This window comes from Microcoleus sp. A2-C3 (genome assembly GCF_036706065.1).
In the GTDB taxonomy this organism is placed as follows: domain Bacteria; phylum Cyanobacteriota; class Cyanobacteriia; order Cyanobacteriales; family Microcoleaceae; genus Microcoleus.
In genome coordinates this window covers 1-53,137 of sequence record NZ_JAUBVX010000044.1, presented here as the reverse complement: position 1 = coordinate 53,137, position 53,137 = coordinate 1, and the positions used below count along the sequence as shown (strand labels likewise).

66 protein-coding genes (1 of these 66 cut by a window edge) are annotated in these 53,137 nt (G+C 45.3%); 24 read left to right on the top strand and 42 right to left on the bottom strand.

Annotated elements, in window-relative coordinates; translation table 11 throughout:
* Window positions 1-584 carry the start of an EAL domain-containing response regulator gene (locus tag QUB66_RS21950; protein WP_332970533.1) on the bottom strand. The gene continues 622 nt to the left of window position 1, outside the view, so the window shows 584 of its 1,206 coding nt (coding positions 1-584); its start codon is at window positions 582-584; its stop codon lies beyond the left edge, outside the window.
* Between the two features lie 458 nt (window positions 585-1,042).
* Between QUB66_RS21950 and QUB66_RS21945 the strand changes: the two genes are divergently transcribed.
* On the top strand, window positions 1,043-1,558 hold the full coding sequence (locus QUB66_RS21945) for a heme-binding protein (protein ID WP_332970534.1): 516 nt from the start codon (window positions 1,043-1,045) through the stop codon (window positions 1,556-1,558).
* Here the strand turns inward: QUB66_RS21945 and QUB66_RS21940 are convergent.
* From QUB66_RS21940 to QUB66_RS21925, 4 genes are all read right to left on the bottom strand, one after another.
* Window positions 1,545-1,961, bottom strand: coding sequence for a secondary thiamine-phosphate synthase enzyme YjbQ (locus QUB66_RS21940; protein WP_332970535.1), 417 nt, complete (start codon window positions 1,959-1,961; stop codon window positions 1,545-1,547). The genes QUB66_RS21945 and QUB66_RS21940 overlap by 14 nt on opposite strands.
* A 166-nt stretch (window positions 1,962-2,127) precedes the next feature.
* On the bottom strand, window positions 2,128-3,237 hold the full coding sequence (locus QUB66_RS21935; protein WP_332970557.1) for a glycosyl transferase: 1,110 nt from the start codon (window positions 3,235-3,237) through the stop codon (window positions 2,128-2,130).
* Window positions 3,238-3,384: 147 nt separating this feature from the next.
* Window positions 3,385-3,900 carry a CheB methylesterase domain-containing protein gene (locus QUB66_RS21930; protein ID WP_332970536.1) on the bottom strand — a complete coding sequence of 172 codons (516 nt, stop codon included), beginning with the start codon at window positions 3,898-3,900 and terminating at the stop codon, window positions 3,385-3,387.
* Between the two features lie 485 nt (window positions 3,901-4,385).
* Window positions 4,386-5,762: an NACHT domain-containing protein gene (locus QUB66_RS21925; RefSeq protein ID WP_332970538.1), complete on the bottom strand. Its 1,377-nt coding sequence runs from the start codon at window positions 5,760-5,762 to the stop codon at window positions 4,386-4,388.
* A 540-nt stretch (window positions 5,763-6,302) separates the two neighbouring features.
* Here QUB66_RS21925 and QUB66_RS21920 point away from each other — a divergent pair.
* Together QUB66_RS21920 and QUB66_RS21915 are read left to right on the top strand one after the other, a co-directional pair.
* Window positions 6,303-6,536: a hypothetical protein gene (locus tag QUB66_RS21920; protein ID WP_332970539.1), complete on the top strand. Its 234-nt coding sequence runs from the start codon at window positions 6,303-6,305 to the stop codon at window positions 6,534-6,536.
* A 274-nt stretch (window positions 6,537-6,810) separates the two neighbouring features.
* Complete coding sequence (locus QUB66_RS21915; protein WP_332970540.1) at window positions 6,811-7,632, top strand: YqaE/Pmp3 family membrane protein; 822 nt, start codon at window positions 6,811-6,813, stop codon at window positions 7,630-7,632.
* 90 nt (window positions 7,633-7,722) lie between these two features.
* Here the strand turns inward: QUB66_RS21915 and QUB66_RS21910 are convergent, their stop codons facing one another.
* The 5 genes from QUB66_RS21910 to QUB66_RS21890 form a co-directional block, all read right to left on the bottom strand.
* Entirely contained in the window at window positions 7,723-8,142 is a 420-nt protein-coding gene (locus QUB66_RS21910) for a type II toxin-antitoxin system VapC family toxin (protein WP_332970541.1), read from the bottom strand.
* On the bottom strand, window positions 8,130-8,345 hold the full coding sequence (locus QUB66_RS21905; RefSeq protein WP_332970542.1) for a hypothetical protein: 216 nt from the start codon (window positions 8,343-8,345) through the stop codon (window positions 8,130-8,132). The genes QUB66_RS21910 and QUB66_RS21905 overlap by 13 nt, the downstream gene beginning before the upstream one ends.
* A gap of 136 nt (window positions 8,346-8,481) precedes the next feature.
* On the bottom strand, window positions 8,482-8,832 hold the full coding sequence (locus QUB66_RS21900; protein ID WP_332970543.1) for a type II toxin-antitoxin system PemK/MazF family toxin: 351 nt from the start codon (window positions 8,830-8,832) through the stop codon (window positions 8,482-8,484).
* Window positions 8,829-9,083, bottom strand: a complete 255-nt coding sequence (locus QUB66_RS21895; RefSeq protein ID WP_332970544.1) for a hypothetical protein — start codon at window positions 9,081-9,083, stop codon at window positions 8,829-8,831. Before QUB66_RS21895 ends, QUB66_RS21900 begins: the two co-directional genes overlap by 4 nt.
* 51 nt (window positions 9,084-9,134) lie before the next feature.
* A complete protein-coding gene (locus tag QUB66_RS21890; protein WP_332970545.1) occupies window positions 9,135-9,266 on the bottom strand; it encodes a hypothetical protein in 132 nt (43 codons plus the stop codon).
* Window positions 9,267-9,305: 39 nt separating this feature from the next.
* On the opposite strand from QUB66_RS21890, the gene QUB66_RS21885 reads away from it, so the two are divergent.
* Window positions 9,306-9,881 carry a Uma2 family endonuclease gene (locus QUB66_RS21885; protein WP_265236859.1) on the top strand — a complete coding sequence of 192 codons (576 nt, stop codon included), beginning with the start codon at window positions 9,306-9,308 and terminating at the stop codon, window positions 9,879-9,881.
* 33 nt (window positions 9,882-9,914) lie between these two features.
* On the opposite strand, the gene QUB66_RS21880 is transcribed toward QUB66_RS21885, so the two are convergent.
* The 4 genes from QUB66_RS21880 to QUB66_RS21865 all read right to left on the bottom strand — a co-directional run bounded on the left by QUB66_RS21880 (window position 9,915) and on the right by QUB66_RS21865 (window position 11,023).
* Window positions 9,915-10,211 carry a type II toxin-antitoxin system RelE family toxin gene (locus QUB66_RS21880; protein WP_332970546.1) on the bottom strand — a complete coding sequence of 99 codons (297 nt, stop codon included), beginning with the start codon at window positions 10,209-10,211 and terminating at the stop codon, window positions 9,915-9,917.
* Window positions 10,186-10,416, bottom strand: a complete 231-nt coding sequence (locus QUB66_RS21875) for a hypothetical protein (protein ID WP_332970547.1) — start codon at window positions 10,414-10,416, stop codon at window positions 10,186-10,188. Before QUB66_RS21875 ends, QUB66_RS21880 begins: the two co-directional genes overlap by 26 nt.
* 131 nt (window positions 10,417-10,547) lie before the next feature.
* Complete coding sequence (locus QUB66_RS21870) at window positions 10,548-10,808, bottom strand: type II toxin-antitoxin system RelE family toxin (protein WP_265236853.1); 261 nt, start codon at window positions 10,806-10,808, stop codon at window positions 10,548-10,550.
* Window positions 10,808-11,023, bottom strand: coding sequence for a hypothetical protein (locus tag QUB66_RS21865; protein ID WP_332970548.1), 216 nt, complete (start codon window positions 11,021-11,023; stop codon window positions 10,808-10,810). The genes QUB66_RS21870 and QUB66_RS21865 overlap by 1 nt, the downstream gene beginning before the upstream one ends.
* Window positions 11,024-11,160: 137 nt before the next feature.
* On the opposite strand from QUB66_RS21865, the gene QUB66_RS21860 reads away from it, so the two are divergent.
* Window positions 11,161-11,424: a BrnT family toxin gene (locus tag QUB66_RS21860; RefSeq protein WP_332970549.1), complete on the top strand. Its 264-nt coding sequence runs from the start codon at window positions 11,161-11,163 to the stop codon at window positions 11,422-11,424.
* Window positions 11,421-11,678, top strand: a complete 258-nt coding sequence (locus tag QUB66_RS21855; RefSeq protein ID WP_265236846.1) for a BrnA antitoxin family protein — start codon at window positions 11,421-11,423, stop codon at window positions 11,676-11,678. The genes QUB66_RS21860 and QUB66_RS21855 overlap by 4 nt, the downstream gene beginning before the upstream one ends.
* A 74-nt stretch (window positions 11,679-11,752) precedes the next feature.
* Here the strand turns inward: QUB66_RS21855 and QUB66_RS21850 are convergent, their stop codons facing one another.
* The 4 genes from QUB66_RS21850 to QUB66_RS21835 form a co-directional block, all read right to left on the bottom strand.
* Entirely contained in the window at window positions 11,753-11,974 is a 222-nt protein-coding gene (locus QUB66_RS21850; RefSeq protein WP_265236844.1) for a hypothetical protein, read from the bottom strand.
* 94 nt (window positions 11,975-12,068) lie between these two features.
* Window positions 12,069-12,449 (bottom strand): type II toxin-antitoxin system VapC family toxin, encoded by a 381-nt coding sequence (locus QUB66_RS21845; protein ID WP_265236842.1) that lies wholly within the window; start codon window positions 12,447-12,449, stop codon window positions 12,069-12,071.
* Window positions 12,446-12,709, bottom strand: coding sequence for a hypothetical protein (locus QUB66_RS21840; RefSeq protein WP_332970550.1), 264 nt, complete (start codon window positions 12,707-12,709; stop codon window positions 12,446-12,448). Before QUB66_RS21840 ends, QUB66_RS21845 begins: the two co-directional genes overlap by 4 nt.
* Before the next feature lie 63 nt (window positions 12,710-12,772).
* A complete protein-coding gene (locus QUB66_RS21835; RefSeq protein WP_265236838.1) occupies window positions 12,773-12,937 on the bottom strand; it encodes a hypothetical protein in 165 nt (54 codons plus the stop codon).
* A gap of 111 nt (window positions 12,938-13,048) precedes the next feature.
* Here QUB66_RS21835 and QUB66_RS21830 point away from each other — a divergent pair, with 111 nt between their 5' ends.
* The 3 genes from QUB66_RS21830 (at window position 13,049) to QUB66_RS21820 (ending at window position 15,284) form a co-directional block, all read left to right on the top strand.
* A complete protein-coding gene (locus QUB66_RS21830) occupies window positions 13,049-13,648 on the top strand; it encodes a sulfite oxidase-like oxidoreductase (protein ID WP_265236836.1) in 600 nt (199 codons plus the stop codon).
* Window positions 13,649-14,276: 628 nt separating this feature from the next.
* Entirely contained in the window at window positions 14,277-14,978 is a 702-nt protein-coding gene (locus QUB66_RS21825; RefSeq protein WP_265236834.1) for a PEP-CTERM sorting domain-containing protein, read from the top strand.
* A 33-nt stretch (window positions 14,979-15,011) separates the two neighbouring features.
* A complete protein-coding gene (locus tag QUB66_RS21820) occupies window positions 15,012-15,284 on the top strand; it encodes a hypothetical protein (RefSeq protein WP_332970551.1) in 273 nt (90 codons plus the stop codon).
* Here the strand turns inward: QUB66_RS21820 and QUB66_RS21815 are convergent.
* On the bottom strand, window positions 15,271-15,432 hold the full coding sequence (locus QUB66_RS21815; protein WP_332970552.1) for a hypothetical protein: 162 nt from the start codon (window positions 15,430-15,432) through the stop codon (window positions 15,271-15,273). The genes QUB66_RS21820 and QUB66_RS21815 overlap by 14 nt on opposite strands.
* Window positions 15,433-15,628: 196 nt before the next feature.
* On the opposite strand from QUB66_RS21815, the gene QUB66_RS21810 reads away from it, so the two are divergent.
* A complete protein-coding gene (locus QUB66_RS21810; protein WP_332970553.1) occupies window positions 15,629-16,231 on the top strand; it encodes a DedA family protein in 603 nt (200 codons plus the stop codon).
* Between the two features lie 109 nt (window positions 16,232-16,340).
* Here the strand turns inward: QUB66_RS21810 and QUB66_RS21805 are convergent, their stop codons facing one another.
* A complete protein-coding gene (locus QUB66_RS21805; protein ID WP_332970555.1) occupies window positions 16,341-16,640 on the bottom strand; it encodes a hypothetical protein in 300 nt (99 codons plus the stop codon).
* Between QUB66_RS21805 and ahcY the strand changes: the two genes are divergently transcribed.
* Complete coding sequence (gene ahcY / locus QUB66_RS21800) at window positions 16,639-17,916, top strand: adenosylhomocysteinase (protein WP_332970556.1); 1,278 nt, start codon at window positions 16,639-16,641, stop codon at window positions 17,914-17,916. The two genes, QUB66_RS21805 and ahcY, sit on opposite strands and share 2 nt — an antisense overlap.
* 34 nt (window positions 17,917-17,950) lie before the next feature.
* Here the strand turns inward: ahcY and QUB66_RS21795 are convergent, their stop codons facing one another.
* On the bottom strand, window positions 17,951-18,103 hold the full coding sequence (locus QUB66_RS21795; protein WP_332971273.1) for a hypothetical protein: 153 nt from the start codon (window positions 18,101-18,103) through the stop codon (window positions 17,951-17,953).
* On the bottom strand, window positions 18,100-18,222 hold the full coding sequence (locus QUB66_RS21790; protein ID WP_332971272.1) for a hypothetical protein: 123 nt from the start codon (window positions 18,220-18,222) through the stop codon (window positions 18,100-18,102). The genes QUB66_RS21795 and QUB66_RS21790 overlap by 4 nt, the downstream gene beginning before the upstream one ends.
* A gap of 13 nt (window positions 18,223-18,235) precedes the next feature.
* Here QUB66_RS21790 and QUB66_RS21785 point away from each other — a divergent pair, with 13 nt between their 5' ends.
* A complete protein-coding gene (locus QUB66_RS21785; protein WP_332970186.1) occupies window positions 18,236-18,850 on the top strand; it encodes a DedA family protein in 615 nt (204 codons plus the stop codon).
* Window positions 18,851-18,957: 107 nt separating this feature from the next.
* Here QUB66_RS21785 and QUB66_RS21780 read toward each other — a convergent pair whose 3' ends face one another.
* On the bottom strand, window positions 18,958-19,176 hold the full coding sequence (locus tag QUB66_RS21780; RefSeq protein WP_332971271.1) for a hypothetical protein: 219 nt from the start codon (window positions 19,174-19,176) through the stop codon (window positions 18,958-18,960).
* A gap of 21 nt (window positions 19,177-19,197) precedes the next feature.
* Here QUB66_RS21780 and QUB66_RS21775 point away from each other — a divergent pair, with 21 nt between their 5' ends.
* Complete coding sequence (locus QUB66_RS21775; RefSeq protein ID WP_265236815.1) at window positions 19,198-20,622, top strand: NADP-dependent isocitrate dehydrogenase; 1,425 nt, start codon at window positions 19,198-19,200, stop codon at window positions 20,620-20,622.
* 135 nt (window positions 20,623-20,757) lie between these two features.
* On the opposite strand, the gene QUB66_RS21770 is transcribed toward QUB66_RS21775, so the two are convergent.
* The gene (locus QUB66_RS21770; RefSeq protein WP_265236814.1) at window positions 20,758-21,372 is read right to left on the bottom strand and encodes a glutathione S-transferase N-terminal domain-containing protein; all 615 of its coding nucleotides are present in this window, start codon (window positions 21,370-21,372) and stop codon (window positions 20,758-20,760) included.
* A 165-nt stretch (window positions 21,373-21,537) separates the two neighbouring features.
* Between QUB66_RS21770 and QUB66_RS21765 the strand changes: the two genes are divergently transcribed.
* The 3 genes from QUB66_RS21765 (at window position 21,538) to QUB66_RS21755 (ending at window position 23,706) form a co-directional block, all read left to right on the top strand.
* Window positions 21,538-21,924, top strand: coding sequence for a DUF2358 domain-containing protein (locus tag QUB66_RS21765; RefSeq protein ID WP_332970184.1), 387 nt, complete (start codon window positions 21,538-21,540; stop codon window positions 21,922-21,924).
* 273 nt (window positions 21,925-22,197) lie between these two features.
* Window positions 22,198-23,379, top strand: coding sequence for an RtcB family protein (locus QUB66_RS21760; protein ID WP_332970183.1), 1,182 nt, complete (start codon window positions 22,198-22,200; stop codon window positions 23,377-23,379).
* Window positions 23,380-23,490: 111 nt separating this feature from the next.
* Window positions 23,491-23,706: a hypothetical protein gene (locus QUB66_RS21755; RefSeq protein WP_332970181.1), complete on the top strand. Its 216-nt coding sequence runs from the start codon at window positions 23,491-23,493 to the stop codon at window positions 23,704-23,706.
* Between the two features lie 6 nt (window positions 23,707-23,712).
* On the opposite strand, the gene QUB66_RS21750 is transcribed toward QUB66_RS21755, so the two are convergent.
* From QUB66_RS21750 to QUB66_RS21725, 6 genes are all read right to left on the bottom strand, one after another.
* Window positions 23,713-24,042: a DUF5615 family PIN-like protein gene (locus QUB66_RS21750; RefSeq protein WP_332970180.1), complete on the bottom strand. Its 330-nt coding sequence runs from the start codon at window positions 24,040-24,042 to the stop codon at window positions 23,713-23,715.
* A 14-nt stretch (window positions 24,043-24,056) separates the two neighbouring features.
* On the bottom strand, window positions 24,057-24,374 hold the full coding sequence (locus QUB66_RS21745) for a DUF433 domain-containing protein (protein ID WP_332970179.1): 318 nt from the start codon (window positions 24,372-24,374) through the stop codon (window positions 24,057-24,059).
* Window positions 24,375-24,416: 42 nt separating this feature from the next.
* On the bottom strand, window positions 24,417-27,389 hold the full coding sequence (locus QUB66_RS21740) for an NACHT C-terminal alpha/beta 1 domain-containing protein (protein ID WP_332970178.1): 2,973 nt from the start codon (window positions 27,387-27,389) through the stop codon (window positions 24,417-24,419).
* An 81-nt stretch (window positions 27,390-27,470) separates the two neighbouring features.
* Window positions 27,471-27,902 (bottom strand): hypothetical protein, encoded by a 432-nt coding sequence (locus QUB66_RS21735; RefSeq protein WP_332970177.1) that lies wholly within the window; start codon window positions 27,900-27,902, stop codon window positions 27,471-27,473.
* Between the two features lie 241 nt (window positions 27,903-28,143).
* Window positions 28,144-28,515 (bottom strand): DUF4278 domain-containing protein, encoded by a 372-nt coding sequence (locus QUB66_RS21730; RefSeq protein ID WP_332970175.1) that lies wholly within the window; start codon window positions 28,513-28,515, stop codon window positions 28,144-28,146.
* A 235-nt stretch (window positions 28,516-28,750) separates the two neighbouring features.
* Window positions 28,751-29,095 (bottom strand): BON domain-containing protein, encoded by a 345-nt coding sequence (locus tag QUB66_RS21725; RefSeq protein ID WP_265236791.1) that lies wholly within the window; start codon window positions 29,093-29,095, stop codon window positions 28,751-28,753.
* A 145-nt stretch (window positions 29,096-29,240) separates the two neighbouring features.
* On the opposite strand from QUB66_RS21725, the gene QUB66_RS21720 reads away from it, so the two are divergent.
* Window positions 29,241-29,405: a chemotaxis protein CheW gene (locus QUB66_RS21720; RefSeq protein WP_332970174.1), complete on the top strand. Its 165-nt coding sequence runs from the start codon at window positions 29,241-29,243 to the stop codon at window positions 29,403-29,405.
* Window positions 29,406-29,458: 53 nt separating this feature from the next.
* Here the strand turns inward: QUB66_RS21720 and QUB66_RS21715 are convergent, their stop codons facing one another.
* From QUB66_RS21715 to fabZ, 5 genes are all read right to left on the bottom strand, one after another.
* Window positions 29,459-30,724 (bottom strand): DNA cytosine methyltransferase, encoded by a 1,266-nt coding sequence (locus tag QUB66_RS21715; RefSeq protein WP_332970173.1) that lies wholly within the window; start codon window positions 30,722-30,724, stop codon window positions 29,459-29,461.
* 23 nt (window positions 30,725-30,747) lie between these two features.
* Window positions 30,748-31,920 (bottom strand): lipid-A-disaccharide synthase, encoded by a 1,173-nt coding sequence (gene lpxB / locus QUB66_RS21710; RefSeq protein WP_332970172.1) that lies wholly within the window; start codon window positions 31,918-31,920, stop codon window positions 30,748-30,750.
* A 22-nt stretch (window positions 31,921-31,942) separates the two neighbouring features.
* A complete protein-coding gene (locus tag QUB66_RS21705) occupies window positions 31,943-32,545 on the bottom strand; it encodes a Uma2 family endonuclease (protein WP_265236784.1) in 603 nt (200 codons plus the stop codon).
* 219 nt (window positions 32,546-32,764) lie between these two features.
* Entirely contained in the window at window positions 32,765-33,559 is a 795-nt protein-coding gene (lpxA, locus tag QUB66_RS21700) for an acyl-ACP--UDP-N-acetylglucosamine O-acyltransferase (RefSeq protein ID WP_265236782.1), read from the bottom strand.
* Between the two features lie 326 nt (window positions 33,560-33,885).
* Window positions 33,886-34,407, bottom strand: coding sequence for a 3-hydroxyacyl-ACP dehydratase FabZ (fabZ, locus tag QUB66_RS21695; RefSeq protein WP_265236780.1), 522 nt, complete (start codon window positions 34,405-34,407; stop codon window positions 33,886-33,888).
* Between the two features lie 24 nt (window positions 34,408-34,431).
* On the opposite strand from fabZ, the gene QUB66_RS21690 reads away from it, so the two are divergent.
* Window positions 34,432-34,584: a hypothetical protein gene (locus tag QUB66_RS21690; protein WP_332970171.1), complete on the top strand. Its 153-nt coding sequence runs from the start codon at window positions 34,432-34,434 to the stop codon at window positions 34,582-34,584.
* A gap of 106 nt (window positions 34,585-34,690) precedes the next feature.
* Here the strand turns inward: QUB66_RS21690 and lpxC are convergent, their stop codons facing one another.
* Window positions 34,691-35,548: a UDP-3-O-acyl-N-acetylglucosamine deacetylase gene (lpxC, locus tag QUB66_RS21685; RefSeq protein ID WP_265236775.1), complete on the bottom strand. Its 858-nt coding sequence runs from the start codon at window positions 35,546-35,548 to the stop codon at window positions 34,691-34,693.
* Here lpxC and QUB66_RS21680 point away from each other — a divergent pair.
* Entirely contained in the window at window positions 35,547-35,678 is a 132-nt protein-coding gene (locus tag QUB66_RS21680; RefSeq protein WP_332970170.1) for a hypothetical protein, read from the top strand. The two genes, lpxC and QUB66_RS21680, sit on opposite strands and share 2 nt — an antisense overlap.
* A 135-nt stretch (window positions 35,679-35,813) precedes the next feature.
* On the opposite strand, the gene QUB66_RS21675 is transcribed toward QUB66_RS21680, so the two are convergent.
* The 3 genes from QUB66_RS21675 to QUB66_RS21665 form a co-directional block, all read right to left on the bottom strand.
* Window positions 35,814-38,246: a BamA/TamA family outer membrane protein gene (locus QUB66_RS21675; RefSeq protein WP_332970169.1), complete on the bottom strand. Its 2,433-nt coding sequence runs from the start codon at window positions 38,244-38,246 to the stop codon at window positions 35,814-35,816.
* A 194-nt stretch (window positions 38,247-38,440) separates the two neighbouring features.
* Window positions 38,441-39,169: a phosphoribosylaminoimidazolesuccinocarboxamide synthase gene (gene purC / locus QUB66_RS21670; protein WP_265236768.1), complete on the bottom strand. Its 729-nt coding sequence runs from the start codon at window positions 39,167-39,169 to the stop codon at window positions 38,441-38,443.
* A gap of 31 nt (window positions 39,170-39,200) precedes the next feature.
* Complete coding sequence (locus tag QUB66_RS21665; protein ID WP_265236766.1) at window positions 39,201-39,407, bottom strand: hypothetical protein; 207 nt, start codon at window positions 39,405-39,407, stop codon at window positions 39,201-39,203.
* 18 nt (window positions 39,408-39,425) lie between these two features.
* Here QUB66_RS21665 and QUB66_RS21660 point away from each other — a divergent pair, with 18 nt between their 5' ends.
* The 3 genes from QUB66_RS21660 (at window position 39,426) to QUB66_RS21650 (ending at window position 45,988) form a co-directional block, all read left to right on the top strand.
* Complete coding sequence (locus tag QUB66_RS21660) at window positions 39,426-39,857, top strand: response regulator (RefSeq protein ID WP_265236764.1); 432 nt, start codon at window positions 39,426-39,428, stop codon at window positions 39,855-39,857.
* Between the two features lie 233 nt (window positions 39,858-40,090).
* Window positions 40,091-43,504: a response regulator gene (locus QUB66_RS21655; protein WP_265236762.1), complete on the top strand. Its 3,414-nt coding sequence runs from the start codon at window positions 40,091-40,093 to the stop codon at window positions 43,502-43,504.
* A 141-nt stretch (window positions 43,505-43,645) separates the two neighbouring features.
* Window positions 43,646-45,988, top strand: a complete 2,343-nt coding sequence (locus QUB66_RS21650) for a DNA phosphorothioation-associated putative methyltransferase (protein WP_332970168.1) — start codon at window positions 43,646-43,648, stop codon at window positions 45,986-45,988.
* A gap of 124 nt (window positions 45,989-46,112) precedes the next feature.
* Here QUB66_RS21650 and QUB66_RS21645 read toward each other — a convergent pair whose 3' ends face one another.
* The 3 genes from QUB66_RS21645 to QUB66_RS21635 all read right to left on the bottom strand — a co-directional run bounded on the left by QUB66_RS21645 (window position 46,113) and on the right by QUB66_RS21635 (window position 51,911).
* Window positions 46,113-47,285, bottom strand: a complete 1,173-nt coding sequence (locus QUB66_RS21645; RefSeq protein WP_265236759.1) for a TRC40/GET3/ArsA family transport-energizing ATPase — start codon at window positions 47,283-47,285, stop codon at window positions 46,113-46,115.
* Window positions 47,286-47,535: 250 nt separating this feature from the next.
* Window positions 47,536-50,745, bottom strand: a complete 3,210-nt coding sequence (locus QUB66_RS21640) for an efflux RND transporter permease subunit (protein WP_332970166.1) — start codon at window positions 50,743-50,745, stop codon at window positions 47,536-47,538.
* Between the two features lie 563 nt (window positions 50,746-51,308).
* Window positions 51,309-51,911 carry a thioredoxin family protein gene (locus QUB66_RS21635; protein ID WP_265236755.1) on the bottom strand — a complete coding sequence of 201 codons (603 nt, stop codon included), beginning with the start codon at window positions 51,909-51,911 and terminating at the stop codon, window positions 51,309-51,311.
* Between the two features lie 174 nt (window positions 51,912-52,085).
* On the opposite strand from QUB66_RS21635, the gene QUB66_RS21630 reads away from it, so the two are divergent.
* Window positions 52,086-52,490: an NIL domain-containing protein gene (locus QUB66_RS21630; protein ID WP_265236753.1), complete on the top strand. Its 405-nt coding sequence runs from the start codon at window positions 52,086-52,088 to the stop codon at window positions 52,488-52,490.
* Window positions 52,491-52,550: 60 nt separating this feature from the next.
* Window positions 52,551-53,000 (top strand): hypothetical protein, encoded by a 450-nt coding sequence (locus tag QUB66_RS21625; protein WP_265236751.1) that lies wholly within the window; start codon window positions 52,551-52,553, stop codon window positions 52,998-53,000.
* Window positions 53,001-53,137: the final 137 nt, after the last annotated feature.

The window sequence follows — 53,137 nt, the reverse complement described above, 5'->3', positions numbered from 1 at the left end:
ATCAGCCCTTTTTCGGGATGCAGCCAGCGCACTAAAGCTTCAGCGCTCATAATTTTTCCAGTCTGGACATTGACCTGCGGCTGATAGTAAACTTGGAATTCTTCTCGTTCCAGAGCATCGCACAAACTTGTTTTGATCTGCTCTAATTTATCGGCGGCTTCTTGCAGCAATTCGTTGCTTTGCGATCGCAAATTATACTGCTGTTCGACAAAAGCTGCTTGTTTTTTCAAGCGGCTGGATATCGCGCCCACAAGCTCAGCTTTAGTAAAAGGTTTAGTTAGGTAATCATCTGCTCCCAATTCCATACCTTGCCGCACTTCAGAGCGATCGGCTTTACCGGTCAGAAAAACAAAAGGTACTGTAGCAGTAACAGGATGCGATCGCAAGGCCACCAGCACCCCGTACCCGTCAAGTTCCGGCATCATCACATCGCAAAGAATCACGTCGGGAAGACTTGACACCGCGGCGTTTAAACCCAGCGCCCCATTTTCTGCACCCGTCACGTCGAAACCTTCGGCTTTGAGGAGTTTGAGAATATTCTCCCGAATTACTCGATCGTCTTCAATCACTAGAATCTTTTTCATGTGTCATTCCCTGAAAGCGATATAATTGAACGGCGTTGCTGAGCGCGATCGCCGTGGCTATAACTGAAAATGCACAGCTCGATCGGCACAGCCGAATATTTTCCGACATAAATAGCAGACACCCCTAAAAAACGCTAATTTTTTAAGGACAACTAGATTGATGTTTCTCTGCTTACTTAGCGCCGTCCGTATTATTACGAGGTTAAGTCAGAAATCTCTCAACTAATTCTAGGCGATCGCCAGTTAGCAGCGCCCTGAATAACTGCTAAAATGGTTGTGCCACTAGAGCGATCGGCTGCAAACAATCTCAGCCTATTTATAGCAGTTGCCCAAACAAACGCAACGGCAAGTAACTAGCAAACCCTTGCAGAGTAAGTATTGCCTCATTATTTAGTGTCAAATCTAAAATCTCAAACTTGTACTGAGCAAAGCCTAAGTATCTAAAATCTAAAATCTAAATGACATTACCTAGTGGATTCCCTGAGCCGGCACAGATTGGCGTCATAGAAGTTAAGCAATATCCTCAGTACCGCGCTGTCACCTACACCCACGCAGGCGATTTGCGACAAGCTACAGGAATCGCCTTCAATCCCTTATTTGAACACATCAGCAACAATCAAATTGCGATGACAACGCCAGTAGAAGCGCGCTACACAGAAAATTCCGAGCAAATCGATAAAGTTCCGGTTGCAGAAGTTTCCTTCCTGTATCCCGCACCAAACATCGCCCCCAGTAGCGTTAACTCTGCTGTGGAAGTCACGGATACTTCACCGATGACAGTTGTCAGTATTGGCGCGCGCGGGGCGTACACTTGGGAAAGTTACGAAAATAACCTCCAGAAACTCAAAGATTGGCTTCAAGAACATCCCGAATACGAAATAGTCGGGCCGCCGCGCCGCTTTTTTTACAATTCCCCGATGACGGCGGAAGCCACTAAAATCAGCGAGGTACAAATTCCGATCAAACGCCGCTGACGTGAACGACTAATTCGCGAATGTTACCGCGCTGGCGGTGTTCCCAGAGATAAATTCCCTGCCAAGTTCCTAACAATAATCTACCGCGCGCGATCGGGATTTGTTCGGAAGTATGAGTTAGCGCAGTGCGAATGTGCGCCGGCATATCGTCGGGGCCTTCCGCATCGTGAATGTAATTCGGGCCTTCCGGTACAAGTTTAGCCAAAAAGTTAGCCAAATCCTGAAGTACATCCGGGTCAGCATTTTCTTGAATCACCAAGCTAGCAGAAGTGTGGCGCAAAAACAAGCTACAAAGTCCCGTTTCAATACCCGAATTCGCCACCGCATCTTCTATCTTAGGAGTGATGTTGCACAGAGACTTCCCTGTAGTTTGAATTCTGAGTATTTGTTGATGATGAAGCATTCGATTTTAGATTTTAGATTTTAGACTAAATTAGACTTGCATTGCATTCAATCGCTTTCCGATCAGGAAAATATCTGCGTATATCTGCGTATATCTGCCTTGCATCTGCGGTGGAATCAATCAAAGATTTATCCATTGGGATTTTAGATCAGAAATCACCATCATCCTAATCGCCATCTTGAAAATATTCTACAACAGCTTGGGCGATCGCCTCAGTACCATTTTTATCCAACTTATCCGACAAACGCGGCGGATGCAGCGGCTGTCGCAAAAACCCCCAATCCCCCTCAAAAAACTCCGCCGCCGTCACAACTTGATGTTCCGCATAATTTTCAAGCCACTCCAACAACACCGCAGCTTCCGCAAAACCTTCTCTCATAATAGAAACAACAGGTATTTCCAAGCGCAAAGCTTCCGAAAAAGTGCTGTATCCCGGTTTAGAAACCAAGCGCCCGCAGACAGGCATCATATCAACCGGGCGCGGTAAAATTGGGAAAGATTGTGCAAACTCCTGACTTTTGACTCTAATCAAATTCGGCAAATCGGGAGCTCCCCCATCAAAAGTAATAAATTGCCAATCGCTAAATAACTGTAAATTTTGATAAGGAATTGCTTCTAAACCCAAGCCGCCAAAAGTCAGCAACACAGTTTTTTCCAGCGGTGATTTAATTCCGAATACTTTCCGAATTTCATCGTTACTGTAGCGAGGATTGCCGCCCGTCAAGCCGACATCTTGAATATTCGGGAAAGCTGGCATCGGTTCGTGCAAAGGCAGGCGAAAAAGCCGATCGCACTTTCCGAAACATTCACCAATCCAATCTGCCATTTCTACAAACTCCCCGCCCCAATCTCGATAGATGAAATCCCAGCCAAAATTGCTCATCATCCAGCAAGGAACCCCAGCCGAGGCCGCCATTAGCGTTGCCAAAGGAGGAATATCTGCCAACACCAAACCCACCCGATTTTGCTTGATAAAATTAACTTCGCCCGCAATTATCGAATTTTGGTTTTTCCGAATTTCGCGCAACTTTTCCAGCGTCGCCTCTTTGTCCATATGCAAACTATCAGCTTGCACGACACCCACATCTAAAGCGCGGGGACGGAGGATAAAGTCGCCAGTAATGTAAGATTCTAGCAGCCAGCGAGGTGCAGTTGTTGTGATGATTAGTAAAATATCTGGATTTAATTCTTGAATTTTTGCAGCTACGGAGGAAACTCGGACAGCGTGACCGAATCCGTGATTGGTGATGGCAATATATAATGTTGGTCGAGACATTGTTAATAGGGAATTGGGAATGGGGCATTGGGCATTGGGCATTGGGCATTGGGCATTGGGCATTGGGCATTGGGCATTCATTGCTGGTTGTTTGTTATCAGTTATTGGTAGACTAATAACTAATAACTAATAACTAATAACTAATGACTAATGACTAATAACTCGATCGATAATTTCGGCTGCTATGTCTTGTAAGGATACCACTCGATCGGCAAAACCAGAATTAACCACACTTCCCGGCATCCCCCAGACAACGCTGCTAGCCTCATCTTGAACAATAATCTTACCCCCAGCCTCCCGAATATTTTGACAACCGCGCAGCCCGTCTTGCCCCATTCCAGTCAACACCACACCCAAAACCCCAGCACCATAAATCTTAGCAGTCGATCGAAACAGCACATCAACGGCAGGGCGACAAGAATTTTCCCGCGCCTCTTGATGCGTGCAAATTCGCACTCCAAAACCCTGTTTTTCCAGTACCAGATGGTAATCTCCCGGCGCAATCCAAACAACTCCCGGTTCCAGAATACCTCCCGTCACAGCTTCCTCCACTCTAATCTTGCACTTTTCGGTCAGGCGATCGGTCAAACGCTTCGTAAAAACTGGCGGCATAAGCTGCACAATTACGATTGGTAAAGAGAAATTAGCCAGCAAATCCTGCAAAATACAGCGTATTCCAGGTTTATGAGGTACAGTAGCAGCACTTTCTCAAAAAGTTTTTGAAGTGTTTTATATTGACAAAATCAATGGAACCTGCGCCAGCCATGCCAATCAAAAAAAAATGATTTGAACCCATACAAATCAGAGTAATCGAGTACACAATTGAAAACTTAAACAACCAAATAGCAGAAATTAGATATCGTTTGATTACAAGTTTATTGGATAGTCAACAATTGCCAGCCAACTTACTAGCTGCCGAATATCATCAACGGTAAGTAAACCGTATTGGGCTATAAACTAGAAATACAAAAGATTTCAAACTTAAGTTTACACCAATGGACACTGCCGTTTCCCTAAGCTGTTGAGCATTTAAATTGCATATTCGGGACGGGCAAGATGCCCATCCCACAAGCATTTTATTGATTTTTGACACACAATTTAAATGTAGAACAGCTTACGAAGCTCGCGTTTATCAACCTAATTTGACATCAATTAGAAACATACCGACTTTGCACGTAGTGTCTCAACACGGGATTCAAACTAAACAAAGTTATCTTTTCCTCTTCCACTGCATCCAACAAAAACCGATTTCTGAGCGATCGCACTGCATTGACTAACTCAGCCGGCGACAACGCTATTTTATTGAATAAATACGACACAGCAACAGGTTCAGCTTGACTGGCAAAGTGAGTCACCACTGCCAATTCCGGCGGAGTCAAGCGCTGAAATTGTTGAGATAACTGAGATTGTAACCCTTCATCTAAAATCGGCATTTCGCACTGCAAAAACTGGGCAACGCTACCGCCAAATAATTCTCGAATCAGGGTTGCAGTCAACTCCAACCACAGGGGATTGCCTTGATAAATATCAATCAATGTTTCCCATGTTTCCTCATCGGATAACTTTTCTGACTGCAAAATATCTTTAGCTGCTATTCCTAAACTTCCCAATTCAAAGGAGCGAACGGGATGATATGCTTTTTCTAAGCGGACAAATTCTCTAGGTTTTTCGGAACTATTCAACAGCAAACAACTCTGATGACAAACTTCGGCAATAAGTTTAAAAAATAACTGATAATTTTCACAGTCAGATTTGTATTCTCCTGGGGGTTGTCCGCTACAAAAAAGCATTTGCACGTCATCGAGGACAATCAGACAGCGATTGTTGCGTAGGTGGTTGAGGAGTTGGGAAATTTTGGTGTCTGTGTTTTGGGGAGTTTCTGTTGGTTGGGGAAAGATTTGCAGCAGGTTGGTGAGGGTTGCTTCTAGGGTTGGGGAAAAGCGGAGGCTGCGATAGATGATGTAATCGAAGCCGGTTTTGATTTGGTTGATGAGGCCGAGGGAGAGGGTTGTTTTGCCGATGCCGCTGATTCCGAGGAGTGCGATGAGGCGAGTGCGTTGCTGTGTTATCCAGTTTTCGAGGGTGGAGAGTTCGGGAGTGCGATCGAAGAAGGTGAATATTTCGGGTGCGTCGCCTAAGTCGATCTGGGGTTGAGTTGGGGTTTGTGGAGGGTTTTTGGGAGGTGTTGGACTTCTCGCTTTTTCTTGACAAATGTTGACGTTATTAATCCCTACAAAACTTTTGCCAATAGCTGATGAGACATGATAAGAGTTACCTTTTTTCAAGATATAACGAATATTTGCTTTACTAACATTCTCGTCCAAAACATCCGAAAGTATTTTCCATAATTCGCAAGCGACATCCCTGATATGACCCTCGCTCAAATGGGATTTTTCTCCAATTTCGGAATATTTCTGATCTTCTATCGCGCCCCGGAGTATAGCTTCTTGCAAATATTCTAAGTGTTTCCCTGTTTTAGAGAAAACTAGCTCGTCAGCGAGTTTCAGGATTGCTTCAACGTCCATAAGTTACGGATTAGCTTTAGTTTCTAGTATTTTACCCGATCTTTCCGACATTTTCCGATCTTGTCGGCTCAGTAAAGTCCCGATCTTTCCGACTTGACTGACTGACTCAAAAGTTAGAAACTTAAAATTATTGATTAATTCCCGCACTTTTGAAAACTCAATAAGGATTAAAATGGGTAGTAATACAGCAGCGAATAAGCGTTTTGATGACGCAATGAAGGCTTGTGGGATTAGCGATGACAATGATAGGGATCGGAATATCCGAACCCATTTCCATCGTCACCTAGAAAATCACTTTAGTGATACAAAAGACGAAATGGAATACAGAGAACTTTTGAAAGAAGCTAAAACCTTTATTCGGGAGAACTACCCACATGGGTAATATTTAATTATGCGTATTGTGCATTGACTAAGTGTAATGCACCAGCCGAATAGTAAGAATGGGAAGAGGGTGCAAGGGGCGATCGTTATTACGATTGCCGAATAAAAGCCAGTGTCTAAGGATAAAGGATTTGTACATTCACTAATATTAAGCGAAAAATGGGAAAACAAGCAGAAGCACTCATAGAAAAGTTTGGTGGCGACTACACTTATGATCAGTTGCGCCAAATCAAGAAAGATTTTGGACTGTCCAAAATTCAATATGAATATCCAGGCGATGTTAAAGGTAATACTTTTACACAGCTAGAGGAACTTGCTAAAGACGGTGATGCAGAAGCAAAGAAAGCAATTAAGCTTCTCTTGCAAACCAAAAGACTCAATGAAAAATCCTGATGAAGCTTGGCGTAAAGCGAATTTCTACGCAACTACGCTTTAGAACATGAAGGATTGATTGATAAAAGTTGCGATCGCCAACATTTACAGGAAAAGTTAAAGGTTAGGCGATCGCTCTTGAGAATCTACCATGCGCTAGCGCAAAGGATGGGAGAGGGTGCAGGGGGCGATCGCTTCATTCAATCTACATAAAAAATCGTCAAAAAGCGACTTCAATACATAGTTTATTGATTTTTATATTAGTTAATGAGAGTTTAACAAGGAATAAAGCACTATGTATAATGAATTTGGTACTGACTATCCAGCAGCACAAGAGCGTCATAGGGAAATGGCAAGCCAAGCTAATGATTTGCGATATCAAGCATTAGATAATTTCGGTAATAATAATCACTGGGAAGGGCTAAAAAATTGTGAAGAATATTTGGAAGTAATAAGATTACTCCCACAAATATCAGTTGAAAGCTACTGTAATATCGCTTGTGAAATGTACAGTGGAGATTTAGTAATATATACAGCTTCTATTTTCCAAATACTCCATTTAGGCTATATTAACTGTGCTGAAAGAAGAGTGTTAGAATCTTTGATTTGTCTTCAAAAACTCAATTATATTATTACTAGGTATAAGCTGGTGAAGCCAGAAAAAGCTAAAAAATGGTTGGAATATAAACTGCTACTAGAAGAGATTAGAACGATGTATTTTACACTAGAAGATTATTTAAAACAGACTGTACCAGAATATCAAAAAAATAATTTCTTAGATGAGAATTGGGAAATAAATGAAGAAATTGTATTAGCCAAATTTCCAAATGTAGATCGTAAAAATCTTAGTTATTTGAAAAATTACCATCCGTTATTATTCCAAAAAAAGCTAAGCGATTACATTGTAGTTAATGACAGGAGTCTGACTGATAATACGCCAGGCCCCGTTCCAGTGCTGCACGTAGTCGCTGCGATTTTGTTTCCCCCGCTAGGCGTATTTTTGACGGTTGGGCTTGGCATTCATTTTTGGATAAATCTGGTGCTCACACTCGTTTTTACCTGGATTCCCGGCATGATCCACGCTGTTTGGCTGGTTTATAATCACGATCGAAGTTAAGCAGTCGGGAAGCGCGATCGCCCTTATTTTCCCAAAGCGCGCCCTTTTCTACTCCAACAATCATCCCTCAACTTCTCAAATTCTCCAACACTAACACTTGTAACCCGGCAAAAATGGCAATCGCGCGTCATTTGTCAAGAAAAACGAAGCACCCTCATGGATCGCTGTAGCCATTTGAATAGCGTCTGGCGATCGCAAATTGTAAGTAGCTCGAAGTTGTGCCGCTATTTCAGCAATATCTGGAGTCACTTCAACAACAGTCAAACTTTCTTGATTAAGCAGGACTTCACGATATTCTTGAGCCAGGATTGTGTTTCTCTGTCGCAGCGGATAGACTAGAACTTCTACGAGTGTTACTGTTGATGTCACTATTCTAAACTCACCGCGATCGAAGGCTCTAAAGAAAAACCTCATCATTTCCAAATAGGTAGGATTTTGCTCAATGAAGTAAATCAGCGGCGCAGTATCCAATCCAACAACTTGTCCTTGTAGCTGAGCTATCCATTCCATGAATCTCGTTCCTGATTCACATATTCTTGAGCATCAATCCCATTCCAAATTTCTTTACCCAAACCTTCCAATTCTAAAATACTGCGCTTGGGTGATAGAATCACCCGTTGACGAATATGTGCAAACAATTCAGAGATGAGTCGCAGTTGCTCATCTGGTGCAAGTTTTAGAACCTGAGTTAGTACCGTGCTGTAAGTAGACATAGACTCTGCATTAAGATTTTTTGGCTGATTGTTATTATAGCAATTGAGGAGCTAGGGAAGCGCGATCGCCCTTTTCTTCCCAAAGTACGCCCTTTTCTTCCCAAAGTGCGATCGGCCCTCTCTTCCCAAAGTGCAATTAAACTTGACCAGGCAAATCCAACGCAATTAATAGAGCTTGATTCAGCAGAAGTATTGCTTCATCACTAAGCATTCCTCGTAAACCCAATAAACGAGGTTTAGATAATACCCGTACTTGATCTGCCATAGCGATAGAATCGTTGGTTAATCCGCCGTCGGGAGCTTTAATTAATACCTGAGTGGGATAAACTCGTTTACCAGTTTGATAAGTAGTGCAGGGAATAGCCAAAACTACAGGGCTATATGTATTGATTGTAGCTCGACTAACGATGATAACAGGACGACTTCCTCCTTGTTCAGAACCCTCAACAGGTTCAAGTCGAGCATCATAGACTTCTCCCCGGTTCATACAGGAGATTCTCTCAATTGCAACGCTTCCCAACTCGCTACCGCAAACTCAGCCTCCATCTGTAGCACTTGAGCTTGATACTCTGGATCTTGTGCCATTTCAATCAGTGCTGCATCAATTTCCGATCGTTTACCCTGAGTTTGGGTTCTTACCCGATCGCGCATCAATGCTGACAATACTTCTAAAAGCTGCTGTTGCTCGTCAGGAGTGAGACTTTGAGCCTGACTCAGTACCTCGCTATAAGTAGACATAGGCTTTATGTTGAGATTTTTTGGCTAATTGTTATTATAGCAATTTAGGATCTAGGGAAGTGCGATCGCCCTTATCTTCCCAAAGTACGTCCTTTTCTTCCCAAAGCGCGATCGCCCCAAACCGCTCGCTCTATTTTGATTAGATAGAACATCGCCCTCAAGACTTACTTGATATGCTACCATCCTTAATAAAGGTCGTTTAGCCCGCTATAAAATACCGCTATGAGTACCCTCACCCTCAACCTCAACCCTATCGTTAAGCTGACAGACGAACAGTTTTTTCAACTTTGTCAGGAAAATGAGAATATTAGACTGGAACGAACAGCGAAAGGAGAATTAATTATCATGTCACCAGCAGGAGGAGAGACTAGCAACAGCAATGCAGGATTAACTGCACAGGTTTGGATTTGGAACGAGCAAAATAAACTGGGTAAAGTGTTTGATTCATCGGGTGGTTTTAAACTTCCTAATGGTGCAAATAGAGCGCCTGACGCTGCATGGGTAACATTAGAACGCTGGAATGCTCTTACTTCCGAACAAAAAAAGAAATTTCCCCCCATTTGTCCTGATTTTGTAGTCGAGTTAATGTCTCCGAGCGATAGCTTGAAAGAAACTCAGGATAAGATGAAAGAGTACCGAGACAATGGTGCGCGTTTGGGTTGGTTAATTAACCGCAAGTCTCGACAAGTTGAAATTTATCGTCAGGGCGCAGAAGTTGAAGTGCTGTCGTCGCCTGCTACTTTATCAGGTGAAGATGTTCTTCCCGGATTTGTGCTGAGTCTTGAGTCGATTTGGTAAAGTGCGAGATCCCTGATCTTCCCAAAGTGCCCCCTAATACACTTCACGACGATGAGCGATAATAGTCACAACCACACGCTTGTGCTCATCATCAATGTCATAAACAACCCGATAATCTCCAACGCGATAGCGATAGTATCCAGCTAATTCGCCTTTGAGTTGCTTAATATTTGGATGACTGCGAGGGTCAGTTTTCAACATCTCAAAACATCTATCTAGCTTGCGTTGTAAAGATGCCGATGCTTCTTCAAAAAACTCCTGAGCATCAAAGCTAAGAACCACTGAATAAAAATTCAGATTTTCATCAATATTTTCGTTTGAGTTGCTCAACGGTCGTCACCTTACCTGCTGCTACATCTCTTCTGGCTTTATTAAAAGCTTCCAGAAAACCTGGAATTTTCAATAATTCCACCGTAGCTTCATTGCTTTCACGTTCTGCTAAGTAAGCTAAAAAATCAGCCACAACGAGCAGCCGTTCAGGAGATAAGCTATCTATCGATTGCTTAAGGTTCTGGCGAAGTTCTTGAGTTTTCATAGTTCATAGCTATTGAAAATTATTAGAGCTACCTGCCTGATTATACCAGATAGTCTGAAATTTCGCTTTTGCGATCGCCCTTTTCTTCCCAAAGTACGCCCTTTTTTTCCTAAAGCGCGATCGCCCTTAACTTAATCATAAATTTCTCTCCGGTGTCCAATCTGGTGAACACTAATAACCCTTAACTCCTCATTGAAAGTATAAATTACGCGATAATCACCCACTCTTAACTTAAAGAAACCTGCCAGATTAGCGGACAAAGGCATAGGAGTAATTTGTTCAAAATTTTCAGCCAACCAATTGATTTTATTACCTATACGTTCCCGCACCGCCGGAGTCAATCTTTCTTGGTTAACCTGAGCTTCTGCTGTCAAATCAACCGAATAGCTCATTACGATTTCATGCCAAGTTTTTGATAAACTTCCCCAGGTTCGATGCTACTTTCTCCGGCTTGTTTTACCTTGATTGAATCCAACAATTTCAGCTTGACTTCTTCCTTAACTTCTAAACCAGAATCAGGATCGCCAAAATATTCTTCTAAACACTGTTCAACGGTATGCCGAATTAAGTCCCGCAGTTGCTCAACTGTCATGTCTTTGACTTGCATCTTAATCTCCTAGTATCTGGGAGTTTTAATAAATTATACCGGGCTTGAGTGAATCTTGCTCAGGCGATCGCCCTTTTCTTCCCAAAGCGCGATCTGGTTATGCTATATTATAAGTAGATACGTTTTGTATATACACTATGCAGTTTGAATGGGATGAAAATAAAAACGCCCAAAATCTCAAAAAACATGGCATTAGCTTTGAAGAAGCTCAAGAAATCTTTGACGGAATCGTTTTTAATACCATTGATGAGCGTTTCGACTACGGAGAAATCCGAGAAATCAGTATTGGTGCCATACAAGGTGTCGTTATCGTCACTGTAGCGCATACTGAAAGAAATGGAGTGTATCCGCATCATCTCTGCAAGAAAAGCCACTCATCAAGAAAAAAATACCTACTATGACTATCTCGCCCAAACGACTTGAAGAATTAGAAAATATTCCAGAATCTGCGATCGATACCTCTGATATTCCTGAGTTAGATGCGAGTTTTTGGGAACAAGCTAAACTGGTAAAACCCCTCACAAAACAAGCTATTTCTTTAAGAGTTGATAGCGATGTATTAGATTGGTTTAAAAGTCAAGGAAAAGGTTATCAATCTCTAATGAATGCCGTGCTGCGCTCTTATGTGGAACATCACGTAAAAAGCAGTCAATAAATATGCGATCGCCCTTTTTTTCCCAAAGTGCGATCGCCCTTATTTATAGACATCACCACGAGAACCAATCTGAGTCACAACTTAAGTTCTTTTGAAGATATTCCCCGATCGCGCCCCGCGAAATAATCTGCCAATGCTGCTTGACTTTCCGCTATTTCTTGGACTGAAACCACCTCATCATCGCCTTCAACTTCAACCTCCTGATGAATGATCTTTCTCAATTCCTCTAATAATCGGAGTTGGTCAGACAGGGCGAGGCGTTGAACTTGAGTTAGTACCTCATTATAAGTCGGCATAGACTTTTTACTGGTATTTTTTAGCTCTAACTCTAATATATACTGATTTTGGCTGGAAGTGCGATGGTTTTTTCTTCCCAAAGTGCGATCGACCTTAACTGCCTAATTCAGCCTCAAACGGGTTAATCAGCGTCAGTTCAGCAATCCATTGAAAATCCTCTATATTTCGCGTCACTAAAGTCAAACCGTACAGCAAAGCGGTTGCTGCAATAATAGCATCGCCAAGTGTCATCCTCCTCATTTGTCGCAGTGTGACAGCGCGATCGAGTACAGCTTGGGAAATAGGTAAAACCTCAACCACCCCAAAAAATTCCTCAAAGTGTAGGCGAGACTCTTCAGTTAGTCTGTGGTAGCCAAGCACTTCAACATAACTAACTGCGGATACTGTTATTTCGATCTCGCTAATAAACTGCCGAATCTGGGCGTGTTCCGGTTGAGAAGCGTAGATAATAATGTTACTATCAAGTAGCATCATTCATCCCTACCAGGAAGCGGACGATCTTGACGCATCTCTCGCTGCCATGCAACCGGATTTGTGACTTCTTCAAAAGCCTGACTCGCCGCCAGCTTTTCCAAGATTTCAACTATTTTTTGACGGCGACATTCTGCACTTATACTAGACTTTTCCTCTAACAAAGTCACGTAAACTTTCAGCGGGCGATCGCTCTGTTGCGGAGCATCGTTCGTCCACTCTAAAAACTTTCCTTTCAGTAGAGCCTCAAATGTGCGTAGCATAATCAATACCAGATTCTCTCTGACTTTTATATCATAGCTCTCAGACGGAATTTTTCGCAAAACTCAGTCTATCGAGTGCGATCGCACTTCTGTTATCCTGCACGATTTACTAAATGCTGCTTTCCTTACCCCAAAAGCGATCGCAAATTCCACTCGCGGCAGCAATTTTTCAATAATTCGCAAATGTTCCTCAGCATTATTTTGGCGACGAAAACGCGCAACAGTCAAGCATTGCAAGTTCGGTAAAAAGCGGTAAATTACCCACGGGTAAAATTGTTGTTTGTAGTTCTCCCTAAGTTATACTGAGGATTGCAGTCATTTACTGTAGAGCTTGAATAAATGCAGGGCAAATTTTTTCGCAAGCCAGAATCAGACAATAGCGATCGCGTCCCCCCCGGTCAATACCTCGCCAACGGCTTTCCCGTTCTGACTTATGGCGATACACCCTCCGTCAGCATTGAGACTTGGGAATTTAAAGTCTGGGGATTGGCAAAACCAAAAACCTTCACTTGGTCAGACTTCCAGGCCATGCCCCAAACTAACTTTACTGCGGATTTTCACTGCGTCACCCACTGGTCAAAACTCGACGTGCAGTGGACGGGAGTCAAAGTCACGGATTTTATGAACTATGTAGAAGTCGATCCCAAAGCCCTGCACATCGTTGAACACTGCTACGGCGACTACACTACTAATATTGCGATCGCCGACTTCCTCCGATCAGAAAACTTTTTCGCCCACACCGTCTTCGGCGAACCGCTATCCCCCGACCACGGCGGCCCGATGCGACTGGTAGTTCCGCACCTGTACGCCTGGAAAAGCGCCAAATGGATTAACGGCCTGGAGTTTACAGAAACCGAACAACTCGGTTTTTGGGAACGCAACGGCTACCACCGGAGGGGCGAACCTTGGGCTGAGGAACGCTACAGCGGTCTTTTTTGATGCGATAGACGATCGATCGCGATTAGGGCTTGCCAAGAGTTTCTGTAATATGGTGATTTCTGATGACAATCTGCTGTTTGGCAATTTTGAAAGCAGAAAGCCACTATCGATCGCATCTTTGGGATCTGTCACGGCCCGGGTTCTCTGTAGTTCAACGGCAAGACCTAAACCCAAAGATCGCAGTTTGTACGTAATTTAACGGAGCTATCGACTAATTTAACTCCCACAGGCAAGTCCCCAAAAACAAATCTTCCCAGTTTTTGGTTAATATAAAATTTTTATAACTGTCAGATTTCGCGGAACTGACAGTGTTTATACGTAAGTGTTGGTTGTGAAAAATTTAGACTTGGAATAAAATCAAAAATTAGGATCAACCAGACCCAAATCAGTTGGGCAGGTTCCTGCTCCAATGACCGCAAAATCAAGCTTTATAGCCACAATCTTGATAATTATTTTCTGTTTGTTTTTAGGGAGCAATCGCCCGCTTGCCGATGCGATCGACAGCATTTATAAAGGATTTGTAAAGGCTTAATAAAGAGTCTGTCAAAATCCACATCAAATGAAAAAACACAAATAAAGTATCAGATAATTAAATTATTAAAAGACCTTCGCACAAAAGAAAAAAATTATGAACGCCAAACTCTTATCCGCCCTAACCGCTACCGCAGCCGCCACCGCTTTATTAGGTGTCTCCGCTCCAGCCCAAGCCTTCTCCTTTGGTACCAACGGTATCACCTTCACCCAAAATACAGATGTCAGGTTTAACTTCAAAGAGTCTCACGGTGCCTACACTTCCTCTTTGGGAATTTACAGCGTGAAGGACTCGGCGACATCTCTAGTTAGCACACTGTTTTCGGAAACTAAATCCTCAGACAACCAGTGGGAAAACGAATGGAAAGGATCTCTGGGCAATACAGTCTTGGGCTCAGGCTCGGCAGTCTTCACATTCCTGGCAAATCAAGTTTATACTTTGGGACTCAACAGCGGCGGCAACGGCACTGTCTACTCGACCTCGGCCCTCAACACTGGCTTCGGCGGCAGCCAGCAAGCCGTGTTTGGTGGGGCTTCGTCACTGTGGAGCGCACTAGGCAAAGAAACAACGAACGTCTTCCAAGCGGCCGGAAGTTACACAGACGGAACAGCTTCTCTGTCTAACGAAGGCACGCTAATCTCTTTTGACGATCGCGGTAACCGTAACGACGCAGACTTCCAAGACTTCACCGTGAGCGCAGAAGCAGTTCCCGAACCGATTACAATGACTGGTTTGGCTCTCGGTTTGGGCGGATTGGTTGCAGCACGCCGCCGCCGCGCTAGCAAGACGGCTTCCTAATTTTTTCAATCAGAACGATCGGCTAAATTACGTTTGACAAAAAAGAATAGGATTTGCAGGCGCGCTGATGGGAAATCGGCTCGCCTTTTGCTTGATTTAAGAAGGAAGAAGGAAGAAGGAAGAAGGAAGAGGGAAGAAGGAAGAGGGAAGAAAGAGGATTTTTCGCATCTCCCACTCTCCTCATCTCCCACTCTCCCACTCTCCCACTCTCCCACTCTCCCACTCTCCCACTCTTTCTATCTCCCACTCTTTCTATCTCCCACTCTCCCCATCTCCCCCTCTCGCAGCTTAACTATGCGTCGCTAGCTGAATTAGATGCAGACTTGTTCGATGAGTGGAAGTCGTATAAATTCACCGGTACGGGTTGAGGAATTTTAATCTCCGCCCGATCGCACTCCGCTTGAATCCCCACCCTAGTTTTTGTCCGGCGCACCGGTGCTTCGAGGGGCTGCAATAGCGGATAACTATATCGAAAGAATCCATTATCTACCGTTTATATAATGTCCGATCGATTGACCGATCGCGCGTCAGGTTCGCCCGTCTTGGAGTCCGCTCTCACGCGGAGGACTTGCATGGGGCGCGCGCGATCGGTTTTTGTTAGGATAATCGAGCGGACATGATATTAGTTAATTTCCCGGAAAAGTAAAAAAATGAATTTTGATTTGCAGCAACTGATTAAAACCTTCGGTTATTTGGGAATTTGGGCTATTGTGTTCGCGGAATCGGGATTGCTGTTCGGTTTTTTTCTGCCGGGAGACAGCTTGCTGTTTGCTGCTGGAATTGTAGCATCTGGGCCCAACTCTCTGAATATTGGGACGCTAATTTTTGGGTGTTTTGTCTGCGCGGTGGCTGGCGATAATGTTGGCTATGCAACCGGACACCGTTGGGGCCGTCGCTTATTTAACAAGGAAGATTCGTGGCTGTTTAAGAAAGAATATTTAGAAAAAACCGAAAACTTCTACGAAAAACACGGTCAAAAAGCAGTTGTATTGGCGAGATTTATGCCAATTGTCCGCACTTTTGCGCCGATAGTGGCGGGAGTGGCGGCAATGAAATACAAAACTTTTATGTTTTACAACCTGATCGGCGGCTTTCTGTGGACGGTGGGGCTAACGCTGCTGGGTTATTATCTGGGAAAGATGATTCCTCCCGATCAAGTTGATAAATATTTACTGCCGATTGTTGGCGTAATAATTGTACTTTCTTTTGTGCCTTCGATTATTCATATAATTCAAGAACGCCGCCCTAAATAGAAGGAAGAAGGAAGAAGGAAGAAGGAAGAAGGAAGAAGGAAGAAGGAAGAAGGAAGAAGGAAGAAGACATACACAGCAAGCTTGATCGCGATCCGTATTTGACGTTTAGTTAGGTGGATTTACTTAATAAAAAAGATTCAGTCCGCCCGCAAGTAAGGTTTGAGACCAAAGTTGAAGATTCCAGATTCATCTGTGGAGTTAATCTAAAATCTAAAATCTCAAATCGACTGACTCTGGCTGTGTGGGTTACTCCCCGGTGCTGATCTCGCAAATTGGTCGATCGCACACAATCAAAATTTAAGATTAGCACCGCCTTTTCGCGATCGACTAAAATCGCAGCACTTGCCCGCAGATAGGTAAATCTGCTAAAACTAACAAGGCTTGATAATTTCTGGGAAATAACATACATGGTAGCTACATCCGTCAAGATTAAACACGAAGTAAAAGACTTGTCCCTCGCCCCGTTGGGAAAGCAACGCATCGAGTGGGCCGGCCGCGAAATGCCAGTATTGCGCCAAATTCAAGAACGCTTCGCTAAAGAAAAGCCCTTCGCAGGCATCCGTATTTCAGCTTGCTGCCACGTAACCACAGAAACAGCCCATTTGGCGATCGCCCTGAAAATGGGCGGTGCAGACGCTGTACTCATCGCTAGCAACCCCTTGAGCACCCAAGATGACGTAGCAGCTTGCTTAGTTGAAGACTACGGCATTTCCGTCTTCGCCCTCAGAGGAGAAGACGCAGCTACCTACGAACGGCACGTTAACACAGCCCTCGACCACCGCCCCAACATTATCATCGACGACGGCAGCGACGTAGTAGCAGCCCTGATTCAGCACCGCCCGAACCAAATTGCCGACTTGATCGGAACCACCGAAGAAACCACCACCGGCATCGTGCGCTTGCGGGCGATGTTGAAAGACGGCGTGCTGACTTTCCCCGCCATGAACGTCAACGACGCAGACACCAAGCACTTCTTCGACAACCGCTACGGCACCGGTCAATCTACCCTAGACGGAATTATCCGCGCTACCAACATTTTGTTAGCCGGCAAAAATATTGTGGTTGCAGGTTACGGTTGGTGCGGCAAAGGCACGGCACTGCGCGCCCGCGGAATGGGCGCTAACGTAATTGTCACCGAAATCGATCCGATTCGGGCGATCGAAGCAGTGATGGACGGTTTCCGCGTCATGCCAATGGACGAAGCAGCAAAAGTCGGCGATATCTTCATCACCGTTACCGGCAACAAACACGTCATTCGTGCCGAACATTTCGACACCATGAAAGACGGCGCAATGGTTTGCAATTCCGGTCACTTTGACATTGAAATCGACCTCAAATCCCTCGGCGCAAAAAGCACCGGCGTAAAAACAGTTCGCTCTTTCACTCAAGAATACCGTCTCAATAATGGCAAGTCGGTTATTGTCTTGGGCGAAGGCCGTTTGATCAACTTGGCAGCAGCCGAAGGACACCCCAGCGCCGTCATGGATATGAGCTTCGCTAACCAAGCTTTAGCCACTGAATATCTAGTCAAAAACAAAGGCAAGTTAGAAGCAGGAATTCATTCAATTCCTGTTGATGTTGACAAGGAAATTGCGCGTCTCAAATTGGAAGCAATGGGAATTCACATTGATACCTTGACAGCCGAGCAAATTGAGTACACCAACTCCTGGACTTCGGGAACTTAATCATAGCTTCTCGTTTATCGTTCCTAGGCAGAGCCTAGGAATGAATAGACGGAGGCTCTGCCTCCCTGGTTCGCAGTCGAGGCAGAGCCTCTATATATGCGTTCCCAGGCAAAGCCTTGGAACGAGCATTCATTCCTTCTTCCTTCTTCTTCCTTCTTCTTCCTTCTTCCTTCTTCCTTCTTTTCACCCTGAGCGAAGCCGAAGGGCCTTCTTCCTTCTTCCTTCTTCCTTCTTCCTTCTTCCTTCTTCCTTCTTCCTTCTTCCTTCTTCCTTCTTCCTTCTTCCTTCTACTGTACCTATTACCAATTATTAAATCAAAATGGTTGAATGGATAACTAACACAATGCAGTCGATGGGCTATCTGGGCATTGGACTGTTGATGTTCTTAGAAAACCTGTTCCCGCCCATCCCCTCAGAATTGATTATGCCCCTGGCAGGATTCACCGCATCCAAGGGCGATATGCAGTTGTCACCGGCGATCGCTGCTGGAGTAATTGGCACAGTTTTAGGAGCGCTTCCCTGGTACTATGCGGGTAAATTATTGAGCGAAGAACGCTTGAGAGATTTAGCCGACAAATACGGCAAATGGATCGCAGTATCCGGCGCCGATATTGACAAAGCAAATAGATGGTTTACCAGACACGGCAACAAAGCCGTATTTTTGTGTCGCCTCGTACCGGGAGTCCGCACCCTGATTTCCCTGCCCGCAGGCATCAACAATATGCCTTTAATTCCCTTTCTGGCATACTCAACAGGCGGGACTATTCTATGGGTAAGTTTTCTAACCTTGGCCGGATATAAACTAGCGGAAAATTATGAACGTGTAGATGAATATCTTGCTCCTGTTTCCAAAATAGTTGTGGTGATTGTTGTCATCGGATTTATTTTGTGGGTTATCAAGAAAAATATGCAGAAGGAAAAATATCGCAAATAAAGATATCCTCAAAATTATCTGCGTTTATCTGTGTTCATGTGCTGTCATCTGCGGTTAAAAAACAATCATCATTGTGACTTGCTTGCACGATGTCCCAAAAAGTAGCATCAAAAGATACACATATAACGGAGAGAAACTTCTGCTATCTTTGCTACTTTTTTTAAATTTAATTTTAAATTTAGTTTTAAATTTACGATCGCCAGATTAGCACAGTGACCGGCAGCCGATCGCTTCTTCCCTCTTCCTTCTTCCTTCTTCCCTCTTCCTTCTTCCTTCTTCCCTCTTCCTTCTTCCTTCTGGTATAATCGTGGCAAAATAGGGAACATTGGTATCCGCACTATTAAGATATGTACGAAAAGATTGTAGCCCCGACCACTGGTTCTAAAATTACCTTCAAAGACGGTTTGCCGATCGTCCCCAACGACCCAATTATCCCCTTCATACGCGGCGACGGTACGGGCGTAGACTTGTGGCCAGCATCGCAGAAAGTCATGGATGCCGCAGTAGAACAGGCTTACGGCGGCCAGCGAAAAATTAACTGGTTCAAGATTTATGTAGGTGACGAAGCCTGCGATGTCTACGGTACTTACCAATATTTGCCCCAAGATTCCCTAGACGCCATCAAAGAGTACGGAGTCGCCATCAAAGGGCCTCTGACAACCCCAATCGGTGGCGGAATTCGATCGCTCAACGTAGCATTGCGGCAAATCTTTGACCTCTACGCCTGCGTGCGGCCCTGCAAATATTACGATGGAACCCCATCATTGCACAAAACTCCCGAACTGCTAGACGTAATTATTTACCGGGAAAATACAGAAGATATTTACCTGGGAATTGAATGGAAGGAAGGCAGCGAAATCGGCCTCAAACTAATTGAATATCTCAATAATGAGTTAATTCCGGCCACACCAGAACACGGCAAAAAACAAATTCGCCTCGATTCAGGAATCGGAATTAAACCAATTAGCAAAAGCGGTTCTCAACGCTTAGTGCGGCGGGCAATGACCCACGCTTTGCGGTTGCCGAAAGAAAAGCAGCAAGTAACATTGGTGCACAAAGGCAACATCATGAAATACACCGAAGGAGCCTTCCGAGATTGGGGTTACGAGTTAGCAACCACCGAATATCGCACTGAGTGTGTGACAGAAAGAGAGTCTTGGATTCTCAGCAACAAAGAACGCAATCCCGACATTAGCTTAGAAGACAATGCCCGCCAAATAGATCCGGGCTACGATGCTTTGACTCCCGAAAAACAAGCCGTAATTTGTAAAGAAGTTGCCGATGTTCTGTCGGCAATTTGGGAAAGTCACGGCAGCGGGCAATGGAAGGAAAAAATCATGGTCAATGACCGCATTGCTGACAGTATTTTCCAACAAATTCAAACTCGACCGGGCGAATATTCGATTTTGGCGACGATGAATTTGAACGGCGATTATTTGTCCGATGCTGCTGCTGCCATTGTCGGCGGATTGGGCATGGGCCCCGGCGCGAATATTGGTGATGAATGTGCTGTTTTTGAGGCAACTCACGGCACTGCACCGAAACACGCTGGTTTGGATAAAGTCAATCCCGGTTCCCTGATTTTGTCGGGAGTGATGATGTTAGAATATATGGGATGGCAGGAAGCCGCAGATTTGATTAAGAAGGGTTTGGGCGCGGCAATTTCTAATGGTGAAGTTACCTACGATTTGGCGAGGTTGATGGAGCCGCCGGTGCCTGAGTTGAAGTGTTCTGAGTTTGCGGAGGCGATTATTCAGCACTTTGCTGATTAGGTTTTAAAGATTTTTTGAACGGGCTAGAAGCCCGTTCCACAAAGAGTGAATTTTATGGTTGGGTGGGTTCGCGTGCCCGCCCAAAAGCATAAAATTACTTGTGGGGTGGGCTCGCGTGCCCGCCACAAAAAAGTCCTATTTTTGTATAGATGGAACAGCCATGCCGCGCTCAACGGCGGGACGCTTCTGCAAGGTTTCTACCCAACGTTTGAGGTGCGGGTGGTTGTCGAGAGTTAATCCTTGAAATTCGTAAATAGCTACCCAGGGATAAGTCGCCATATCGGCGATTGAATATTCGCCGCAGATGTATTCGTGTTTTGCTAGTTGAGTGTCTAATACTCCGTAGATCCGCAAGGTTTCTTTTTCGTAGCGTTGAATTGCATAGGGAATTTGTTCGGGTGCATAGCGTTTGAAGTGGTTGAGTTGACCGAACATGGGCCCGACGCTGGCCATTTGAAACATCAGCCACTCCATAACTTGAAAGTATTTTTCTTTGTCGGTGGGTAGAAATTTGCCGCTTTTTTCTGCTAGATAGATCAGGATGGCGCCGGACTCGAAGACAGTGATGCCGTTATCCCGATCGACTATTGCGGGTATTTTACTGTTGGGGTTGATGGCGATGAATTCTGGGCTAAATTGGTCGTTTTTGCTGATGTCTATGACGTGCACGTTGTAGGGTAAACCTATTTCTTCGAGCATGATCGAGACTTTGCGGCCGTTGGGTGTGGTAAAAGTGTAGAGGTCGATCATAGTTGTGCTGTTGAGAGTTGAGAGTTGACAGTTGAGGACAAGGTTTTTAAGACGGGAATTTATACCCTGTTCTAAAAACTTGGGGAATCCTGGGAGGCCCGGATGGGAAACCCTATTTTTTGGTATGATTATATTATAGTAATTTAAGGCCTATAATTAATAATAATGAATATTCTGGAAATTCTCAAAGATGACTACCGCAGATTTCCTGAAAATCAGAGTTACAACATTTACGCAAAAGATGTTTATTTTGAAGACCCAGTGAATCGATTTACTGGAGTCGAGCGCTACCGAAAAATGATCGGGTTTATGGGGACTTTTTTTCAACAGATTAAACTCGATTTGCACGATATTTCTCAGTCTGGAGATACTATCGAAACTCGCTGGACTCTGAGTTGGATTGCGCCGCTACCTTGGAAACCCAAAATGGCGATCGCCGGTAGGAGCGAACTGAAGGTTAACAGCGACGGTTTAATCGTTTCCCACATCGATTACTGGAACTGTTCGCGGTTGGATGTGCTCAAACAAGTGGTATTTGCGATCGACAAATAACGACCTTTAAGTAGTTTGTAGTGCGCTGTCGGTTGAGCTTGTAGAGTGCGCCGCGCCAGCACCTTAGCGATTACGGCTGATATTTCATGACTGAAGTCCGAACGATCGAACTTTCCGACTCTCAGCAACCGGGTTTCTTAACCCAGATTCAAGGTTTGAACTAAGTTTTTTGGTGAAAAATGCCGTTTCTGGCGATCGGGCTATTGACGTTAGCCGATACTTGTGTTACAAATATACTACATACACGATAGAGCCAAATAAATTTAAACAAAAATGCCCTACGAAAAATTAGAAATATCAACCCCAAAACCAGTATTATCCTGGGCAAATCACGCTTTGGGTGACAAAGAAACCAAGATGGCCGCCAATGTAGCATCTTTGCCATTTGTATTCAAACACGTCGCCCTAATGCCCGACGTACACTTAGGAAAAGGAGCTTTAGTCGGTTCAGTAATTGCCACAAAAGAAGCAATTATTCCTGCTGCTGTGGGCGTGGACATTGGTTGCGGGATAATGGCTGTAAAAATGCCATTTAATGCCAACAAATTAGAAGGAAAACTCAAACAAATTCGCCTCGAAATCGAAGCAGCAATTCCCGTCGGATTTGCTGAAAACAAAGAGGTCGAAAAAACTGTCACCAACTGGCAAGGATGGCGAAATTTCAAGGAACTGCATCAAGGAGTGCAGCACCAAGATAATAAAGCTTTAAAACAGTTAGGTTCCCTCGGCGGCGGCAATCATTTTATTGAGGTTTGCGTTGACACGGAAAACTCGGTTTGGCTGATGCTGCACTCTGGTTCGCGCGGTATCGGCAATCTGCTAGCCCAACAACATATCGAGACTGCTAAAGACTTAGCTAAACTGGCAGAAATTAGTTTGGCGGACAAAGATTTAGCTTATTTTGTGGCAGGTACGCCGGAGTTTGCGGCTTATTGGCACGATTTGCAATGGGCGCAGGATTATGCGAGTTTTAACCGCGATATTATGATGAATCGGTTTAAGAAAATTGTGGAAAAGCATCTCGCTGGTGGCAAAGTTACTAAGCCGCTATTACAGGTGAATTGTCACCACAATTATGCGGAAAAAGAGGTGCATTTTGGTGAGGATGTGTATGTTACTCGCAAGGGTGCTGTGCGCGCGCAAGTTGATGATTACGGCATTATTCCGGGTTCGATGGGGGCGAAGTCTTTTATTGTTAAAGGCAAGGGAAATGTTGAAAGTTACTGTAGTTGCAGTCACGGTGCGGGGCGGTTGATGTCTCGCACTAAAGCGAAGAGTGTATATACTCTGGATGATTTTGTGCGGCAGACTGAGGGGGTTGAGTGTCGTAAAGATGCGGAGTTTTTAGATGAAATTCCGGGCGCTTATAAGTCGATTGAGGAGGTAATGAGTCAGCAGTCGGATTTGGTGGAAGTGGTGGCGACTTTGAAGCAGGTGGTTTGCGTTAAGGGGTGATGGGGAGAGTTTGGCGATCGCCCGTTAGCGAAGCCCTCGCAGAGGATTTAATTTCGGATGATACACTCAGAGGCAGGAGTCGATATAAATTCAGGTTTGAGGAAAATAGGCATGATAAATATTGAATATCTTACCAACAAAGACGGCGAGGCGATCGGAGTAGTGATTCCGATTGATTTATGGCGACAACTGTTACCTACTGGAGAAGTTTCGGAGGAGAATCTGGCGGAAGCAGTAGAAGATTATTGCCTCAACAAAGCGATGAATGAAGCTGTGAATACAACCTTGCTAGGTAGAGCCGAAGCATTAGCTTATCTTGATGAGTAAGGGAAGCTACAAAGGCAAATATTGAACTCGATTAACAAATTCTTCCAACTCACCAAGTTTAGCAATTATTTCCAAGTCGAGGATACAATCACCAATGGAAACGCGAGACTGACGAGCAAAGATAACACCAGAGAAGTTTATACTTTCAGCTTGACGGCGTTTTGCTTCAATCAAAAAATCTTGGTCTTGTGAAAACATAACTCGCCCAAGCTCCATAGCTCGATCGAGTAAAATAGTATCTGGTGTACCAGCACGTCCATCTTCTTGAACAGTTAAAACATCTACATCTCGAAGACGTAAACCAACTGTAATAGCTGAATGAATGTGTTCATCCATATAAAATGCTAGACTCATTTCAATAGCCCTTGAGCGCGTAGTCTAGCAGCAAAAGGAGATTCGCCAGCTTCAATTTCCGCCTGTTTAACATACTCTTCTCGTCGCTTTATTTCTGCATCGAGTTCTGGTTTGCGATCCCAATAATAAGCTAAGGCAGAAAGAATTTGGCTCATAGTCAAGTAGCGATGATTGAGGTGTAATTCTGCGGGGCTCCAACCATAAGCTATCTGAGCTTCGACTAATTCAACGACTTTCATGGTGGTTCCGGCTATGATGGGAACATTGTCTTGATTTAGTTCTATATATTTATACTCGGTCTTTGTAAGTGTCATAGTTCTTGCTTTGTCGATCGGCTCTTAAATAGGATGTCTATTTTATAGTATACCTTGCCGAATCCATGCTAGAACGGCAGCGACTAAATCGGGTTGACTGGGTGAAAAAGTTTGCAGTGGAACATCCTCTGTTTCACATACTATGCAAATCGCGCGATCGAATTTGCTTAAAGCTTTGAGAAATGGAGCGCTAAATCCTGTGGGTGTAGCTGAGAGTGCTGTGGAATCGTAGCAGATTAAAAACAGGGGAATATCGCTTTGGCGGCGCAGGAAATTCCAATATAGTTTGAGTTTTTGCATTGTATCGGGATACCCATTCTGCCACTCTGGACAATTTTGATTTTGCATCTCATCGTAAATTTCTGGGGCGGGGTTTTCGGGTTCTATGAATTGGTGAGTGTCGATGCAAATTAGTTTTACTTTGGTGCATAAATCGGGGTGATTGTTAATGGCTTTGGTAAGGAGTTGGGGTAAGTTTGCTGACTTGAAACTTTGTGCCGAGGGGGTAGAATCGGCGGTATTTTCTGGGACTTCTGGATCGGGTGTGGTGGCGGAATCGTGCCATGCTTGATAAAAAGTGGGGTAAGGGAGGTTTTGGGCGCAGTGCCAGAGGACTGAGTAGTTTTCCCGGATACGATCATCTGGGCAATCTTTTAAGCCTTGAATTACTAAATGTAAAAAAATAGCTTGATTGGAGACTTTTTGACCTAGCAATATTGATGTTAAGCAATCACCAGCTATCTTTTGAATTTCATTGTCTTGGTGAGTACGTAAAATCAAGTTTAAATTAGAAATTATTTGAATAATTTGCGATGCTAATTCTTTTGCTGTTATATCCCCTAAACCTAGGATTTTGATATCATTTAGCAACATATCTATTCCGCTATCTTGAATTTGCTTAATCCTTGCGTCGCTTCTCTTTTCAATGTCAGTAGCATACTGGTACTGTGGGTGGTGAGTTGGGGCTATCTTCAAAAAAGCCTTAGCACTCAACCAGTTATTAGGGAAATAAAATAATTGTATATCAATTTTTTCTATGTGTTTAGCCATGCTTTCTATAATCAAATCTCTGCTTTCAAAAGTAATATCTAAACTATCAAAAACAAGTTGACTAAGAGATTTAATAGCAGTTTCATGAGAAGGATCGAGCTTCATCAAATTAATGAGTTTTTGAATAGCTTTTAATTTTAGATCTCCTGTAGTAATTTTACCCAGGCTACAAGAAGCTATTTCTACACAGCAGATATTGTCAGATGGATCGTCTATTATGCTATTCAAAGCCTGGATGGCATCACAATTACCAGTGCCGATTACTCCTAAAGTTTTGATCGCTTCATGTCGGAAATACGGATACTTACTTTTATCTAGTAATGGCAATATAAATTTCACAGCTTTATGGTAGCCTGCTTCGGGCAGTGCGGCCCTAGCTCCCTCTATAATACTAGAATGACATTGAGCGTCCTGTAAATTTTTAGAGAAATAACCAACTTGTTTATAGAAACAATCAAAACTCCACGTTATAATCTGCTGTGCAATCTCATCAGCAAAGTGACTTCTAAATTCAGTAATTACAGCAGCAGCTAGAAAATAAGCTCGATACCAATAAAATTTACCATTGAATCCATCGTTAAAGTTTATGATTCCCTTAATAAATGCCTCTTTCTCCTCTTTCTCCTCTCTATCTTCTTCCTCTCGACCCAACCATAGCAAAATCACCTCTTTCCACTGTGGCTCGAATATGCGATAGCGCTTGCCATAAACAGGACTATCGATATGAGTGCGGGGTAAGAAAAAATCCCGATTGCCAACAGCTAACGCGGCAAAATATTCTTCAAACGTGGTATGCCAGAAAGCATAAACTGTTTCATCGGGACTTTCTGCCGCCAAACCTACCTTATTCAACCAACCCAATTGTAACGCCAACTTAAACAACCCCTTATCCGGTTTCCCCAATAGCGGACAAATCTCACTGTGCTTAAGTCTAAACCGGGATGCCGTTTGGTCGATCGCCAACTTGGCCAACTCCCCCAACGCCCGATTTAATTGATCCCGCTGAGTAGAATTTGTGGGAAATTCCCGGCTTTTCCACTCATAAAACTTCTCCACAAATCCCTGATAAAGTTTCGCCTTCGTATCCGGCAAACCCCCACGATCGCGCCACAAATTCCAAGTGCTGCACAACAGCGCCAACCGCAGGGGATTTTTCGCCAAATCTTTGATGCGCTCTTTTCCCGGTTCGTCTAATGCCTGTCGTAATTGCTGACCTAAATTTTGCTGTTTGTTGAACCACTTGGCGATAAACTCTTGCACTCTATCCGGCATTGTGCGATCGCCATAGCTAAATTCCAACGTGCGATAAATCTCAAAATTGTCCGCCAGCACGTTGCGGTTTGCTTCCCAGACATTCAGCCGACAAGTCAGCACCACCCGCGCTTGTCCCAACCAACCTTTTAACTGATTAGAAATTGTCCGGAGGGGTTCTTCGCCCTGCACTGGCATTTCATCCACGCCATCCAACAACAACCAAACTTGTTCACTTTTGAACAGTTCACACAGGGCATCTTCCATTTCCGGTGTTATCTGTCTCACTTTTAGAGCTGTTTTTAGCCAAAGTCGCAGTAGATAGTCTTCTAACGTGAACTCCTGCAAATCTGCCAAGGAAATCGAAATCGGTAAAATATCGGTCTTTTCCCCTATCCAAAAAGCGATTGTGCGTAACAGCGTGGTTTTTCCCGCCCCAGGTTCGCCAATAATAGCGATTCGCTTACCGTTGTGCTTACCTTTCCCGTCTTTCAGGATATCCAGTAAAAACTGTTCGTGTTCAAAGCGCTTCTTTTCTTCGTATTCTGGCTCGTACAGGCGCGAACCTTGTTCTGCTTGAGTGTTGTCACCGATCAGATTAGGTTTTTTGCGCTCTACTAATGCTAGGGGTACGTGGATATCATCTATATCAAACCGTTCATCGTCATCTCGCATTAACTGATTGGTGGTTAGCTGTTTCTCAGCTTCCAACATGGCGAGGCAAACATCGCGCCAGTCAACTTGGATAGTTTTGGTGGGAATTGACTTTGCCCCGTTCCCAAAGGACGGATCCAGTCAGAAGTTATTAGTCTGGTTCTCGATATTACCTTGATTGATAACTCCCTTTTCTTGCAACTTCGACCAGTTCAGGTTTTGGATAGATGGTTGTTGGGACTGGAGCTTTTTCATTTCCAATTGGATATATTCGGCAAGTTTGGGATTTGTTGTCGCTGCTGCTAGCAATTGGATTAATATTTGTTTGAATTCGTCATTTCGATCGGCTACTGATTGCACTTCCAGCATTGCTTGACCGTAATCTAAAGGTTGCTCAGGCGCAAGTTCGATCGCACTCGCCGTATCTGGAGACTCGTGTTTGAGCAATGACCAGAATTTTTTAACCGGTTGAATTACCGCATCTCCAAGGTTTTCTCCAATTTTTTCCAAAGCTTTTGTTCCCAGTATGGTTGCGATCGCAGTTCCAGCAGCCGTCAGCGTCAAAGGTTCCATAAATTATAAGTAGGAGTTTTCATAGTTGGTAAATTTATAACATAATTTTTGTATAAATGCAGAGTTGCAAATTTCGGTTGCGATACTGCTGCGGCTAGGCGAGAAGCTAAAACAAACTTTAATTTGATCGCACAACTGTTGATGTAGTCTTAGGCAATTTTGAAACCAACACCAAAAAGGGGAAATTGAACTTTACTCAACTTCCCCTCTTGACAAACGCTGTATTTTTTGAAGCTATTTCCTAACAAGCCATCTGCTGCCACTCTCTTTCTAGCAAGCGCAGCAGTCTTTCATCGCCCTTGGCTTTGGCTACTTGTTTCCTACGATCGAGAATATTACAAATATGCACCCGGTGAACTTGCGCCAAGTCCGCAAATGTCGGCGAAGATTCAACCGCCGAGTAAGGTGCGCTAGCTGCTACGACATCCTTCTGGGCTTGAAAATCTTGCTTTGTGCTAGAGTTGACGCCCCCGTATTTTTTGGGGACTGCAAGGTGTCTCGGATACCGATAGTTCCAGTCTTGACCCCGATATTTGCCCGCGACTTCGCCTTCTAGTATATCGACTGTCGGAATATCGTACTCGTAGTTTGCGCCGCGATAAGTCAGTTGCATATTTTTCGATCCTTATATTCAGATAAAAACGGTCGTTAGGTCAGGTTTGCTTTTGCTAGCTACAACTATTTTAGTTTCTGTATTCAATTATACTGTTTTTGGACTAAAATGCGTTTTTTTACAAGAATTAATATTTTGAGGGGGAGAAGGCAGGAAAAAACCCGCCGTAGCGGGTTTAATCGAGCTTTGACTAATTCGATCGTACTCAGAGCGAAACAGATTGAGATCCGAAGAACTACCCGACTGTCACTTGATCGGTTTGTACGTTTGTTGCGCCCTCTTCAGCAGAGGCGATCGCCACTAACTTGTCGAGAATTTCCTGACTGGGAACTTGACCTTTGAGAACAACCGTGCTGCTGAGCTGAGCCACATAAACAGTCTCGATATCAGCAACTGCTGAATCGCCGTCAAAAGCCAAAGCCACCCGCTTCGCCAGGCCACTTTCGTCAAAATTTCCGTCTGGGCCGACTTTAGCAGGAGCGATGGATTGCGCTTGTGCTGCTTGCTGTACTACTTGTGCCATCGGTTCAGCCGGGGCTTCAGGCTTTTCGAGTCCGAACAGTCTTTTAAACCAACCCATAGTAGTCTCCTGAAAATACACTTTTTCCAAGATAGCTCTAGAATGCCAAAAGACTCCTAATTGTTGCAAAACTAAGCGAAATTTCTAAAAATGTTTTCCCGGCAGACTTTCAGAATCTAAAATCTCTACTGGTATCCCGATGTTGATGTTGCTATTTTATGTAGGGGACGATCGCTATGCCTTGGATAGCAGGCGCATAGTCGAAGTAGTTCCCACTGTCACGTTGCAAAAACTCCACAACGCGCCCGAATACATTCCCGGTTTGTTTAACTACCGGGGACATCTCGTCCCAGTCATCGATTTGTGCTAAATGATACAGGGTAGGGCAGCCCGCACTTACTTGAGCACGCGCATCGTCTTAGTCTATACTTTCAGATAATGTTGTTCTGCTTCCGACCAATTTAGTTTAAGTAACGAATCATCTCCAACCAGAAACTTGAAACTCGGTTTGGTTACTTTCACGCCCAAAGCGCTAATAATCTGTGATGCTACAGCTTTCGCCAATAGTGGCGGTACAGAATTTCCGACTTGGCGAAAACCGTGCCATTTTGTGACGTGAAATCTAAACCAGTCAGGATATGAATGCAGCCGCGCAGCTTCTCTGACTGTAATGCACCGAGGCGCGATCGGGTGAATTGGCCTTGGCGAAGTATAAGCGCCCCTCGCCCTGTCGGTTCCCGCCCTGAGAGTGTTGCAAACTCCGTCAGGGTGCAGCTTGTAAAAACGGCTGATCGGCTCTTTTTCGCCGTAGGCTGCGGCTGCAAACCTTTCCATACATTCGGGAGAATGTTTGGTGCGCCGACTGCATGAGAGGATTTGTCGATCGTACTGGCGATCGTAAGCATAATCATTTTCAAAATCATCGAATCCACGCAACAAACTCGCGTAATCGCTGCTGCACTTTCCGTACTCCGCTATTACCCAATCTCGGTGCAGTAACTCGCTGTACTTTTCTACTTCCGGCAAATCTCCAATCGCATCCCAAACTGTCGGTACAGCAGGTAAATTAACTTTTTTATAGCGTTTAGGAAGTTTCTTTTTAGGCAAAAAAGTAGTTGGCTGAGGATATTTTGGCAGATCGTAGTCTTTTTTGCAACCAATCAGAAACAATCGTTTGCGAGCTTGTGGTACTCCGTAATGAGCGGCGTTGAGAACTTGATATTTTTCTTCTACTTGATATCCTGCTTCCAGAAAAGAGCTAATTAAAAGATTCAGGAGTTCTTTGTGTTCGCCTGCCACAATTCCCGGCACATTTTCCATGACAAAAAACTTGGGTTTTAGCTCCAAAACTAAGCGCTGAAAGTGGAAAATCAGAGAATTTCGCGGATCGTCTACATCGCGCTTGCCCATCAGCGAGAATCCTTGACAGGGCGAACCGCTGATTACTACGTCGATTTCGCGCCTGCCGATCGCAGATTGTTTCCTAATTTCCGATCCTGTCAGCTTTGAGACATCTTTGCACAATACAGAACACATCGGGAAATTGAATTCGTGGGTGGCGCAGTGGATGGGGTCAATATCGACTGATGCAAGTACATCAAAACCTGCTTGTTCAAAGCCCAGCGTCATGCCGCCTGCGCCGGCAAATAAATCAACAGCGATCGGTCGCTTTTTCCGATAGCTAGGCATAACATTTCAATAGTAAAATTGTTTTAAGAAGCTGTATTTATTTTAACATTTTTGATTATTTCGGCAGCCGCGCGATCGCACACACCGACATCTCCGAGACTTTCCCGCATTTCCCGATAATCCGCCAAGGTTTGCTGGCGTTGATCGGCATTTTGCAGCAATTCCAGGGCATGGAAAACTATATTTTCCACAGTAGCCTCGTCTTGCAGCAACTCTGGGACGATCGGCTTCATTTGCACCAAATTGGGCGGAGAGATAAAAGGAATCGACAATTTCAGAACGTGGCGAGCAATAATCGCCGTAATCCGACTGACGCGGTAGGCTACAACTTGCGGAACGTCGAGCAAAGCTAATTCCAAATTAACAGTACCAGATTTGGCGATCGCAAAGTCGGCAGCAGCCAAGATTTCCAGATTTTGATTTTCCAACAAAGTAGCCCGCAAACCGTAATTCCCAATAGCTTGTTCGATTTTGCTGCGAAAAGCTGCTTGAGAAATCGGAATCCAGAAATGAACCTCCGGCAATTTATCTTGAATAATTCGAGCAGCCTCAAATATCACCGGCATCAGGTACTTGAGTTCTTGCTTTCTAGAAGCGGGAATTAGAGCGACTGACACCTGTTCCGGCTCAATTCCCAAAGTTTTGCGGGCAACTTCCCGGCTGGGCGCAGATTGCATTCTATCCACCAAAGGATGGCCAACCCAACTGACTTGAGAGCCTTTGGCGCGATAATAACGAGCTTCTTCGGGGAAAATCGCCAAAATGCGATCGGCAATATTAACAATCAATTCAGTATTGCGAGGAGAAATCGAGCAAACCCATTCTTGAGGCGCGATGTACCAAACCACAGGCAAATCCGGCAAATAGCGGCGAATGTAGCTACCAATACCGAGATTTGGAGTCAAATAATCAATCAATACAACAACATCGGGGGGTGATTTTTTTAGATATTGTTTAGCTATTTGCTGAACTGCGATCGTTGGCCAAATATAGGGTATAGATTCTATAATACCCATAGAACCAATGCCCACAGTATCGCCTAAAATAGTAGCCCCAGCTTCCGCCATTTGCGGCCCGCCCAATGCAGTTATTTCCAACTCCAAACCAGCGGCGACAGCATGACGTTTTAAGGCAGCAACTAACAAAGCTCCTTGCAAATCGCCCGAAACCTCACCAGTGCTGATAAAAATTTTCATATTTGTTAATTTAACTCTGGCTTTAAACAGGTGAGATTTGTTCTAGCAATTCAGTCACAGCATCATATTGATCTGGCATATTAGCACAGCGCAGCAGTAATTCTAAATCGAGTTCAGGGGAAAATTTACTGCGGGTAATTTTCTCGTAATTTTCACATCTCAAGTAGTAGATAGATAACTGGTGGTTTTGCCTAAACCAAACTTCCCGAACTCCCAATCGTTTGTAAAATTCTAGAGTGTCTATTCCACTGCTAGTAATTACCATTTCAATAGCAATATCTGGGACTATTTTTGGGGTTCCTATGTCATAGGAATCGTCCGGCTCTTTTCTACCTCCCAAATCTCTGTTACCCAGAGTCGGCCCGCCCTTGCCATAAAATCGAATCCCGCTTGCTCTCATGTATGCCTCTAACAGCATACAGAGAGTTTTTTTGATGATTTCGTGTTCCGGCGAGACAGTCATAAGTTGCAGGATGCGATCGAGATAGAAAAATTTTACATTGCCAATATCTTTAAACGCTGATTCTATCGCTTCAAATTGCTCCCAGCTAACATCTGAAAATCTGATGCAGGCATCTTGTTCTGTTTCAGGAGATGTATATTTGACTGAAGTATATACATTCATAACTTAACAATCGTTTAGTTAATAGCTTCATTCTACCTCATAACCAATTTGGCTTTAATACCTCTTAATTCTTGAGTCCCCCTCTGCTGCGGACTTTGTTTGTATAGTCGCGGTTTCAACCGCCGAGTCTTAATTCTTGAGTCCCCCTCTGCTGCGGACTTTGTTTGTATAGTCGCGGTTTCAACCGCCGAGTCTTATTTAACCCAGATTTAGGATGATTCACTTCTTGCTAGGAATCAAACCGCGCCGCCCTTTGCTGATAGACTGCTGTATAAATCTCCGCAGGTGCAGCAAGTGGGGGTTTTCCGGTAACAAATCAAACTGTTCTAAAGCTTGATTGAGAGTGTAGCCAGAATGGTATAAAATCCGAAAAGTTTTCTTTAAAACTAGCAAATCTTCTGGGGTTAAACCGGCGCGTTCGAGGCCTATTTTGTTGATAGCTCGCACTCTCGAAGGATTCCCCTCGACTAGCATATAAGGGGGCACGTCTCGATCGATCCTGCTCAAGCCACCGATCATGGATAAGCGGCCGATGTGGACAAACTGGTGCACGCCCAAAACCCCGCTGAGTCGGGCTTGGGACTCAATTTTAACGTGTCCGGCGAGGGCTACGGCGTTGGCGATGATTACTCGATCGGCAATATCGCAATTATGACCAACATGAACATAGGCCATCAATAGATTATGATTGCCAATTGTGGTGCTTTCCCCCGCTCCAGTAGCGCGGTTAATTGTCACATATTCCCGAATCACATTGTTGTCGCCAATTGTCACCCTAGTCAGAGAACCCTCATATTTCAAATCTTGAGGTTCCAAACCAATCGCCGCACCAGGGAAAATTTGATTATGAGCACCTATTTCTGTTAGTCCGTCGATAATTGCATGGGCACCAATCTTAGTCTCCGGCCCGATTTTCACTCTTTCCCCAATTACAGCATAAGCGCCCACTTCTACAGTCGGGTGCAGGTCGGCGCGGGGATGAATCACAGCAGTTGGGTGAATCAAAGTAAGCATTTGTCAGTTTTTAAGTAGAAGGAAGAAGGAAGAAGGAAGAAGGAAGAAGGAAGAAGGAAGAAGGAATAAGGAAGAAGAAGGAAGAAGGAAGAAGGAAGAAGGAAGAAGATATACACAGCAAGCTTTTTAGCGACCAGTATTTTACGTTATTTAATTAGGTGGATTTACTTAGATGGTAATTAGTAATTAGTAATTGATAATTGATAATTTGCATTTTTGCTTAGCCAAACCGTTATTAGTTGTTAGCTATTACCCATTACCCATTCCCCATTACCCATTACCAATTTCCATTACCAATTTCCATTGCCAATTCCTCATTAGCAAATTTAATCTACCATCGAAAACGTCAATTCTCCTTCACAGACTTTTTGTCCATCCACTTCAGCAATCGCCTGCATTTTTCCGAAGCGGCGGCGTTTTACCCACAGCAATTCTAGAGTCATCAGCAACTGATCGCCCGGTACTACTTGACGGCGGAACTTGACTTTATCAATCCCGGTAAACATCCACAATCCTTGCTCGATGTCCGGTAACTGAGCGAGAACAATACCGCCAACTTGAGCCATCGCTTCGACAATCAAGACCCCAGGCATAATCGGTCTTCCGGGGAAATGCCCTTGAAAATGTGGTTCGTTGAAAGTCACATTTTTAATTCCTACAGCCCGCACTCCCGGCACATAATCAACAATCTTGTCTACCAGTGCAAAGGGATAGCGGTGAGGTAATATTTTCTGAATTTCTTCGAGAGTAAAAGTAGATTTAACCGCTGGAGAATCTTCGCCGTTTTCGGTGGGAACGGATTCAGAATTGGCAGTATTGAGGGTGTTAACTTCAGTCAGCGTGGACATTGCTTGAAGACTTTTGAGTGTGGTATGGAAGAAAGAAGAAGGAAGAAGGAAGAAGGAAGAAGGAAGAAGGAAGAAGGAAGGAAGAAGGAAGAAGGAAGAAGGAAGGAAGAAGGAAGAAGGAAGGCTTTAGTTGTCGTCGCCAGAGAAGAAATTCACTGCAATGGTTTCAGCAATTAAGAACGTCCTAAGCGCCTTCGCCGTTGCTATATAAAGGCAAGGGATCGCGTCTTGGGTTGTGAATTGTAACTGCAAACTATAACTGTAAAGAAAGCTCGAACCTGTTCTAACTTGGTTGTAGCACGGCTGAAGCTTGGGAGTTCAGGGCTTTGGCGAGTTGGACGTGGAGGTTGTGACTGGCTTTGTAAGCCAAGTAATGAGCTTTTGGCAAAGTTCCCAACAGACTGAGGTCGCCTACTAAGTCTAAGATTTTATGGCGCACCGGTTCGTTGGGAAATCTCAAGGGCGGGTTGAGCCAGCCGGATCGATCGCAAACAAGGGCGTTATCTAGGGTACCACCTTTGATCAAACCTGCTTGTCGCAATTGTTCAACTTGCCGAGCAAGTCCAAAAGTGCGGGCTGGGGCGATCGCCGTCGCAAAACTTTCTACCTCTGGCGACCAACTGTACCATTGATTGCCGATCGCCTGTTCCTCAAAATCAATTCCGTAGCTAAACCGAGTTTGATCCGACGGTAGGGCTGCAACAAAAGCATCCCCGTGACGCACCCAAATCGGCTCAGTCAGGACGAATGAGGAAATTTGATCTTCCTGGGATGCTTGAGCAATTAGGCCGGTATGGGCGATCGCCTCTACCCAAACCTGAGCCGAACCGTCCAGCAGAGGCACTTCCGGCCCATCCACCTCAATTCGAGCATTATCCGCTCCCATCCCCGCCAAAGCGCCTAATAGATGCTCTACAGTGCGAATTTGAGCACCTGCGGCACCTACCAGTTCAGTAGAAAGCGCAGTCTGACCAACCGCCTCAATTTTTGCCAGAATTATCGGAGCACCGGGCAAGTCAATTCTGACAAAATAGCGGCCTTCTCCAGCCGCAGCGGGCAAGACTCGGACGCGAGTTTGTGCGCCGCTGTGCAAACCAATTCCTGACAATTCAAATTCAGATTTTAAGGTACTTTGAGTCATGGAAGAAGGAAGAAGGAAGAAGGAAGAAGGAAGAAGGAAGAGGGAAGAGGGAAGAGGGAAGAAGGAAGAGGGAAGAGGGGAAGAATTAGTAATTACCAATCACCCATTACCAATTACTTATTACTCGTAACTAATAACAACTGACCACTGCCAACTGCCAACTGACCACTGCCAACTGCCAACTGCCAACTGCCAACTGACCACTGTCAACTGCCAACTGACCACTGTCAACTGTCAACTGTCAACTGTCAACTGTCAACTGTAATTAGAATCTTTCACCAATCCCAAAGTGAATTTGATTGTCGCCGCTGTCGTTGATACCGTAATCGATCCGGATCGGCCCTAACGGAGATTGAATCCGCACGCCGACGCCGTAACCGTAACCGCTACCGGGCTTTCTGCGGACACCTGCCGGGTCGCCGGGGACATCTTTGCCCGTGCCCAAGTCGGTGCCAGCATCCAAAAATAGCGCTCCGCCGATAAACGAAATAATCGGGAAACGATACTCCACGCTGCCTTCTAGGAAGCTGCGGCCTGCTCCCATGTCGCCTTCGTTGTATCCGCGTACCGAGTTGGCGCCACCCAAGGCAAAGGCTTCGTAGGGAGGCAAATCTCCGAATACGGTGCCGGCTTTTAAACTAAATGCCAGGGTTTGGGGGCCTGCGGTAAAGTTAGTGTACTTGACTGGTAGGTAAAAGCTGTAACTGGCGCGCAGACGGTTGAGCAGGATGCTGCCGGAACCTATAGGAATCGATTGTTCCATGCCAAATCTGAGCAGGGAACCGCTGGTGGGGCGGAGGGGATCGTTACGCCGATCGCGCACAGCACCTGCTTGGATTGTTGTCAAGTCGTCGGAACCGGAATTGCTAAAACTTAGCTGGTTGCCGAGTTCGTCTTTGGATTCTCGTCTGCCTTTACTATCGGTAATTGAGACTCGCTGGTACTGCAAACCGAGTGAAGCTATCCACTCAGAATCTGCAAAAGGATCGCGCGAGAGGGGACGGGTAAAATTGATGCCGCCGCCGGTGCGGACGATGCGGGGTCGATCGTCATTTGCCAATCTGACTTCTCTCTCGCCACCGTCAAAAATCACGCTGATCGATCGTCTTCTAAAAACATTAGCCGTGAACGAAGTCCGGTAAGGATCGCCCGCAATCCAGGGGTCAGTAAAACTCAAGTCAAACAGGGTTTGGCGTTCCCCGATTTGTACTTCAGCCCCCAATTTTTGGTTCCTACCGTTCAAGTTTTGCTGCTGGTAACTCACCGTACCGAACAAACCCGTCGCGGAACTCAAACCCGCACCCGCAGCCAGAGAACCAGTATTTTTTTCAATGACGTTCACAATTACCCTTGCCTTGCGGGGATCAGTAGTTCCCGGTTCCAAGGCCAGCCGCACGTCTTCAAAAATCCCCAAACCAAACACCCGCCTCAAATCTCTTTCCGCCTTGGTGCGGTTAAAGATGTCTCCGGGCTTGAGTTGTACTTCGCGGGTAATCACATAACGGCGGGTGTTACCTCCGATCGGCTGACCGGTCGCATCCGTTGCCTCTCCCTCCTTGCTCAGAAAGCGGACATCAACGGATTCGATCTGGCCTTCTGCCACTACCAGGGTGACAGTACCGTCATCTGCGACTTGCGGCGCATCAGTGATTTGGCCCAAAACATAGCCGTTTTCTTGATACCAGGCATTAATTTTTTTCACTCCCTCCTCAAAGCGGCGGAGGTTGAGAATTTTGCCGTACTGATCGCGGAAGCTGTCGTCAATTATGGTTTGGGGCAGCACTTGCTGACCGGTGATTTTGACTCCCCGCAGCACCGGATTTGGCTGCACGATAAAAGTCACCCGCACGCCCAATGGGGTGTCTTGGGGTTCTGCCCGCACGTTTCTGAAAAAGCCTGTGGCAAAAATGGCGTTGATGTCTTGTTGCAGTTGGCTGCGGTTGGTCGTGCGTCCCGGTTGGGTGCTGATGACTCGGTAAATCTCGCTTTGCAGGTCTCCCGTTGCCCCGGTAATGGTAACTTCGGCAACTAGCACTTGCGGTTCTGCTGCCCCGGCTGGTGCGGGGGCTGGTCTGGGCTGCGGTGCTGCTGGGCCCGATGGCAATGTCGGAACGGTGTTAGCTGGTGGCCTGGTCGGGGCTGGTATGGGGGGAATTTGGGCGTTTTGAGCGATCGCCCCTGATACTTCTGGGGCCTGTCTGGGAGAAACTTGGATGTCTTGAGCGATCGCCCTTGATTCATCCTGTTTCCGAGGCTCTACCGCAACCCAGGCGGGCAAAACTGCGGTCTCCGAGGGGGGGAGCGGGCTAGCCATTTGTGCCTCTGGCAGAGCGTTTTGGCTGCTAGAGGCGAGGGGATTGGATGCTATCTCAGGTTTGAGTTGCAGGTCAACGGGCGAAACCGGGGTTGCCGGGTCTGTGACTCGGTTTGGTTCGCGATCGTCTTCTCCTCTACCAGGGGCCGCCACTATTTTTAGGGCTTCCGCTTTGCTGCTTTTAGCTGCTTTGCGGTTTTGAGGAAGATTTTGGGTTAATTCTGGAACGGGGCGATCGGATAATTCGATCGACGGGGCGGGGGTAACGGCAGTCAAAGCTTCCTCTGTTGATTCAGAGTAGGATGTTTGACCGCTTGCCGAATTTGATAGTCCGAATGTTGCTGAGACAGTAAGAACTGCCACCAATACAGCAGATAAGCGCATTTTTGTTCACTCTTTTGGGCAATCGACACACACCACATTATTCGTCATTAGTCATTAGTCATTAGCCATTAGTCATTAGTGATTAAGTCGGTTGAATTTCGCGCTGACCGCTAATTGATGACTGTTGACCGCTGATTGCTGACATCGAAGGTATAACGGTTACAAACTGCGCAATTGTAGCGCATTTCAAGCCTCTAGACTTTCTGAGCTAGAACCCGCTGGAGAACTTGCTGGTAAGCGGTTTCTACCGATCCCAAGTCGCGGCGGAATCGGTCTTTGTCCATCACACGGGCGTCGGGGTCGGTTTCTGCGTTGTCCCACAGGCGGCAGGTGTCGGGACTGATTTCGTCGGCGAGAATCAAATTTTGATGTTGGTCGATACCAAATTCCAGTTTGAAGTCTACCAGGGTAATGCCGCACTGGGTGAAAAATTCTTTGAGTATTTCGTTAATTTCGCGGGCGGCGATTTCTAGTTGGTCTACTTGTTCCGGGGTGGCTAGCTGCATTAACTGCAATCGGCCGCGGGTCAACAGCGGGTCTCCCAAATCGTCGTTTTTGTAATAAAACTCGACCAGCGACGGATTGACAATTGTACCGAGGGCGATTCCGGTTTGTTTGCACAGACTACCGGCGGCAATGTTTCTGACGACGACTTCTAAGGGCAAGATGCGGACGCGGCAGACTCGCATTTGATTGGGGGCGGGCGTGTCGATGAAGTGGGTGGGTATGCCTTTGGCTTCTAGCATCCGAAACAGGTGGGCGGATATGGCATTGTTGATTTCGCCTTTGCCGGTGATGCTGCCCCGTTTCTGGGCGTTAAAGGCGGTGGCGTCGTCTTTGAAGTGGGTCAGCAAAATTTCGCTGTCTTCGGTGGAGTAGAGGATTTTGGCTTTGCCTTCGTAGAGTTTGCGTCCGGCTGACATGGCGATTAATAATGTAGTTGAGTTTTAGATTTTACCGTAGCTCGATCGGGCATAATTGGCGAGTTTTTGCCGATCGACCAAAACTCATGCCCCCAGCAGTGGCGACTACGCCTGCGGATAGATACTGCGATCGGTTGAGGCATAATGATTCTTGACAAAGCACAATAGAGATTAGACCTGCTGGGTTCGCGATCGTGCTGACTGAACCCCGCCAAGGATACTGTCGCTTAAAAAACATCTATAAAATGGCTAATTTATGGAAGGAAAAAAAATTCATATCCTCTTAGTGGAAGATGATGAGGTAGATGTGATGAACGTCCGGCGAGCGTTCAAAAAAAATAACATCGTCAACCCCCTGTACATGGCGGAAAACGGATTAGAAGCTCTGGCTATATTGCGCCAAGAAAGCAAAATAGAGCCGGCAATGCCTCAAGCGCGCCGACTGATTTTGCTCGACTTGAATATGCCGAGAATGAACGGCATTGAATTTTTGCGAGAATTGCGGCTGGATGAAACTTTGAGGTCGATTCCCGTGATCGTCCTCACCACTTCTAATGAAGATAGAGATAAGGTAGAAGCTTATAATTTGAATGTAGCTGGCTATATTCTTAAGCCTGTCACTTTTTCTAACTTTGTGGAAGTTATGGCTACTCTCAACAAATACTGGATGCTGAGTGAAATTCCCTAAATTTTCTAAAATTTAACCAAAATTTTTCCAGGTGGCTGTTGTGACTTTTTTGGGCGGTACATTTGTATTAATTAGTTGGGATAATCACAGTTTTCTTGTATTAGTGCAAGCGTCCCCGATTGCTAGATATAAGCTCGCACTTCCAATAAACGCTTTTAAATCTCCGCACAGATGCTTCACATTCATCTTTGCTATGCCGGAGCTTTTTCAGCTCAATCCACAATTCGGTTGTTATGGACAAACTTCTTAAAATTCTGATAGTTGATGACGATGAAGTCGATCGGATGACGGTCAAACGCTCGCTCAAGTCTGCTGGGGTTTCGGTAGAAGTTACTGAAGCAGAAGACTGCGCCGATGCTCTGGCAAAACTATCGGTCAGCAAAAGTTCTAGTAGAGCAGCGGCGAAACTCTCGCATCCAGATAAATCTCAACAGTTAAGCGAGGTTGAGGAAACAGAAAATTCGCTATTAAATCAGATATTTGACTGCAAATTTGACTGCGTATTCCTCGACTACCGCTTGCCGGACGGAGACGGACTGAGTTTGGTAAAAAATGTACGGGAATCTGGGCTGAAAGTTCCCTTAATTGTGCTCACCGGGCAAGGTGATGAACAAATTGCTGTGGAATTGATGAAGGCTGGAGCTTCTGATTATATCGCTAAAGGCAAGATGTCTGCTGATAGTTTGTCCCGCAGTTTGCAGAATGCCATTCGCGTTTACCGCGCCGAATCAGAGGCGTTTTATACCAGTCAAAAATTTAAGGAAAGCGAGGAACGATACAGGTTAGTTTTAGAGGGAGTGAACGACGGAATTTGGGATTGGGATTTAAGTAAAAATGAGGTTTATTGGAACGATCGCCTTTTGGAAATTATCGGTTTGGCGCGATCGCAATTTGGCAGCACTATGGATGCTCTCTACCACCGCCTGCACCCAGAGGACAAGGACGGCATCATCCGGGCGATCGGCGCTCACTTAGAACAACAAATAGACTACAATGTAGAATTCCGACTGCTGCACTCCTCTGGTGCTTACCGCTACTGCACTTCTCAGGGAAAAGCTCAGCGAAATTCCCAAGGAAAAGCGCTGCGGATGGCAGGCATGATTAGCGACATTAGCGATCGCAAACAAGCCGAATACGCTCTAGAAAGAGAACGGCAGCAACTGAAACAAATTATTGCCTGCGTGCCCGTAGCAATGGCGATGTTCGACACAGAAATGCGCTATTTAGCTAACTCTCACCAATGGCTGACTCAATTTAATTTCGAGTGGCAGTCCCTGACTAATCTCAATCATTACGAATTGTTTCCAGATACGCCAAATCGGTGGAAAATGATGTATCAACAAGTGTTAAAGGGTGAGGTAGTTTCTGTGAGCGAAGATGCTTGGGAACGAGCAGACGGCTCTGTGATGTACCTGCGCTGGGCAGCTCACCCTTGGTACAATCCCGACGGGAAAGTGGGGGGAATGGTGATGGTAGCCGACAAGATTAATGAGTTGGTGGAAGCGCGGGAAACAGCCCTGAAAGCGAGCCGGGTTAAGTCGCAATTTTTGGCGAATATGAGTCACGAAATTCGCACTCCGATGAATGGGGTTTTGGGCATGGCTCAATTGCTGCTGCGCGCTCCTCTGGAACCGAAACCACGGGAGTGCGCTCAGACTATTTACCACAGTGCTGAACATTTGCTGAGCGTAATTAATGATATCCTCGATTTCTCTAAGATAGAAGCTGGAGAATTCCGGCTAGAAAAGGCTGATTTTGATTTGGATATCTGCCTGGAATCGGTGATAGAAATGGTAGCGCCTTTGGCAGAAAAAAAAGGTATTGAATTAAATATTTTAGTTGACAGTTCGGTGCCGAAAAAGTTAGTTGGCGACTCTGGTAGGTTGAAGCAAATCTTGCTAAATTTGACGGGAAATGCGATAAAATTTACCGATAGCGGTCAAGTTTTTGTTCACATAAATGTCAAGCGGGATCGGCAACTGGCAGACTGCAAACAAGGGGGGAAATTGCTATTTTCGGTGCGGGATACAGGGATGGGAATTTCGCCGGAAGGCCAGACAAAACTGTTCCAATCTTTTTCTCAGGTAGACGCTTCTCCGACTAGGCTGTACGGTGGCACGGGTTTGGGTTTGGCGATTTGCAAGCAGTTAGTAGAGATGATGGAAGGTTCGATTGGGGTGCGCAGTTTTCTCGGCAACGGTTCGACTTTTTGGTTCGCTGTACCTTTGGAAAAACAGTTGCAAGTTGAGCCTCAGACTCCCAAACTTGCGGGCAAGAAGCTATTAGTAGTCTCTGCAAGCGCTTTGAGGCGGGCGGCGGTGCGATCGCTCGCTCAAAGTTGGGGTGCTCGCTGCGACGAGGCAGAAACTGCTGCTGCTGCTTTGACTTGGTTGCAAAATTCTCAGGGCGGGATCGATCGGCATTCGGCGACAGGGGAAAAATGCTGCGATGCGGTGCTGGTGGATTTGCAATTGCCGGATTTGGATGCTGAGGAATTTGGTTTGAAAGTGCGATCGCTCTCAACAGTTGGCTCGTTAATCGCCATGACTGCTTTGCGGGAACAGGCGAAAGCTGAAGCACTTTGTAGTGTGGGGTTTAGCGGCTATTTAATCGAACCAGTGCGGCCTTCTCGCCTGCTTGAAGCTTTGCTGGCGTCGGTTAAGGAAAGGGGAGAGTTTGGGAGCTTAGAGGCTGCTAATACTTGCAATTTCCCAGCAGTTGATTCTCAATATATAACTCCTAATTCGCCGTCATCGCTGAGAATTTTGCTCGCAGAAGACCACCCGATCAATCAACAAGTTATTGTCGAACAATTGGCAGCTTTAGGCTATCAGGCTGACTGCGCCGCTAACGGTCAAGCAGCGCTGGATTTGCTGGCAGAAAAAGCCTATAATTTGGTGTTAATGGATTGTCAAATGCCAATACTTGACGGTTATGCAACGACAAAAAAGTTGAGGGAACGAGAAAAAGGCGATCGGCATACTTTTGTGATTGCTTTAACTGCTCACGCAATGCCGGGGGAACGAGAAAAGTGTCTGGCGGCTGGGATGGACGATTATCTCAGCAAACCTGTAGATTTAGATGCTTTGGCGACGGCGCTGAAAAAATATGAATCCCAAAATGTTGAGTTTAAAAATAAGTATGGAGTTAAAAGTATTAATTTGGCAGAAAATCCTCAATTAGTAATAAAGCATACAGAAATTTTGGAAGAAACGGAAGTTGTGGCTGTGCCGGCACCAAGGGCGATCGCACCTCAAGCTTGGGAACACGCAGACTGCGACGGACTGTTCGACAGGAACCGATTGCAGCAACTCGGACGGGTTAATGTTAAATTGCCCGATCGACTTTTGCAAGCATTTGTCGGCAACGCACAGGCTGATATAGCTGCTGCCAAAATTGCCGTAGAAGCTAGAGATTGGCAAGCTGTGGAATATCAAGCACACCGTCTAAAGGGAACTGCTGCTAATGTGGGAGTTGCTCTAATGTCGGATTTAGCGGCACAATTGGAGCATCAAGCGCGAGGCTTTCAATCTGAACCGCTAGCTTCGGGATTGTTAACTATTGAGGGCGTTGAAAACATATTAGTGAGTTTGTCGAGTCATTTAGCACGGGTTAAAAAATTTGTAGAAACTCGAATGTTTGGTTGATATTTAAGTCTGTTTTTTAGTTATTGTAGGGTGCGTCAGGGCGGATTTTTTGACAAAAAACGAAGAATGTTCTCCCTGACGCACCGGCTCAGTTTCCTCTGTGTTATCTGCGGTTAATGTAAAAAATCGATGAGTTTATCTATGACTTACGATACCGATACAAACCCTATTTTATATACCGATTCATTAGAAAACAATGGAGAAATTCTAACGCCTTTGAGGGCTTTTGCTCAGGAAGTTTTATTGTATGAAAACAATGCTATTTCTGGGGAAACTTCTGTAAATGCTGTGCCGTGTCCGTCCGACGAAATTGATATTTTTTATGTTGAAAATCTGGTAGCAAAAGTAGCTCGCTGCTGTCGAGAAAGCAAAATCGGTAAAAAATTACCAACAGCTTTTTATATTCACATTTCCGCTTTATCCGCACTCAACCCTGTACTTAGAATTTACGAAAATTGCGCCAGACAGCATCTCGAAAATATTGATGAAGCAAATTTAGTTAAATTCTCACTCCAGCAACCTAAAATCTCTTATCTTTTTTACCCCGATTTCGATACAGATGCTCACCCTGCTTTGCAAGCCAGCATCCAAATTAATCTGGAAACTGGGGAAGTTAAATATTTCGATTACAGCAACAGCGAAAATCCCCCGGTTTTGCACCGAAAGGAAACTTTTGTAACTGCGGATTATCCCAATTACGAAAAATTTGCTCGACTGACTCGCAGCGAGCAAAAGTGGGGACTCTTGGACAATACTAGCGTGATCGGCACTCGCGATGGTTGGCTCAAATATTTGGGATATTGCGGTGTAGAAATTCAAGATCATGCTGTTGTCGAATGTTTGAAACAGGATAATAGTGAGCTTTCAATTCCTAAAATTGAACGCCACAAGGCTGCTATGGTACGAAACTCTGTTTCTAAACCGGTGCGTCTGGTTTTGGAATCGGATTTGTTTTTGGATGGGATGACTTTTTTTGATTACGGTTGCGGCTATGGCGGCGATGTTAAATATATTGCGGGAGAGGGTTATGTGGCGGCGGGTTGGGACCCGTACTATCAGCCGGAGACTCCGCGAATTTGTGCGGATATTGTGAATGTTGGTTATGTAATTAATGTGATTGAATCTTTGGGGGAACGCCGAGAAGCTTTGTTGAATGCTTGGGATTTAACTAAGAATTTATTGGTTGTGGCGGCTCAGGTTTTGATTGATGATGGCGATCGCGGTCAAATTGCTTATGGGGATGGGGTGATTACTTCTCGCAATACTTTTCAGAAGTATTACGAACAGCAAGAGTTGAAGGTTTATATTGACCAGGTTTTGAATGTTGATGCGATTCCTGTGGCTTTGGGGATTTATTTTGTGTTTCGGGATGCGACGGCGGGTGAGGGTTTTCGGGCTTCTCGGTTTCGATCGCGCTTATCGACTCCCAGAGTGCGATCGCAAGTCAAGCGATTTGAGGATTATGCGGAAATACTGGCTCCTCTAATGGCTTTTGTGAGCGATCGGGGGCGTCTTCCGGTGAAAGGCGAATTAGCAGAAGAATCGCCAATTAAGCAGGAATTTCACAGTTTTAACCGCGCTTGGAGGGTGATTTTGCAAGCTACCGACGCGGATGATTGGGAAAAAATCGCCGACAAGCGCCGCCAGGATTTGCTAGTATATCTCGCTCTCAACCGTTTGGGCTATTCCCTACAGGATGAGGATGCGGTGCGCCCTTCGATGCGCCGGCTTCCGCCTCAAATCCGCAATGATATTAAGGGTTTGTTTGACAGTTATCAAAAAGCTTGCACTTTGGCAGATTTAATGCTATATAGTTTGGGCAAAGCTGATATTGTGGCGGATTGTTGCGAAGATAGTGCGATCGGCTATAAACAACCCGGTTCCCTTTCAGTTCACGTCTCATGTTTAGAAGAACTCGACCCTTTGCTGCGACTCTACGAAGGCTGCGCTAACCGCACAATTGGCAGGCTTGACGGCGCTACAATTATCAAGTTTCACACTCGAAAACCGCAGATATCCTATTTATTTTATCCCGATTTTGATACTAACCCGCATCCAGTCCTCCACAGGGCTATGCACATACATTTGCGCGACCTTTCTGTCAGCTACGAAGATTATTCAGATGCGTACAATCCGCCAATTTTAGTTAAAAAAGAAGCTTTTGTTAATCCTAATTATCCGCATTACGAAAAGTTCGCGAAACTCACTCGCCAAGAGGCAAAGTTAGGGATTTTTGATGGTTCTGTGGTTAAGAAATATCGGGAATGGGTGAAGTGTTTGGAGGACAATTGCGTTAAAATTAAGGGCCATAAGTTGTTTTGGCGATCGGATGTTGACCCGGAACGCTTGAAAATGTTGCAAAAAGCTGCTTCGGAACGCCAGCAGAAAAAGATTGAGTTGAATGCAGGAAAGATTGAAGGAACCGCAGAGGCCGCAGAGGCCGCAGAGGAAGGGAAAGAGGAGGGAGAGGAAGAGGAAAAATAGACCTATTGCATTCCCAAGCTTTCAATTCCTTAAATTATCTGCGTTGCATCTGTGTTTATTTGCCTTACATCTGCGGTTTCTGTTATTTGTGGGACACGGGATTTCCGTTTCCTGTTTTTTATCATCAAGCAAACTTAATCTTCAAATAATCATCCTCCATCTTCGCCCCCGAAGGTTGCAGCGCCGCTAAAGCTTGCGGCAAAACCATATTGCGGCGGTGATTCCCAATCCGAACATTCAACTCATCTCCCGTTTTCGTCAACTGAATCTGATCCTTCGCAATTCCCGGCAAATAGAGTTCTAGAACGTATTGATTATTGTCCTGCACAATTCTAATCGTATTTTCTGTGTAATAAACTTTGCTTGGGTCTTCATCTGCATAAAGCGTTTCTTTCAATCGTTCCAATGCTGGCAAACCGCACATTTCCTCGGAATAAAGTGGCACTTCTTTTACAGGAAGCGGCCGAAAATTTTCGTGAATTTCCTGACGGTACTTCTCCTGGCTCTCTTTCCAGCGCTTGAAAAATGGATCGGTTACTTCTTCGGGAATAATTCGATTAGCTACGATTAAATCTGTGGCAACATTGTACAAACTCAAATAAGCGTGAGCGCGCAAAGACTCTTTAATTACCATTTTTTCGGGATTTGTAACTAACCTGACCGAAGTCACAGTATTGTCAGTTAAAATCTTTTCCAAAGCTTCGATTTGCTCATAAAATTCATAAGGTGCATCCATCACCTCTTTGTCTGGCAAAGAAAAGCCCGCAAGTGGTCGAAAAAACGGTTCAACTAAAGGTCTGAGGGCAACAGATATGCCTTGCAATGGCTTGTAAAACTTCCTCATATACCAGCCGCCAACTTCTGGCAAACTTAGCAGTCGCAATGCTGTGCCTGTGGGTGCAGAATCGATAATTAAAACATCATATATTCCCTCATCGTAATGCCGCTTCATCCGCACCAAACCAAAGATTTCGTCCATTCCTGGCAAAATGGCTAATTCTTCTGCTTGTACACCCTCAAGTCCCTGCGCTTTCAAAACTTGAGTAATGTATCGTTTGACTGCTCCCCAGTTGCCTTCTAATTCCCTGAGAGCGTCCAATTCTGCTCCCCACAAGTTGGGTTTTACGAGTCGAGCGTCGTGTCCGAGTTCCATGTCGAAGCTGTCGGCTAGGGAGTGGGCGGGATCTGTGCTCAGCACTAGGGTTTTGTATCCCAATTCGGCGCATCGCAGCCCTGTAGCAGCGGCTACGGAGGTTTTGCCGACGCCGCCTTTTCCGGTCATTAAGATTAAGCGCATTGATTGTTTAGCTCGCCTGCAAGTTCTGTTTACTTTTTCTATTGTAACGGAATGTAACTTTATGAGACTGAGACAAGAAAATATCAGGCCGTGGGGTGCTGGTGGGGCGTCGGCTGGCGTGGCTGGGGTGTCGCTTAAACGCTTGAAATATGGTAGAGGCGATGATAAATCTTGTGAGTTTCCTCGTCCGACAGGGGTTTAAACCCCCGCCAGACTCCAGGAAACCGCCCGTAAATCAACGAGACTATCATCAATTCGTACTCTTTCTCCCCGCCTTCTGCACCGGAATAGCAACTTTCTGCGGCTGCTTCTTCGCTGAAAACATCCCAAAGAAATCGTGCAGCAAAATATAAAAACACGGAATGATAAACAGCGTCAGCAGCGTCGCTAGGGACAAACCGGAAAACACCACAACCCCCAAAGGTTGCAAAAACTCTGAGCCCTCTCCAATTCCCAAAGCTAGCGGAAATAAACCCAAAACTGTGGTGATAGTTGTCATCAAAATTGGCCGCAAACGTTGAGGTGCAGCCCTGAGAATTGCTGTCGCGCGATCGACCTTTTCGTCTTCCAGAATTTGGTTTGCCAGTTCCACCATAATAATCGCATTGTTTACCACAATCCCCACCAGCAAAATCGCCCCCACAATCACCGTCGCGCCGATCGCAGTTTTAGTCACATACAGCCCCAAAATCCCGCCAGCCAAAGCCAGAGGAACCGTCAACATAATCACCAGCGGATCGACAAGCGAATTGTACTGCACCGCCATCACCACAAATACCAAAAACGCCGCCAAAGAGCCTAAAATAATCAGCGAACTTTGCAATTCCCGGTTAGTTTCCGCCGCCGAACTCGGAATCACTCGCACTCCCGGCGGCAATTTGATGTCCGCCAAAACAGCATTTACTTGTTTCAAAGCATCCCCCAAACTCGCACCCTTATTAATATTCCCAGCAATCAAGAAAACTTGGCGCTGGTTGAGTCTTTGAATTTCTCCCGGTGCTTTTCCCACCTCAATACTCGCCACGTCGCCCAAGCGAATGCGAGCGTTATTCCTCGCAGTTAAAGGGATAAATTTTAGTTCAGAAATTGACTGGATAGAAGCGCGATCGAACTGTACCCGCACATCAACCAAACGGTTTCCCCGCTGCAACTGCGTGGGAACAGCACCTTGAATTGCTGTCTGAATAGTTTCTCCAATTTCCCTCGCACTCAACCCGTAGATTTCCGCTTGTTCCCAATTCGGGCGAATTTGCACTTCCGGTTGCGGCGGATCGGTATCCGGGCGAAAGCTGGCTAACTTTACCTTCTTTTCCAAAGTCTCCAAAATGTCGCGGCCAGCTTGCAGCAATACCTGCTCGTTTTCGCCCTGAAGCATAACATCAACCTCCGCACCGCGCACCGGAGAATTAGTCAAAACCAAACCGCGCACATTTTCAGGAATCAGTCGCAACCGAGTTCCTTTAGGTATATTAACTTTCTTCAATTCTTGATTAACTTTTTCCACAAAAGCTAAAGTATCGCTGCCTGCTTTTAGTGTAATATTGCTGCCACCGCGCAGCAAATTCTCGCTCGTAGTAGTGCCGAACAACAGCCCGCCCACCGTAGTCAAAGAGTATTCAGTTTCCGGCTGACTGAGTAGAATTTTATCGACTTCCGCCATCACTCTTTGATTGGTTGCCAAATTAGTACCTGCCGGAAACAAAGCAAATAATCTCGCTTGACCGGTACTAATTTGAGGTAAGATTTCCTGGGGAATTTGACCAGCCATCTGCCAACTGCCGCCGCCCAATATAACAATCGCCAGTACAACTACAATTAACCGCCACCGCACTATTCCTGATAAAAATTTCCCGTAGCCGGCGGTAGCATTGGTAAAAGATCGGTTGAATGCTTGCAGCGGCCAAAAGTTGCTCAAACCGCTGGATACGGGCAATGCTAGCAGTCGAGAAGCCATCATCGGTACAACAGTTAATCCGACAATCAAAGACGCGGCGACTGAAAAAGTGATGGTGAGAATTAGCTCGTTAAACAGCAGGGAAACTAAGCCGCCGATCAGCAAAAATGGCAGTACGGCAACTAAGTTAGTAATAGTGGAGGCAAATAAAGCTGATTCTAATTCTTGGCTGCTATTTTCTGCTTGCTGGATCAACTGTTTGTTACTTAATCCCTGGTTTTTATGATTGCTAGTTCCTTCGACAATATTTTCCAACATAACGATCGAGTTATCGACCACAATGCCCACACCGAGCGCCAAACCTCCTAAACTAAAGATATTCAGAGACAGATGAAAAAGCCCCATCAGGATAATCGCCATTAAAGTTGCGAGGGGAATTGCCAAGACAATAATAAAAGTCTGGCGCAGGGAAGCGAGGAACAACAAAACTGATGCACCAGCTAAAGCAGCCCCAGTCAAACCTGAAAATACGACGTTGCTGATAGAATCTCGGATGAATTTAGACTCATCTGAGGTAGTGACTATTGTGGTGCTTTCGGTGATTAATCTTGATTCTTTTAATTCTTCGAGTTTCTTTTTTATGCCATCTACAACTGTAATCGTGTTTGCGTCCGGCTGTTTTTGAATGCTGATTTTCACAGCGGGTTTTTGATTGAGAAATACTTTAACTCGTTCTTCTTCTGTCCCGTCAATTACTTTGGCGAAATCTCGTAAAAAAACTCGTTTTGGCGGAGTGGAACCAGATACTTGAAAGGAAATTTCTTGGATTTCTTTGGCACTCCGAAATCGTCCGACTGTACGGGTTAAAGGTTCTGCCGATTCTTGTCGCAGCCGCCCGCCGGAAGTATCGATATTGCGGGCTTCGAGGGCGTTTAAAACATCGGAAATACTAACGCCTAAAGATTGCAAGCGATTTAAATCAATATTTACTTGAATTTCTTCTTGTACGCCGCCGGCAACGTCAACTGATGCTACTCCGGGAATTACGTTTAATTCTCGGGATAATTCTTCGTCGGCAAATACGCGCAAATCAACTCCTTGCAGGGAGTTGGAAGTGAGGGCAAATTCGTAAACAGGCTGCTGGGAAGGGTCAGCTTTGAACAGCCGGGGGGCTTCAACATTGTCGGGAAGTCGGTTGCGGATGCGGTTGACGGCGGCGGTGGCATCGTTGAGGGCTTGGTCAATGTTGCCGCCGGGCTTGAAGAATAAATCGACGCTGACTTGTCCTTCGCGGGTGCGGGAAAATATTTGGATGACTCCTTCGGTGGCGGAAAGTCCTTGTTCGAGGGGGCGGGTAACTTCGTCAACTGCGACTTTTGGGGAGATTCCGGGGGCGTCTAGGCGCACGCCGATGCGGGGATAGGTGATGGAGGGTAGCAAGTCAACGGGCAGTTGGGTGATGTAGAAAAGACCTACGATGATAATTGCTAGCGTCAGCATGAGGGTGCCGATGTGGCGGCGGATTGAGATGCCGCTAATGCTGAATCCGGGTTTGTCGGCGGTCATTGGATTTTAGGTTTTAGATTTTAGATTTTAGATTTTAGATTACTGCGTCAGTCAGCCTGCGAAGGAATGAGTCGGGGGGATTCCAACCAAGTTATTTGAATCGAGCTTTATTTTTTATCGGGAGCGATCGAGTATTGAGACTTCGCATTTTGCCATTATAATAAATTTTAATAAATTTTCAATAAAGTTTGTTAAATATTTCTTGAGAGGTAGTCGATCGCCCGCAATCAAAATTTGCTAAAGTTGCGATCGACTGATAACTGACAACTGGTATCATGTCCTGTCAATTAACCGCGATATCTCGGTCGGGGCGGGTTTTTGAGATTGTCAATTTTTGGCAAATATTGTTGGTGAACCCGCCCTTACCAGATTCGGGGTAATCGACCGGACAGAATAGACAAGATTGCAGAAATCTTCGAGTCATAGAGCAACCGCAGATATCGAGCAGATCAACACCGATTGACGCAGATGGTTTCAGGGTATTTTCGGATTTTTGCAATCTTGTTTAATATGTCAACTGTCAACTGTCAACTGTCAACTGTCAACTGTCAACTGTCAACTGACTACTGTACTTGACTGCCGTGGGCGCGCGGGTCGGAGCTACTTGTTTTCACAGGCCCTGTGGCGGGAGTAAAATCAGAAACTTGACCGGAAGCTTGCGAGTGCGGTATTGGTTTTTCTGCAATTAAAGCATCTAAATTATCTTCCATAATACTGCGTGGCATTTCGCCGATCGTTTCTGCAACGCTGCTGCCTTTATTGTTCAAGTAGACAAAGTGTGGAATGCTATCAACTCGATATTTGGTGATTTCTGGCAGCCATTTGTCGTTATCTACATTCAGCATGACAAAATTCAGCGGTTCGACGTATTTCTGTTTGATGGCGCTCAGATCGTTAGCCATTGCTTGACAGCTACCGCACCAATCAGCATAAAATTCCATGAGTGTCGGCTTGCCGTTTACTAAAGCTGTTTCTAGCGGTGCGGAGGCTTTTGCCATTTCGGTGAGACTACTTGATGGCGTTTGAGTTCGTAGTCCCACAAAGATAGATACTGAAAGGGCGATCGCAGCTAATACGATCAATAAGTTTCTGACGCGCGCGGCGACGTTTATTTCGGAATTTTTGGGTGTGGGGGCAGCAGTTGAGTTCGGCGAATTTAGACTCATAAAATAAATGGTGATTTTATTTTTATGTTTTTATTTTTAATAACAGATACAGATTATACCACATTTTGAGATAATCAGACCAATCTTATAAAAAAATTGGCTAATACCAGTAATTAGACCAAGTGCGTTAAAACTTAAGATCAGAAAGATTGTTTGTAAATTACCGAGGTCAAAGTGAAAAAACGGGTAACGCTGACGTTTCCCCAACGATCGATCCAAATGCCTGTCACCTATCGACTGGCAAAGGATTTTAATGTTGCAGCCAACATTATCCGCGCTCAGGTGGCTCCAAATCAAGTGGGCAAACTGGTGCTAGAGTTATCAGGGGACATTGACCAACTAGAAGCGGCGATCGACTGGATGCGATCGCAAAGCATCGGTGTTTCCCTAGCCAGCCGGGAAATACTCATTGATGAAGACATCTGCGTTCACTGCGGCTTGTGCACCGGGGTTTGCCCGACAGAAGCCTTGACCCTTGACCCAGAAAGCTTTAAACTAACGTTTGCTCGATCGCGCTGTATCGTCTGCGAGCAGTGCATCCCTACTTGTCCGGTGCAAGCTATTTCTACTAACCTCTAAAACCACCCATAATTTATCGGGATCATCTTTTTTAACTGGTTTCCCTAATCTTTTCATCAGATGAGAAAAAATTCTTGGCTTTCGCTCACTCTACTTTTTACTACTTATTTCATTTTTGGCTGGAAATTATCAGAGTTTGATATTCCTCCGCACCTGACTTGGTTTTTAGCCGTAGGTGCTATTTTAGTGTTAGCTATCGCCTTGTCGTTCCCGCTGAAGGACACAAAAAGATGGATTATGCGGTGGATTTCCAGTGATGTCGGGGCTTTTATTTCGATCATTTTAGGAGCTTTTTTGGCAGTTATAGTTGTTACCTGGATGCACCTATTTGTGACTGGTTTAGTCTTGACTTCAGCCGGAGCTTTGGCCAGACTCGATATTCAAATATTTGGTCACCAAAGATGGCGGACTTTTGTGATATTAGCTGCTGTTTCTCTGACTGGTGCGGGGTTGGGTGGAGCGATCGAGTTTTGGTCAAAAACGGGCAGATTGGGAATATTCCAAGGGTAATCAGGAATTGGTAATCGGGAATTGGTAATTGGGAATTTCTTTCCTCTTCCCTTTTCTTGCTGACCGGAAAACGAGACGCAAGCCCCTGGCTTTAGACACGGGGAAAAGTCGGCAGCGGTTTCAACCGCCTTCATTTT

Excerpts from the sequence above, each read along its gene's own strand:
- QUB66_RS21675 (WP_332970169.1), bottom strand. The coding sequence starts at position 38,246 with ATGCGCTTATCTGCTGTATTGGTGGCAGTTCTTACTGTCTCAGCAACA.
- QUB66_RS21635 (WP_265236755.1), bottom strand. The coding sequence starts at position 51,911 with ATGAGTCTAAATTCGCCGAACTCAACTGCTGCCCCCACACCCAAAAAT.
- lpxC (WP_265236775.1), bottom strand. The coding sequence starts at position 35,548 with ATGACTCAAAGTACCTTAAAATCTGAATTTGAATTGTCAGGAATTGGT.
- QUB66_RS21730 (WP_332970175.1), bottom strand. The coding sequence starts at position 28,515 with ATGCAACTGACTTATCGCGGCGCAAACTACGAGTACGATATTCCGACA.
- QUB66_RS21680 (WP_332970170.1), top strand. The coding sequence starts at position 35,547 with ATGGAAGAAGGAAGAAGGAAGAAGGAAGAAGGAAGAAGGAAGAGGGAA.
- QUB66_RS21770 (WP_265236814.1), bottom strand. The coding sequence starts at position 21,372 with ATGATCGACCTCTACACTTTTACCACACCCAACGGCCGCAAAGTCTCG.
- lpxA (WP_265236782.1), bottom strand. The coding sequence starts at position 33,559 with ATGCTTACTTTGATTCACCCAACTGCTGTGATTCATCCCCGCGCCGAC.
- QUB66_RS21910 (WP_332970541.1), bottom strand. The coding sequence starts at position 8,142 with ATGGAATGGATAGCTCAGCTACAAGGACAAGTTGTTGGATTGGATACT.
- QUB66_RS21935 (WP_332970557.1), bottom strand. The coding sequence starts at position 3,237 with ATGTCTCGACCAACATTATATATTGCCATCACCAATCACGGATTCGGT.
- fabZ (WP_265236780.1), bottom strand. The coding sequence starts at position 34,407 with ATGTCCACGCTGACTGAAGTTAACACCCTCAATACTGCCAATTCTGAA.
- QUB66_RS21750 (WP_332970180.1), bottom strand. The coding sequence starts at position 24,042 with ATGGATGAACACATTCATTCAGCTATTACAGTTGGTTTACGTCTTCGA.
- QUB66_RS21830 (WP_265236836.1), top strand. The coding sequence starts at position 13,049 with ATGCAGGGCAAATTTTTTCGCAAGCCAGAATCAGACAATAGCGATCGC.
- QUB66_RS21885 (WP_265236859.1), top strand. The coding sequence starts at position 9,306 with ATGAGTACCCTCACCCTCAACCTCAACCCTATCGTTAAGCTGACAGAC.
- purC (WP_265236768.1), bottom strand. The coding sequence starts at position 39,169 with ATGTCAGCCGGACGCAAACTCTACGAAGGCAAAGCCAAAATCCTCTAC.
- QUB66_RS21665 (WP_265236766.1), bottom strand. The coding sequence starts at position 39,407 with ATGTTTTTTAAGCGACAGTATCCTTGGCGGGGTTCAGTCAGCACGATC.
- QUB66_RS21660 (WP_265236764.1), top strand. The coding sequence starts at position 39,426 with ATGGAAGGAAAAAAAATTCATATCCTCTTAGTGGAAGATGATGAGGTA.
- QUB66_RS21650 (WP_332970168.1), top strand. The coding sequence starts at position 43,646 with ATGACTTACGATACCGATACAAACCCTATTTTATATACCGATTCATTA.
- QUB66_RS21855 (WP_265236846.1), top strand. The coding sequence starts at position 11,421 with ATGACTATCTCGCCCAAACGACTTGAAGAATTAGAAAATATTCCAGAA.
- QUB66_RS21870 (WP_265236853.1), bottom strand. The coding sequence starts at position 10,808 with ATGAGCTATTCGGTTGATTTGACAGCAGAAGCTCAGGTTAACCAAGAA.
- QUB66_RS21810 (WP_332970553.1), top strand. The coding sequence starts at position 15,629 with ATGAATTTTGATTTGCAGCAACTGATTAAAACCTTCGGTTATTTGGGA.
- QUB66_RS21780 (WP_332971271.1), bottom strand. The coding sequence starts at position 19,176 with ATGTTCCCTATTTTGCCACGATTATACCAGAAGGAAGAAGGAAGAGGG.
- QUB66_RS21865 (WP_332970548.1), bottom strand. The coding sequence starts at position 11,023 with ATGCAAGTCAAAGACATGACAGTTGAGCAACTGCGGGACTTAATTCGG.
- QUB66_RS21785 (WP_332970186.1), top strand. The coding sequence starts at position 18,236 with ATGGTTGAATGGATAACTAACACAATGCAGTCGATGGGCTATCTGGGC.
- QUB66_RS21720 (WP_332970174.1), top strand. The coding sequence starts at position 29,241 with ATGTTGCTATTTTATGTAGGGGACGATCGCTATGCCTTGGATAGCAGG.
- QUB66_RS21925 (WP_332970538.1), bottom strand. The coding sequence starts at position 5,762 with ATGGACGTTGAAGCAATCCTGAAACTCGCTGACGAGCTAGTTTTCTCT.
- QUB66_RS21625 (WP_265236751.1), top strand. The coding sequence starts at position 52,551 with ATGAGAAAAAATTCTTGGCTTTCGCTCACTCTACTTTTTACTACTTAT.
- QUB66_RS21840 (WP_332970550.1), bottom strand. The coding sequence starts at position 12,709 with ATGCTACGCACATTTGAGGCTCTACTGAAAGGAAAGTTTTTAGAGTGG.
- QUB66_RS21860 (WP_332970549.1), top strand. The coding sequence starts at position 11,161 with ATGCAGTTTGAATGGGATGAAAATAAAAACGCCCAAAATCTCAAAAAA.
- QUB66_RS21705 (WP_265236784.1), bottom strand. The coding sequence starts at position 32,545 with ATGAATGTATATACTTCAGTCAAATATACATCTCCTGAAACAGAACAA.
- QUB66_RS21725 (WP_265236791.1), bottom strand. The coding sequence starts at position 29,095 with ATGGGTTGGTTTAAAAGACTGTTCGGACTCGAAAAGCCTGAAGCCCCG.
- QUB66_RS21875 (WP_332970547.1), bottom strand. The coding sequence starts at position 10,416 with ATGAAAACTCAAGAACTTCGCCAGAACCTTAAGCAATCGATAGATAGC.
- QUB66_RS21755 (WP_332970181.1), top strand. The coding sequence starts at position 23,491 with ATGATAAATATTGAATATCTTACCAACAAAGACGGCGAGGCGATCGGA.
- QUB66_RS21775 (WP_265236815.1), top strand. The coding sequence starts at position 19,198 with ATGTACGAAAAGATTGTAGCCCCGACCACTGGTTCTAAAATTACCTTC.
- QUB66_RS21740 (WP_332970178.1), bottom strand. The coding sequence starts at position 27,389 with ATGTTGGAAGCTGAGAAACAGCTAACCACCAATCAGTTAATGCGAGAT.
- QUB66_RS21900 (WP_332970543.1), bottom strand. The coding sequence starts at position 8,832 with ATGAACCGGGGAGAAGTCTATGATGCTCGACTTGAACCTGTTGAGGGT.
- QUB66_RS21905 (WP_332970542.1), bottom strand. The coding sequence starts at position 8,345 with ATGTCTACTTACAGCACGGTACTAACTCAGGTTCTAAAACTTGCACCA.
- ahcY (WP_332970556.1), top strand. The coding sequence starts at position 16,639 with ATGGTAGCTACATCCGTCAAGATTAAACACGAAGTAAAAGACTTGTCC.
- QUB66_RS21715 (WP_332970173.1), bottom strand. The coding sequence starts at position 30,724 with ATGCCTAGCTATCGGAAAAAGCGACCGATCGCTGTTGATTTATTTGCC.
- QUB66_RS21745 (WP_332970179.1), bottom strand. The coding sequence starts at position 24,374 with ATGACACTTACAAAGACCGAGTATAAATATATAGAACTAAATCAAGAC.
- QUB66_RS21915 (WP_332970540.1), top strand. The coding sequence starts at position 6,811 with ATGTATAATGAATTTGGTACTGACTATCCAGCAGCACAAGAGCGTCAT.
- QUB66_RS21765 (WP_332970184.1), top strand. The coding sequence starts at position 21,538 with ATGAATATTCTGGAAATTCTCAAAGATGACTACCGCAGATTTCCTGAA.
- QUB66_RS21850 (WP_265236844.1), bottom strand. The coding sequence starts at position 11,974 with ATGCCGACTTATAATGAGGTACTAACTCAAGTTCAACGCCTCGCCCTG.
- QUB66_RS21655 (WP_265236762.1), top strand. The coding sequence starts at position 40,091 with ATGGACAAACTTCTTAAAATTCTGATAGTTGATGACGATGAAGTCGAT.
- QUB66_RS21895 (WP_332970544.1), bottom strand. The coding sequence starts at position 9,083 with ATGTCTACTTATAGCGAGGTACTGAGTCAGGCTCAAAGTCTCACTCCT.
- QUB66_RS21940 (WP_332970535.1), bottom strand. The coding sequence starts at position 1,961 with ATGCTTCATCATCAACAAATACTCAGAATTCAAACTACAGGGAAGTCT.
- QUB66_RS21805 (WP_332970555.1), bottom strand. The coding sequence starts at position 16,640 with ATGTATGTTATTTCCCAGAAATTATCAAGCCTTGTTAGTTTTAGCAGA.
- QUB66_RS21945 (WP_332970534.1), top strand. The coding sequence starts at position 1,043 with ATGACATTACCTAGTGGATTCCCTGAGCCGGCACAGATTGGCGTCATA.
- QUB66_RS21645 (WP_265236759.1), bottom strand. The coding sequence starts at position 47,285 with ATGCGCTTAATCTTAATGACCGGAAAAGGCGGCGTCGGCAAAACCTCC.
- lpxB (WP_332970172.1), bottom strand. The coding sequence starts at position 31,920 with ATGAAAATTTTTATCAGCACTGGTGAGGTTTCGGGCGATTTGCAAGGA.
- QUB66_RS21825 (WP_265236834.1), top strand. The coding sequence starts at position 14,277 with ATGAACGCCAAACTCTTATCCGCCCTAACCGCTACCGCAGCCGCCACC.
- QUB66_RS21640 (WP_332970166.1), bottom strand. The coding sequence starts at position 50,745 with ATGACCGCCGACAAACCCGGATTCAGCATTAGCGGCATCTCAATCCGC.
- QUB66_RS21890 (WP_332970545.1), bottom strand. The coding sequence starts at position 9,266 with ATGGTAGCATATCAAGTAAGTCTTGAGGGCGATGTTCTATCTAATCAA.
- QUB66_RS21920 (WP_332970539.1), top strand. The coding sequence starts at position 6,303 with ATGGGAAAACAAGCAGAAGCACTCATAGAAAAGTTTGGTGGCGACTAC.
- QUB66_RS21690 (WP_332970171.1), top strand. The coding sequence starts at position 34,432 with ATGGAAGAAAGAAGAAGGAAGAAGGAAGAAGGAAGAAGGAAGAAGGAA.
- QUB66_RS21845 (WP_265236842.1), bottom strand. The coding sequence starts at position 12,449 with ATGATGCTACTTGATAGTAACATTATTATCTACGCTTCTCAACCGGAA.
- QUB66_RS21735 (WP_332970177.1), bottom strand. The coding sequence starts at position 27,902 with ATGGAACCTTTGACGCTGACGGCTGCTGGAACTGCGATCGCAACCATA.
- QUB66_RS21760 (WP_332970183.1), top strand. The coding sequence starts at position 22,198 with ATGCCCTACGAAAAATTAGAAATATCAACCCCAAAACCAGTATTATCC.